The sequence below is a fragment of the Paenibacillus sp. FSL M7-0896 genome, from assembly GCF_037975415.1.
Lineage (GTDB): Bacteria > Bacillota > Bacilli > Paenibacillales > Paenibacillaceae > Paenibacillus_AQ > Paenibacillus_AQ silagei.
In genome coordinates this window covers 461,371-519,041 of sequence record NZ_CP150250.1, presented here as the reverse complement: position 1 = coordinate 519,041, position 57,671 = coordinate 461,371, and the positions used below count along the sequence as shown (strand labels likewise).

42 protein-coding genes and 1 pseudogene (2 of these 43 only partly in view) are annotated in these 57,671 nt (G+C 47.5%); 16 read left to right on the top strand and 27 right to left on the bottom strand.

Going from position 1 to position 57,671, the window contains the following annotated elements:
- Positions 1–958, top strand: the 3' portion of a protein-coding gene (locus MKY12_RS02190; protein WP_339312741.1) for a hypothetical protein. The gene continues 800 nt to the left of window position 1, outside the view; the window shows 958 of its 1,758 coding nt (coding positions 801–1,758); its start codon lies beyond the left edge, outside the window; it ends in the stop codon at positions 956–958.
- A gap of 64 nt (positions 959–1,022) precedes the next feature.
- Here MKY12_RS02190 and MKY12_RS02185 read toward each other — a convergent pair whose 3' ends face one another.
- Positions 1,023–2,126 carry a slipin family protein gene (locus MKY12_RS02185; RefSeq protein ID WP_339314748.1) on the bottom strand — a complete coding sequence of 368 codons (1,104 nt, stop codon included), beginning with the start codon at positions 2,124–2,126 and terminating at the stop codon, positions 1,023–1,025.
- A 1,291-nt stretch (positions 2,127–3,417) separates the two neighbouring features.
- Here MKY12_RS02185 and MKY12_RS02180 point away from each other — a divergent pair.
- The 3 genes and pseudogenes from MKY12_RS02180 (at position 3,418) to MKY12_RS02170 (ending at position 7,180) form a co-directional block, all read left to right on the top strand.
- Complete coding sequence (locus MKY12_RS02180) at positions 3,418–3,501, top strand: putative holin-like toxin (protein ID WP_219214875.1); 84 nt, start codon at positions 3,418–3,420, stop codon at positions 3,499–3,501.
- Between the two features lie 382 nt (positions 3,502–3,883).
- Positions 3,884–4,282 carry a (deoxy)nucleoside triphosphate pyrophosphohydrolase gene (locus MKY12_RS02175; protein ID WP_036730802.1) on the top strand — a complete coding sequence of 133 codons (399 nt, stop codon included), beginning with the start codon at positions 3,884–3,886 and terminating at the stop codon, positions 4,280–4,282.
- Between the two features lies 1 nt (position 4,283).
- Positions 4,284–7,180, top strand: a pseudogene (locus tag MKY12_RS02170) (DEAD/DEAH box helicase).
- A gap of 61 nt (positions 7,181–7,241) precedes the next feature.
- Here the strand turns inward: MKY12_RS02170 and MKY12_RS02165 are convergent.
- From MKY12_RS02165 to MKY12_RS02145, 5 genes are all read right to left on the bottom strand, one after another.
- Positions 7,242–8,264 carry a restriction endonuclease gene (locus tag MKY12_RS02165; protein WP_339312740.1) on the bottom strand — a complete coding sequence of 341 codons (1,023 nt, stop codon included), beginning with the start codon at positions 8,262–8,264 and terminating at the stop codon, positions 7,242–7,244.
- Between the two features lie 130 nt (positions 8,265–8,394).
- Positions 8,395–8,667, bottom strand: a complete 273-nt coding sequence (locus MKY12_RS02160; protein ID WP_339312738.1) for a hypothetical protein — start codon at positions 8,665–8,667, stop codon at positions 8,395–8,397.
- A 137-nt stretch (positions 8,668–8,804) separates the two neighbouring features.
- On the bottom strand, positions 8,805–12,155 hold the full coding sequence (locus MKY12_RS02155; protein ID WP_339312736.1) for a DEAD/DEAH box helicase family protein: 3,351 nt from the start codon (positions 12,153–12,155) through the stop codon (positions 8,805–8,807).
- 66 nt (positions 12,156–12,221) lie between these two features.
- Entirely contained in the window at positions 12,222–13,403 is a 1,182-nt protein-coding gene (locus tag MKY12_RS02150) for a restriction endonuclease subunit S (RefSeq protein WP_339312734.1), read from the bottom strand.
- On the bottom strand, positions 13,396–14,865 hold the full coding sequence (locus MKY12_RS02145) for a class I SAM-dependent DNA methyltransferase (RefSeq protein WP_339312732.1): 1,470 nt from the start codon (positions 14,863–14,865) through the stop codon (positions 13,396–13,398). The genes MKY12_RS02150 and MKY12_RS02145 overlap by 8 nt, the downstream gene beginning before the upstream one ends.
- A gap of 205 nt (positions 14,866–15,070) precedes the next feature.
- On the opposite strand from MKY12_RS02145, the gene MKY12_RS02140 reads away from it, so the two are divergent.
- Positions 15,071–18,043 carry an AAA domain-containing protein gene (locus MKY12_RS02140; protein ID WP_339312730.1) on the top strand — a complete coding sequence of 991 codons (2,973 nt, stop codon included), beginning with the start codon at positions 15,071–15,073 and terminating at the stop codon, positions 18,041–18,043.
- 165 nt (positions 18,044–18,208) lie between these two features.
- On the opposite strand, the gene MKY12_RS02135 is transcribed toward MKY12_RS02140, so the two are convergent.
- The 5 genes from MKY12_RS02135 to MKY12_RS02115 form a co-directional block, all read right to left on the bottom strand.
- The gene (locus MKY12_RS02135) at positions 18,209–18,670 is read right to left on the bottom strand and encodes a hypothetical protein (protein ID WP_339312729.1); all 462 of its coding nucleotides are present in this window, start codon (positions 18,668–18,670) and stop codon (positions 18,209–18,211) included.
- 44 nt (positions 18,671–18,714) lie between these two features.
- The gene (locus MKY12_RS02130; RefSeq protein ID WP_339312728.1) at positions 18,715–19,224 is read right to left on the bottom strand and encodes a sigma-70 family RNA polymerase sigma factor; all 510 of its coding nucleotides are present in this window, start codon (positions 19,222–19,224) and stop codon (positions 18,715–18,717) included.
- Positions 19,225–19,434: 210 nt separating this feature from the next.
- Positions 19,435–20,211: a hypothetical protein gene (locus MKY12_RS02125; protein ID WP_339312726.1), complete on the bottom strand. Its 777-nt coding sequence runs from the start codon at positions 20,209–20,211 to the stop codon at positions 19,435–19,437.
- A 30-nt stretch (positions 20,212–20,241) separates the two neighbouring features.
- Positions 20,242–21,051, bottom strand: coding sequence for a trypsin-like serine protease (locus tag MKY12_RS02120; protein ID WP_339312725.1), 810 nt, complete (start codon positions 21,049–21,051; stop codon positions 20,242–20,244).
- A 712-nt stretch (positions 21,052–21,763) separates the two neighbouring features.
- Entirely contained in the window at positions 21,764–22,381 is a 618-nt protein-coding gene (locus tag MKY12_RS02115; RefSeq protein WP_339312723.1) for a type 1 glutamine amidotransferase family protein, read from the bottom strand.
- 205 nt (positions 22,382–22,586) lie between these two features.
- Here MKY12_RS02115 and MKY12_RS02110 point away from each other — a divergent pair, with 205 nt between their 5' ends.
- Positions 22,587–23,327 carry a methyltransferase domain-containing protein gene (locus tag MKY12_RS02110; protein ID WP_339312722.1) on the top strand — a complete coding sequence of 247 codons (741 nt, stop codon included), beginning with the start codon at positions 22,587–22,589 and terminating at the stop codon, positions 23,325–23,327.
- 3 nt (positions 23,328–23,330) lie between these two features.
- Here MKY12_RS02110 and MKY12_RS02105 read toward each other — a convergent pair whose 3' ends face one another.
- The gene (locus MKY12_RS02105) at positions 23,331–23,819 is read right to left on the bottom strand and encodes a hypothetical protein (protein WP_339312720.1); all 489 of its coding nucleotides are present in this window, start codon (positions 23,817–23,819) and stop codon (positions 23,331–23,333) included.
- 287 nt (positions 23,820–24,106) lie between these two features.
- Between MKY12_RS02105 and MKY12_RS02100 the strand changes: the two genes are divergently transcribed.
- Entirely contained in the window at positions 24,107–25,312 is a 1,206-nt protein-coding gene (locus MKY12_RS02100; RefSeq protein WP_339312718.1) for an MFS transporter, read from the top strand.
- A gap of 139 nt (positions 25,313–25,451) precedes the next feature.
- Positions 25,452–26,405: a phosphotransferase gene (locus tag MKY12_RS02095; RefSeq protein WP_339312716.1), complete on the top strand. Its 954-nt coding sequence runs from the start codon at positions 25,452–25,454 to the stop codon at positions 26,403–26,405.
- A gap of 91 nt (positions 26,406–26,496) precedes the next feature.
- Here MKY12_RS02095 and MKY12_RS02090 read toward each other — a convergent pair whose 3' ends face one another.
- A complete protein-coding gene (locus tag MKY12_RS02090) occupies positions 26,497–27,516 on the bottom strand; it encodes a carbohydrate-binding protein (protein WP_339312714.1) in 1,020 nt (339 codons plus the stop codon).
- A 384-nt stretch (positions 27,517–27,900) separates the two neighbouring features.
- Between MKY12_RS02090 and MKY12_RS02085 the strand changes: the two genes are divergently transcribed.
- Together MKY12_RS02085 and MKY12_RS02080 are read left to right on the top strand one after the other, a co-directional pair.
- Positions 27,901–30,057: an ATP-binding protein gene (locus tag MKY12_RS02085; RefSeq protein ID WP_339312712.1), complete on the top strand. Its 2,157-nt coding sequence runs from the start codon at positions 27,901–27,903 to the stop codon at positions 30,055–30,057.
- Positions 30,058–30,064: 7 nt separating this feature from the next.
- A complete protein-coding gene (locus tag MKY12_RS02080) occupies positions 30,065–30,754 on the top strand; it encodes a response regulator transcription factor (RefSeq protein ID WP_036730832.1) in 690 nt (229 codons plus the stop codon).
- Between the two features lie 136 nt (positions 30,755–30,890).
- Here MKY12_RS02080 and MKY12_RS02075 read toward each other — a convergent pair whose 3' ends face one another.
- From MKY12_RS02075 to MKY12_RS02045, 7 genes are all read right to left on the bottom strand, one after another.
- A complete protein-coding gene (locus tag MKY12_RS02075) occupies positions 30,891–31,460 on the bottom strand; it encodes a hypothetical protein (protein ID WP_339312710.1) in 570 nt (189 codons plus the stop codon).
- Positions 31,461–31,673: 213 nt separating this feature from the next.
- Positions 31,674–32,900, bottom strand: coding sequence for an RtcB family protein (locus tag MKY12_RS02070; RefSeq protein WP_339312709.1), 1,227 nt, complete (start codon positions 32,898–32,900; stop codon positions 31,674–31,676).
- Positions 32,901–33,180: 280 nt separating this feature from the next.
- Positions 33,181–33,888 (bottom strand): M24 family metallopeptidase, encoded by a 708-nt coding sequence (locus tag MKY12_RS02065; RefSeq protein WP_339314746.1) that lies wholly within the window; start codon positions 33,886–33,888, stop codon positions 33,181–33,183.
- A gap of 163 nt (positions 33,889–34,051) precedes the next feature.
- Positions 34,052–34,720, bottom strand: coding sequence for a hypothetical protein (locus MKY12_RS02060; protein WP_339312708.1), 669 nt, complete (start codon positions 34,718–34,720; stop codon positions 34,052–34,054).
- Between the two features lie 82 nt (positions 34,721–34,802).
- Entirely contained in the window at positions 34,803–35,522 is a 720-nt protein-coding gene (locus tag MKY12_RS02055) for an SDR family NAD(P)-dependent oxidoreductase (protein WP_339312707.1), read from the bottom strand.
- Positions 35,519–36,523: a tRNA-dihydrouridine synthase gene (locus tag MKY12_RS02050; RefSeq protein WP_339312706.1), complete on the bottom strand. Its 1,005-nt coding sequence runs from the start codon at positions 36,521–36,523 to the stop codon at positions 35,519–35,521. The genes MKY12_RS02055 and MKY12_RS02050 overlap by 4 nt, the downstream gene beginning before the upstream one ends.
- A gap of 252 nt (positions 36,524–36,775) precedes the next feature.
- Positions 36,776–38,722, bottom strand: coding sequence for an AarF/ABC1/UbiB kinase family protein (locus MKY12_RS02045; RefSeq protein ID WP_339312705.1), 1,947 nt, complete (start codon positions 38,720–38,722; stop codon positions 36,776–36,778).
- 375 nt (positions 38,723–39,097) lie between these two features.
- Between MKY12_RS02045 and MKY12_RS02040 the strand changes: the two genes are divergently transcribed.
- The 5 genes from MKY12_RS02040 to MKY12_RS02020 all read left to right on the top strand — a co-directional run bounded on the left by MKY12_RS02040 (position 39,098) and on the right by MKY12_RS02020 (position 46,414).
- Positions 39,098–40,318: an MFS transporter gene (locus tag MKY12_RS02040; RefSeq protein ID WP_339312703.1), complete on the top strand. Its 1,221-nt coding sequence runs from the start codon at positions 39,098–39,100 to the stop codon at positions 40,316–40,318.
- 206 nt (positions 40,319–40,524) lie between these two features.
- Positions 40,525–42,402, top strand: a complete 1,878-nt coding sequence (locus MKY12_RS02035) for a leucine-rich repeat domain-containing protein (RefSeq protein WP_339312702.1) — start codon at positions 40,525–40,527, stop codon at positions 42,400–42,402.
- Positions 42,403–42,568: 166 nt separating this feature from the next.
- Positions 42,569–43,345, top strand: a complete 777-nt coding sequence (locus MKY12_RS02030; protein ID WP_339253497.1) for a methyltransferase domain-containing protein — start codon at positions 42,569–42,571, stop codon at positions 43,343–43,345.
- A gap of 171 nt (positions 43,346–43,516) precedes the next feature.
- The gene (locus MKY12_RS02025; RefSeq protein WP_339253496.1) at positions 43,517–45,355 is read left to right on the top strand and encodes an HSP90 family protein; all 1,839 of its coding nucleotides are present in this window, start codon (positions 43,517–43,519) and stop codon (positions 45,353–45,355) included.
- Positions 45,356–46,414 carry a hypothetical protein gene (locus tag MKY12_RS02020; protein ID WP_339253494.1) on the top strand — a complete coding sequence of 353 codons (1,059 nt, stop codon included), beginning with the start codon at positions 45,356–45,358 and terminating at the stop codon, positions 46,412–46,414. It begins immediately after the preceding gene.
- 571 nt (positions 46,415–46,985) lie between these two features.
- Here MKY12_RS02020 and MKY12_RS02015 read toward each other — a convergent pair.
- A complete protein-coding gene (locus MKY12_RS02015) occupies positions 46,986–47,873 on the bottom strand; it encodes an AraC family transcriptional regulator (RefSeq protein WP_339312701.1) in 888 nt (295 codons plus the stop codon).
- Between the two features lie 121 nt (positions 47,874–47,994).
- On the opposite strand from MKY12_RS02015, the gene MKY12_RS02010 reads away from it, so the two are divergent.
- The gene (locus tag MKY12_RS02010; protein ID WP_209875447.1) at positions 47,995–48,750 is read left to right on the top strand and encodes an SDR family oxidoreductase; all 756 of its coding nucleotides are present in this window, start codon (positions 47,995–47,997) and stop codon (positions 48,748–48,750) included.
- A 96-nt stretch (positions 48,751–48,846) separates the two neighbouring features.
- Here MKY12_RS02010 and MKY12_RS02005 read toward each other — a convergent pair whose 3' ends face one another.
- From MKY12_RS02005 to MKY12_RS01980, 6 genes are all read right to left on the bottom strand, one after another.
- Entirely contained in the window at positions 48,847–52,884 is a 4,038-nt protein-coding gene (locus MKY12_RS02005; protein ID WP_339253492.1) for an S-layer homology domain-containing protein, read from the bottom strand.
- Between the two features lie 369 nt (positions 52,885–53,253).
- The gene (locus MKY12_RS02000) at positions 53,254–54,297 is read right to left on the bottom strand and encodes a hypothetical protein (protein WP_339253491.1); all 1,044 of its coding nucleotides are present in this window, start codon (positions 54,295–54,297) and stop codon (positions 53,254–53,256) included.
- Between the two features lie 44 nt (positions 54,298–54,341).
- Positions 54,342–55,295 carry a class I SAM-dependent methyltransferase gene (locus MKY12_RS01995; protein WP_339253490.1) on the bottom strand — a complete coding sequence of 318 codons (954 nt, stop codon included), beginning with the start codon at positions 55,293–55,295 and terminating at the stop codon, positions 54,342–54,344.
- A gap of 5 nt (positions 55,296–55,300) precedes the next feature.
- Positions 55,301–56,149, bottom strand: a complete 849-nt coding sequence (locus MKY12_RS01990; protein WP_339253488.1) for an FkbM family methyltransferase — start codon at positions 56,147–56,149, stop codon at positions 55,301–55,303.
- Between the two features lie 38 nt (positions 56,150–56,187).
- On the bottom strand, positions 56,188–57,000 hold the full coding sequence (locus MKY12_RS01985) for an ABC-2 family transporter protein (protein ID WP_339253487.1): 813 nt from the start codon (positions 56,998–57,000) through the stop codon (positions 56,188–56,190).
- Positions 57,001–57,004: 4 nt separating this feature from the next.
- Positions 57,005–57,671, bottom strand: the 3' portion of a protein-coding gene (locus tag MKY12_RS01980) for an ABC-2 family transporter protein (protein ID WP_339312699.1). It continues 143 nt past the right edge of the window; the window shows 667 of its 810 coding nt (coding positions 144–810); its start codon lies off the right edge, out of view; it ends in the stop codon at positions 57,005–57,007.

Genomic DNA, 57,671 nt, shown 5'->3' with positions numbered 1-57,671 from the left:
CGTGCTAAGCGGCTCCTTCGGCGCTGTTAGCGAGACAGAGGACGGCTCTTATTCAGATGTCCGCCGCACCAGCGAGTTCAAGAATGTGCTGAAATTCGTCAACCGGCTGTATTCGGAAGATCTGCTATCACTGGAGAATTTCACAAGCGACCACAACCAGATTGCGGAGAAAATGACGCAAGGCTCGATCTTCATGAAGATCGGCAGCTATGCCGACTACAAAGACCCGGTCAACAACCTCTACCAAGCGGATAAGGAAGCGAAATATGTAACCGTTGACGCTATTCAGTCCAAGGAAGGCACGCTGCCGCAATACGGCAGATCGCTCAACAAGGGCTGGACCCTGACCTTTATCAACAAAAAGTCCAAGCAGCAGGACCGCGCAATTCAGTTCCTGGAGTATCTATACAGCGAGCATGGCCAAACCGTCAACAGCTTCGGCAAGGAAGGCGAGACCTTCACGGTAACAGCAGACGGTAAATACAAGCTGAACTCCGAAATTGAGGAAGCGATCAACAAGGACTGGAACGCCGCCTCCAAGAAATGGGGCTTCGACTCCATCTGGTGGATGGTTAATGAGGTATGGCTGAAGGATGTCAAAGAAGCCGAGAAGACCGAGCAGACGGAATATATGGACAAGCTGTTCTCCGGCACAGCCAAATATATGTTCAGCAATGATGTTATGGACTCCGGCAACCTGTTCGATGCGTATGAGCCCGGCTCCAAGGAAGCCAATGCCGAAGCGAAAATCAATGTCTACTGGGCACAGATCGTTCCCAAAATCATTTTCGCCAAAAGCGATGCCGAATTCGAATCCGTCTACACAGAAGCCCTCGCCACACTGGACAAGCTGGGCCTGAAGGATATCGAAGCCGCGAAGAACGCCCGCGTCCAGGAACTCAAAGAAGCTACCGGCACTAAGCTGGTATCGCCTAAGTATACTGGAACTTATCAATAAGTTAACAAATAAAGACGCTGCGGGGAGACATTCCCGGGCGTCTTTTACTTATATCTTAAGTCGTCTACTTATTGGCCCCGATGAGTGAGCTTAACCGCTCCAGCAGATCGCCGCCGCCCGTAACCGAGATGGAGCCGATCCGGTCGCATATCTTCTCGAGGAATTCCAGCTCCTTGAGCCGGAACAGCGTCTGATTCTCGTCCATCAGCTTCGCCGTATTCAGCAGGCTGCGTGTTGAAGCCGTCTCTTCCCGGCGGGTAAGCAGGTTCGCCTGCGCTTTCTTCTCGGCGAGCAGGACGGTGTTCAGGATGTCTTTCATTTCCCCCGGCAGAATGACATCCTTCACCCCCGCCCCGACAAAACGTACCCCGAATTCTTCTCCCTTCTCCTGGATACGGGACAGAATGAAGGTGGCCACATCCTCTTTTCGTTTCAGGAGATCGTCCAACCTCAGCGTCCCGACATATTCCCGGAGCAGGAGCTGAAGCTGGATGTGGATCTGCTCGTCAAACCCCTTCATCTCCAGAACACGGTGCGGACTTACGATGGTGTACTGGCATACGAAGTTCAGACGCAGCGAGACCTTATCTTCTGTCATCATTTCTTGACCCACCAGATCCATCTGCTGCTGTCTTAGATCGACCGTCTTGGTCAGCACCGAGACCGGTCCCTTCCAGAAATAATACTTACCCGGCGTAAGCTCCCGCTGGAGTGTATGATCATAGAACAGGAAGCCCTGCTCGTAGCTCGCAATCTCGTAGCACTGCACATACGGAGTAAGCTTCGGGATAATCGAGCGATCAATCCCGGCAGGCAGCTCCGGCTGCCTAATATCCGTATGGACGAAGGTGTGCTTCCTCAGGAGGTTCCAATAAGCATACACACCCGGCTTCAGCAGCTGCTTGAATTGACCATCCTCATAGTGCAGAACGATCTCATGATCCTGTACGCGTACGACATCGAGCTCCTTCAGGAGTTCATCCTCCTGTAAGAACAGCTCCAGATCTTTGCCCTCGACATTAAACGGTCTGCCAATGTTCAGTACTACCACCGTATGCTGCGACCATGAGAAGTAACGGTAGGTTCCCGGCAGCAGCCGCTTCACATAACTTCCCTTATGAAAGAGCAGACCGCGCTGGTCCGCTTGAATCGTGATTGGCTTCAACATCATATGTATTACCCCCTTCTTGATTGGCCAATGGATGACAGAATCCCGCTGCAGATCAGGCGGAATCACGTTTGAGACAGGCGGTCTGCCGGGAGGTCCGGGAGGACTCTTGAGACCTGAGGCTAACCCAACCTTCAGCCAGCCTTCGTTCCCTTCTGTCCTTGCCAATTCCTCCCCAGCTGCCGCACCATCGGTATCCACGGATTGCAAAGCCCTTCCGCAGTGCGCTAGACTAGCCGCCAGAGATTCTGTCCATTGGTTGGCTTACTCCGATTGTGCTTCAATAGTCGCTCGATGGAAATCGAGTACTGTAACCAACGTCGCTGTGAAGGCGATCGGGGAATCGAACCCCTTATCTGCTCTTACCGCAACGGACCGTACAGGATACCGTAACATACATGCCGGCACTGCGGGATCACCAGAGGTCCCCGCCTCGTTACGCCCGTTCGGATAAGAACCGGATGTAGGATGTACGCGCTTGGCGTTACCTTACAGGCTCTATCATCGCTGATATCCAGCGGGGCGAACATGGCGGAAGTATTACGATGGGAGAAAAAATTTCCAGAGAGGGGGTTTTAGAGGCATGAAAAAAAGCCCAAAGGCAGGTGGGGGAGCCTGCTTTTAAGCTTGGTTAGGGGGATGGGTGAGTATATTCAAAATTACTACAAAAAAATAGACCGCCCTCACCAAAGGAATCGGTCTATTTCTTGACTGGTTTACCTTTTGAAGCCACCGCCCTTAAAAGCGGCTATTGCTCCGAGAGTCGTGTTCGCTGCACGGCTCTCTTTTTTCACTATACTTTCTCCTGCCCATTGCACGACTCTCTTAGAATTACTCAGTAGACTGGAAAACCTTAAGCTTACGAAGTAGCTTTCTGCGAGAGCTTTTAGGTAATGCCTGTGGAGGTATACCAAGCATTGACCCTAATGATTTCTTACGTGACACTGGTTGTGTTGATTCTCTCTTTCCACAAAAAGAATCAGGCCACCCCGGCCAAAGGAAAGCGTCCTATTTCAATGGATAACCTTTAGAAGCCGCCGCCCTTATAAACGGCTATTGCTCCGAAAGTCGTGTGTCCAGCACGGCTCTCTTTTTTATTATACTTACTCCTGCCTAATGTACCACTCTCTTAAAATTTCTCATTAGCCCGAGCCCACTCTTCCGGCGAGATCCATTGGAAGAGTCTGCTCTGTTCGTATATTCAAATATTTCCATTCGTGGTATAATCGCTGAAGCAATAGAAAGGCTTATATGGGCGGTCGGCTAATCTCCCGGAAGGGAGGTGACGCCAATGGAGGTTTATCAAGCATTGTCCCTGATGTTCATGTTTGGCATGTTCATTATCGCTCTGCTAAATTACCTCAAAAAGAAATAGACCGCCCTCACCAAGGGACGCGGTCTATTTTTTGACGGTTTACCTTTTGAAGCCACCGCCCTTAAAAGCGGCTATTGCTCCGAGAGTCGTGTTTGCCGCACGGCTCTCTTTGTATTCTACGTTTTTTCTGCCTTTACTATACCACAAATCAGTTCATAAAGTAAAAAAATCTCAGTTCTGTTACAGAAAAAATGCCCAAGCAATCGAAAAGAAGCAACTTACTCCAGTCCTGCAAAATTGTACTGCCTCCATAGGGCATTTGCCGGTCGGACTCTTCCTTATATGCAGTATGTAAACATTCATGAAAGTATACTAAAATAGTATTATCAATGCAGAATCCATATCTTTCTCATTAAGCTGCATAACCGGAGGGAACTAACTAATGAAAAAACATATCCATGTTGTTGGTGCTGTGATCATTGAAAATGAAAAAATACTTTGTGCACAGCGGGGAGCCAGCAAAGCATTGGCCTACATGTGGGAATTCCCAGGCGGGAAAATTGAGGACGGAGAATCACCACAGTCTGCACTAAAACGAGAGATCGATGAAGAAATGAACTGCACAATTGAAATAGGTGAAGCGATCGAGACCACTGTGTACGAATATGACTTTGGTTTTGTTCATCTCACTACTTTTTATTGCAATCTATTAAAAGGCACACCAACCTTAACTGAACATGTTGCCATACAATGGTTACCTGCTAATGAATTAATGTCTTTAGAATGGGCGCCTGCCGATATTCCTGCTGTTCAAAAAATTCAAGAAACACTGGGGAAATGAAATGGACAATCCCCTTCTACATTTAAACAATTCTTTAAGCTGGGCGTTTATTGACCATCAACAGGATTCGCCAGATAAATATAAGCCAAAACTGTTAGTCAATAATAAGGACACTAATGATTATGTACTTACGCCTTTGTTAGAGGAGCTGGACCGTTGTTCCTCTTTCATTATTTCTGTTGCCTTTATTACTGAGAGTGGCTTAGCAACCCTTAAGTCACATTTAGCTGATCTGAAATTAAGAGGGATTAGTGGTAAAATCCTAACCTCAAATTATCTAAACTTTAACAAGCCAAAGATATATAGAGAGTTGCTAAAAATAACGAATGTTGAGGTGCGTTTAACAGATCTAAGTGGTTTTCATGCTAAAGGTTACGTTTTTCAACATGAAGATCATTCAACAATCATTATGGGAAGCTCTAATCTGACTGCGGCAGCATTAAAAGCCAACTACGAATGGAACGTGAAATTAACCTCATTTAAACATGGGGGCCTTCTTGGGCAGTTCCATAGTGAGTTTGAAAAGGTATGGCTTAATGCTGTTCCACTTACCGATAGATGGATCGAATTATATCAAATCCTTTATGAAGAGGTTCAGAGGGTAACCCGAAATGATCGACTAGCAATGCCCTTAACTCCTGACAAATTTCCTCAAATTGAATCTGGTTTAGTCTCACCTAATAAAATGCAGGAGAGAGCACTACAAAATATAAAGGAGTTGCGCACAACAGGGGCAGTTAAGTTAAAGGACTTGTTATTTCAGCGACAGGAACAGGAAAAACCTATCTGTCTGCTTTTGACGTGAAGAACTTTGCTCCCAGGAGAATGCTCTTTGTAGTACACAGAGAACAAATATTGCACAAAGCTTTATCTGATTATCAACGAATACTAGGCGGTACGGACAGTGATTTCGGTATTTTATCTGGAAATAGTAAAGAAACAGAAGCCAAGTACCTCTTTGCTACAATTCAAACCATCTCTCAGAACTCCTCATTAAGTAATTTTAATCCTGAGGCGTTTGATTATATTTTGATTGACGAGGTTCATAAAGCAGGAGCACGTTCCTACCTTAAAGTTATCGAACATTTCACACCTAAGTTTCTATTGGGCATGACAGCAACTCCAGAACGCACTGATGAATTTAATATATATGAACTATTCGACTACAACATTGCTTACGAAATCCGCCTTCAAGAAGCTTTGGAAGAAGATATGTTGTGTCCATTTCACTATTTTGGAGTTACAGACTTTGAATACAACGGCCAAATCATTGATGATACGACTCTACTCTCCCAGCTAATCACTGATGAAAGAGTTTCTTATTTAATTGAAAAGGTTGAGTATTACGGTTACTCAGGGGAAGCCATAAAGGGCTTAATCTTTTGTAGTCGCAGAGAAGAAGCTATCGAACTATCTAACATTCTAAATATGAAAGGTTATCGTACAGTAGCTTTGACTGGAAGCGATAGTCAAGAAACACGGGAGCGCTGTGTAACTGATCTTGAATCAGGTAACCTAGACTATATTCTAACTGTAGATATTTTCAATGAAGGAATCGATATCCCTTGTATTAACCAAGTTGTGATGCTTCGTCAAACTCAGTCCAGTATAGTGTTTGTTCAGCAGCTAGGACGTGGCTTACGTAAGCATCCTAATAAAGAGTTCGTCACGATTATCGACTTTATTGGTAACTATAAAAATAATTATCTGATTCCTGTAGCCCTGTCAGGAGACAAGACTCAAAACAAGGATAATATTCGTCGTCACATGAAGGACACCAGTTATATTAAGGGCATCTCAACCATTAACTTCGAAGAAATTGCCCTTCAACAAATTTATCGCTCGATTAGTAATAGTAATCTAACAGCACTTAAGATTCTTAAAGAATCTTACTCTCAACTTAAAAATCGCCTTAATCGAATACCCAAACTGATGGATTTCATTGAAGCAAACTCAATTGATCCGCTTATATTCACTGATGAGCATTCAAGTTATTATCACTTTCTACAAAAGATTAAAGAAAATATTCCCATCTTATCAGAGCACGAGAAAAGTTATATAGTAATGCTATCGGAAGAGATTCTAAATGGAAAACGCAGACATGAGATTATATTAATAAACTTACTACTCTCTGGAGATAGTGTTACTTCGACCGAGTATATGAATGCACTTATGGAGGATGGCTGCCTAACCGATTCCGCAACGTTGGATTCTGTCTTACGTGTTCTAAATTTATCTTTTTTCACTGAAGCCACAAGAAAAAAGTATGGAGAAATAGCTGTAGTGCAATTCGATCCGTCTCAAAATTATGTGTTCCATCCAACGTTGGCTTATTCGCTAAAGAATAACACGTACTTTAGAGAAATGGTGATTGATATTATTCAGACTGCTTTTCATAAAAATGAACAGTACAGTCCTGGCGAATCTTTAACTTTATACAGGAAGTATTCCAGAAAAGATGCTTGTAAACTTTTGAATTGGAATAATGACGAGGGCTCAACGATATATGGCTATAAAACAAAGCATCAAACTTGCCCTATCTTTGTAACCTATCACAAAAATGAAAAAATAGAAGCAAGTACGAAATATAAAGAAAACTTTATCAATACAGAGGTTTTAATGTGGTCAACAAAAAATAAACGAAAACTTGAATCTAAGGAGGTTAAAACAATTCTTGAGGCAGATCGTCTAGAAATCGACCTTCATGTTTTCGTGAAAAAGGATGATGCAGATGGAACAGAATTCTACTACTTAGGTAAAGCACATCCCGATCAAAAAACTGCTGTACAGGCATCTATGCTGGACAAAAATAATAAGTCTATATCCGTTGTGCATATAAATCTGCTATTAGAGAATGCTGTTGAGAGTAAGTTGTATGGGTATTTGACTAAATCTTAGAATGTATCAATAACTAAGGATGTGGATACACCACATCCTTAGTTATCTAAAAACCCCAAACTTATAACGGCCAATATATCTTCCTTAACGGTATTAAAGTCCGTGTCTCTGAATCAAATTGATCATAATATTGCGTTACTAACTCCGCTAGTAGATCCAAGTCTATTAACGATAAAGGGATATTTGATCGTTCCGCTTCATATTTGGCTTCTTTGGTAAATCCACCAGTAGATACATAAATCCCCCGATCCCCTACTCTTAATCCTCCAGTAAAACTACGTATGTGACTAGATCCCATACTGCCTGAACGGTGCTTTACTTCCACTATAATCCTTGGTTCTTCAAGCCCTAGACCATCTGGAGATGCAAAAATATCTCTTCCTCGATCCGGCCCTTTAGGTGAGATTCGCGTCTTGTACCCCATTCCTCGGAGTACACCTGCCACAAGTTCTTGCATCTGCTCCCAGTCTAACTTAGCAATCTTATCCTTAATAAACTCGTTGGACTTCTCAATAACGTCATCCTTGATGATCTCTAATTCTTCAGCCTCCTCCTCTGTATCAGCTTTCACAGGCTCTATTGTTTGATCTGATGAATTAACAACTGCCTGACCAGCCGCCATTTGCTTGAGCAATTCCTTCTGAACTTCATTGGGTATAGCAATAATAGTCATAATAGAACCAAGCGTATTCCGAGCACTGGCTGACAAAACATCTCTAGATACTGTCCCCTCCCAATTTACTCTGCGAATTTGTGGCTTATCCGTAATATAATCAGGTTTATATTCATAATTTGAAACAACTCTTCCTATGTAATAAAGACGCTCTTCCGGATGATAAGTGATTACAAGATCATCTATTTTAAAATCACTCACAAACCGAAAAATCTGGCCAGCAGTTATATTGATCTTACCTTCTTTGTATTCAGGATACGCTAACTTCAAAAGCCTCTTCACTTCTGCCAAAGTCTTCACTGTACTGACATTCCCCAATTGAGCCCAACCTATCGCGATCGCTTGCTTTTCTTTGAATTCGTCGATAAGGTATGCTTTCTCCCCCGCTCTTACAAGCCACATATTCCCCATAGTTAACACCCCTTCATCTGGACTTACAATATTTATGGTAATTCGACAATCTAGGAGATATCCCTTCCAAAAATAAGCATAAAAAAGGACTGTCGAATGAACAGCCCTGAAATAATGTTTGTATTATTTCCTAAGTAGCAGTAAAAGCTTGTGCAAGTTGCATCCCATCCTTAAGTCCCTGTAGATATAAACGTTCATAAAGAACAGATTGCTTTATGGAAAGCTTATCTTCCCAGTTTTCAAATTCTGGCTTATGCACAATATCGATGGAAGCAAATAATTCTTCAAAAGCTTTGCGCTCTTCATCAAAAACTCGTCTAGGCTCGGATTGATGTTCAATTAGTGCACTTACTTCAACTAATCGATCCTGAATTGTTTCTATAAACCATATCGGAAAACTCACCATATCTCCCCCTCATAACTAATCACTCGGAGAAACTTTTGATATTCCCTCTCATACAGTCATATTGTAAGCGATAAAACTAATATTTTAATGCGGATATCGAATTAAATAAAAATAATACTGGAAAGCAATTGATCTTACCCAATAACCTTTACCGCATTATCCTTAATCCTTGTGACTGTCTCCACCAGCTTTTTTTGTTTCGCACCATCGAACAACTTCACAAAACTTTGCGGCTTATCAAATGGCGGCTTAACAAGTTCAGATACATTATCGATATAGCCGTTCTGAGCAATATAATCTATAACTTTTTTGACAAATACAATTTGCCCCTGGTTTAAAGACTGGTCATTAATAAACTCCGAGAATGCAGCTGTGGCAGCCTCATACTCTAACTTGGCTATTCTACGGACCAATAAGCCAAACGGCGTATCTTTGAATTCCCGTTGATAATCCTCAGCCGTACCTAGTTCACCTATAAAAATCTTTTCCAGCACTTCGTAGTCCAGCGCAGTTAAAGGAATATTATTACGAAGCTTATGAATTACAATTGCATCGCGGTTTTTCTCAATGTAACGATTCACCTTAAGCTTATAATCTTCAAAGGTATAGGCTTCATACATTCCTTTCCCTTCATTAATTTCAAGAACTTCGTCCATTAAATTTGTGTAGATGGGGTTTTTACCACCTTCTTCATCTACAATGAATTTAATCAAACCACGCAGTTCCTTGCGTACTGTTTCAAAATCCAGTAGACCTGCACTCTCCCAGAACTCCTCCGTACCAATAGTCTGAATAAGTGGTAGTTTTTCTTTTATCCACTGGATAGTAGCACGCTGAAGCAAGCTAGAAGCTACTTCCATCAGCTGCTTCTTTCCCTTCTTGAATTGCGGCGATTCCTCAAGCTGGGCAATCATCAGACCATACATGAAATTATCAAACCGTTTGGCGTGTTCATCTGTATCAGACATATATACAATAGGTGCAAGGTGCATTATAAGATTTGATTTATCCTGATCCAACAGACAGACAAAAGCTTCACGATGCTTATACTTTTCTATATGCTGTAATTGCAATTTTACAGATACGAGCTCAGTATTCAGTGCAAGAATTTGCCCCAATACTATTAATATCAACTCTGTACGGACAGCCTGATAGGATTCATCAGTAAAACAAGCTTGCTGTAAATAATGGATCAAACGTACTCGCTTCGCAAAGATCGCTTCAGACAAACTCTGGCCTTCATTTCCCTGAAGACCTTCCTTATGCTGACGGAAAAATTCAAAGTTGCCCAGATAATCAAAGATGACGAAGCGTTGCTTGTCCTCACCTTCTCCGAACAAATCCCTGCGCAACCTTGTCCCACGGCCAATCATCTGCCAGAACTTCGTTTTGGAACGAATCCTCTTGAAAAATACAAGGTTTACAATCTCCGGTACATCTATCCCTGTATCCAGCATATCCACTGAAACGGCAATATGGGGCTCTTTATCAGGTATTTTGAAATCGTCAATCAAGCTCTGCGTATAGGTATCTTCCGAGACAATCCTCTTAGCGAAAGTTCCCTTATATTGAGGATATAGCTTATTAAAGCGTTCCACGATATACTGGGCATGATTTTTCTTCTGAGCAAAAATAATTGTTTTCCCAAGCCGGTCCCCGCCTGCCACCTTAATTCCCTGAGTCATTAGATCTTCCAACACACGGTCCACTGTGGCCTGATTAAAAATAAATTCGTTAATTGCAGGAGATGGAATGAACTCAGGCATTTCACCGTCCTCATCCGTAAAGTCTTCCTCATACCGCGCCTTATCTTCTGGCGAGAGATTATCATAAGTAATTCCATGCTCCAAAAATCTTGTTGTAACCTCAATGTTATAGTAGGGGACCAAAACATGATCAACCTCTACAGCCGTTTCATAGGTGTAGGCATAAGTTGGTACACCATTTTGCATCTCAAAGAAATCATACGTATTCCGGTCCACTTCAGTCTTGGGGGTAGCAGTCAAGCCCACAATAATACCATCAAAATATTCAAAAATCGCACGGAATTTCTTGAAAATACTCCGATGGGCTTCATCCACAATAATCAAATCAAAGTGAGCGGGCGTAAATAGGCGTTTCCCATCATCAGTCTTTGCCCTATCGATGGCATTCAGCATTGTTGGATAAGTCGAGAACACAATACGGGCTGTTTTGTCATCCTTATTGCTCAACAGATTACACAGCGACATGTCAGGCAAATAATTTTTAAAATCATCTTTTGCCTGTTTAACCAACGCCTTCCGATCTGCCAAAAAGAGGATATTGGTTACATATCCCCCACGGGATAAGACATCTGTTAAACTGGAGGCCGTTCGGGTCTTACCGGTTCCAGTTGCCATGACTAACAGAGATCGTCTGTGTCCCTCCATGATATTCTCACATACAGCACGGATTGCTTCCTTTTGGTAGTAACGATCAGTAATCTTGTCGTCAATAATAACTTCATTGAGCACTTTACGTTCATTTCTCCGGTTCATTAACTTCTGTAGATCCGCCTTGGAGAAAATCCCACTTACTTTACGCTGTGGTGAGGTAACATCATCCCACAGATTCGTTTCAAAACCATTCGTCGTAAACATCATCGGCCGTCTTCCAGTCATCTGTTCCAGACAATCGGCATACAGCTTGGCCTGATGAGTACCAATTTTCGGGTCCTTCGAAGTTCGCTTGGCTTCTATCACTGCTAACGGCAGACCGTCTTTACCGTATAGCACATAGTCGGCATACCCCCTGTCTTCATTATTAGGCATACCAAACACTTCTACTTCTTCCCTTACATCATCTCCGAGTGTCCAGCCAAGCAACTTCAGGTCAACATCAATAAATTTCTTGCGTGTATGGAACTCCGAAAGATCTCCAGGTGTAAAGTGGCGTTCTTCCTGATGCTGGCCTTTGTCAGCGGTAAGTTTATCACTCATTGCTGCGATTTGGGCACGCAAAGCCTCAATTTCGGATTCTTTTTGTTCGATTAAGCTATCCCTTTCCTTAATCCTTGCTTCATCCAGAACAACCTTTTCGGCTGGGATATTGCTTTCAATGAAATGTCGTTCCTCATAATTAGCCCCATAGCAGTAATCAAGCCACTGCACAAATTCAAATAAAGCAGCCAGCGACAAGACTGCATCGCTACGACTGATATTCTTGTCCGTATGTACCGCGAGGTTCCCTAGCTTAATAATGTAACCCAGCTTACCCCAAGTCTGATTCTCCATCGCAAATTTGAAGGTTGGCTCATGAATCAATGCCTGCAAGTTGTCCTTATAGGGCATAGTAATAGTATTATCGGCAGCATATACCCACTTCACTGCAAGCTCAAAAGCTTTCCTGCTGCCCACCGCCGCCATCGCCGGAGAGGTAGCAAGCACCTTCTCCGCTTCGATAGCCGCTGTAGCAAACAGCTTATATTCCGTTTGTCCCTGTAAGAATTCAAAGTTTGCAGGCATTGGATTCACCTCATGAGTAAAATGATGAAAGCGATTTGCTTACTATAAGAGTAGAGTTAGAGCTCATTATTCAAAATACTGACTCATCAGACTGTCGAAGAGTTGCTGCGTTTCGTCGATGGCCTGTTTGACGATGGCTTTTTGTTCTTCGATTTTGTTGACTATGTTAGCGAATTGATTCTGAAGTTTGAGAGGTGGAAGTGGAATGGTCATTGCCTTGTATGCTCCGACATTAAAATGTTGTTGAGCCGCACCACTAGTCCCTTTAAAAATTTGATTTTTTCCATGAGGAAAGTTTGTAAAAGCACATAAATATAACGGATTGATTTTTATAACGTCAGGTCTGGCAATTATAATATCAACAGCGTTACAGCCGACATACTCTTCGGTAACAACGCAAGATGTGCCAGGATAACCCGATCGAACTACAAGTACATCCCCTGCTATCAAGATAGACTTGCTGTGTATTTTATGGCCTTCAGGCGTGAAATATATCCAGCTTTTATCACGAACATACATTTCACCAACGTTCAGTGAACGAAATGTCTTTACCCCATTAGATTCCTGTGTATAATATTGTGCAGGCTTTATAACTACGCCAACAGTTACCTTCGCAACATTTCCTATAGTAGTACATTCCCATTTATCAAACTCATTTTCATTACCAAACATCTCGCAAAAAGCTGATTTGATCAAATTATCCATCTCTGTAAATTGCTGTTTACGTATGACAAGCAGTTCTGCGACAACATTCAGCGTTTCAGCAATTTGTTTTTGTGTTTCAATTGGTGGGAGAGGTATCTCAGTCTCTTTTATAAATCTATCTAATTTTAAATTGGAAATACCTGTTGTCTTATTTTGAAATTTTCTTGTACCGCCCATTCTGTAATTAAAAAACAAATAATAAAACATATACTTCGGATAGTTAATTTCTTTATCCTTTAGTCGTATTACTGATGTAAAGTTATTGAAAAGATATTTATTATTTTCGCCCTCAAAAAACACTACTCTACCAACAGGTTGTTGTGGACTACCGCCAGACTTTTCTATAATAATATCTCCGTGTGATAAAAACTTATTTTCCGCTTTTTTAGTATCTATTATTCTTGTAACGACATTTGAGTAATTAATGGTACCGTTATTAGTAAAATTAGTCGTACGCAATACTGGAATACCACTGCCTACTTCATCATCCACTCCCCATTCTCCAGGTAAAGGTTTTTCAATAATTTCTATTAACTTATTCATTAAGCAACCCCCTCAATTCCTCCATCTTGGAGGCAATATCAAGGTTTAACTGCTCCAGTCGAGACATAATCACTTCAGACTTGTCATACTCTACCTTCTCATACACAACCTCTTTATACCGATTGATAGACAGGTCATAGTCATTGGCTTCAATCTTTGATTTATTTACCATAAAGCTCGATTCTGTCGGCAAACGATCTACTTCACCCTCCAGATTGTGATAACGGGCAATGATATCAGGAATATCGTTAGCTGCAATAGGCGAACGCTTGTCATCCAGCGAATACCCGTCGGCTTTCATATCATAAAACCATACTTTATCAGTGCCGCCTGCCCCTGTCTTGGTAAACAGCAGAATCGCTGTGCTGACTCCCGCGTAAGGTTTGAACACTCCGCTTGGCATGGAGATCACCGCCTGAAGCTGATGATTCTCTACTAATTCTTTACGAAGCGACTTATGCGCCTTAGTCGAACCAAATAGTACGCCATCCGGCACGATACAGGCACAGCGTCCGCCTTTACGGAGAATACGCAAGAAGAGGGCCACGAATAGAAGCTCTGTCTTCTTAGTATCTGTAACAGTTCTTAGATTATCATTGATGCTTTCAGCATCCACTGTGCCAGTGAATGGGGGATTGGCAAGAACAATATCATAAGCGGATGCTACGTTATTTTGTCTGGATACACTATCTACATAATCTATATGCGGCTGACTGATGGAGTGTAACATCAGGTTCATAGCAGACAGGCGCAACATCGTTCTGTCGGTATCATAGCCCGAGAACATCTCACCGGAGAAATGCTCCCACTGTTCGCCTGTCATCTCCGACTCGTATTTTTCACGGATATATTCAGCTGAAGAGACAAGGAAACCCGCAGTACCACAAGCAGGGTCAACGATCTTATCGTTTGGTGTAGGCGCTATCAGCCGGACCATTAAATCACGAATATGTTTTGGCGTTCTAAATTGGCCGTTTTGTCCAGCCGAAGCGAGCTTGCCCAACATGTACTCATACAGATCGCCCTGCATATCCAGATCCTTAATATCATGCTCATACAGCTCATCTAGGCCTGTAATCATCTTCTGCAGCACTTGAGGTGTGGGAACCAAGAACATGGCATCCTGCATGTAGCGTGTGAAGGCGGTCATGTTCTCTCCATTCATCGTTTTAATAAAAGGAAAGACCTGCGTGCCAACAATATCATAGATGATACGGGCGTCTTTGGTTTTGAACTTACTCCAGCGCATATTCTGTCCGTCTTCGTTTTGAGGGAATATTTTCGGCACCTCTGCTCCGCTAATCGCCTCAAAACTCTCGTTCTCCAATTCCTTTTCATCCAGTGAACGGATAAACATCAGGTAAGTCAACTGTTCAATAACGGTTAAAGGATTACTAATCCCACCAGCCCAGATATCAGACCATATTTTGTCAATCTTATTACGCACTTCTCCAGTTAGCATTCATCTTTCTCCATTTCTACAATAAATTCCTTATAACGATAATACTCCTCTTATTATACACTGAGTAAGAAAAGAAACTGATACCAAAATAAATCTTACTTATTAAATTTATAGTTTTTTAGATACATACTTTTTTCATAACATTTCCAATACTTTTATAGGATAATAGATACAGCAATACTATATTTTCCATAAGGAGAACTACATGATTACCAAGGCGCTGCTTCAGTATTATTCAGAATGTTTAAAATATGAAGGCTATTTTTCGACTCAACTCAAAAATACAGATTTACACCACGCAAAGATTGATCCGTTTAACATAGAGGATATCGTTAAACGTTATGAGCATTTAAGCCAAAATCTAAAAGATAACCAATTAATTATGTTTGGCTATCCGTTGATAAAAATAAATAAGAAGGATACTTATATTCCATTAATTCTCTGGAGTAGTTCAACATTTCAATCAGATCATAATCTCTATAAGGCTGATCAATCAGGGTTTCATAAGGAAATATATAAAGCTTTGGCCGATAAGAACTCTCTTAATATTCTTAATCACTTGAAAGAGCAATTCTCCTCAAATCCTGCTGAATTCTTGAATGACCATACAATGGTTACACAACTACTTGAAATTGCCGATCTCGAAGAAACAAGAAACTTGCCTGTATACACTATCTTCCCGGCGAAGAACTCCGATTTTAGTAACTATCATGTCTCACAGGAGATTCAGGCAATTTTAGAAGATAAATTTGAGCCAAGTCCCATTCTCAAAAGTTATCTTAATCATAGCTTCGCAATTCCAAAGGTCTCAGAAGACCCGTCACTCATTCATATTGTACCTGGCAATCTTCCTCAAAATAACGTAATGCATGATATAAATCATACCATTAATATTGTTAAGGGACCTCCAGGAACTGGCAAGACACAGACTATTCTTAACTTGATCGCCAACCAGGTCAATCACCAAAAAACTTGTGTTATTGCTAGTACAAACAATCAAGCAGTAGATAATATTGTAGAGAAACTGGATGCAAACGGAATAAACAAATACTTTTTCGGATACGCCCGCTTAGGAAGTAACGCCAAGAACAAGGAAGCTGCAATACCTATTCAGTATGCTTTAGAGCGTATGATAGAGATAGTGAAAACAACCCCGAATAACATACTTACTATGGAGTCTTATTTAGCATATCAAAGTAAGAGTCAAGCCTTAATGGATGAAATAACTCATACTGAACAGATCGAGAATCAAATTATTGATCTGACTAGCACAATTAATCAGCTTAAGGACCTAATTAACGTCCTCAATGATAGATTGCGGCTGAACCACTTGATTCCTATGAAAAATGATCTAGAGTCTATTTCAATTGCTAATGAGAAAATAGAATTTCGTCTACGTGAACTGGTCGATGAACCGTTACAACTCTACGGTAATGGCATTTTCAGAAAATTTCGTTCATACATAGCTGGAAGACTACGTACCTATATGAAATTCCGTATAAAAAAGCAGTTGAGTTACATCGGGGCAAGACAGCTCTGGGAATACATTGACAGCAACGCTCCCATTCAGTCTCTGGCCTTCTGTGAGGAGATTATTAAAGTTATCAACCTTGAATTACGCTGTACTCAACTTGTTGAAGAGTTGTCTGCAATAAAGAGTCGCCAACAGGAGTCCTCAGCAGACCTTGAAATTTTATATGAAAAGAAAAATGAGATTGACCTTTATCTTTTACAACACCAATGGCTTCACACTGCAGAGCCTGTTCTTAAAGATATGAAAGAGCTCCAAAAAATAAAAGCTTTAATTCAGGAACTGCGTGAGAAAGGAAATATTAAAAATAATTCATCTGCCTTTCCTTCTTTTCTAAAACTGTTTCCTGTCCTTCTCGTTAGCAGTTTGTCTGCACGCAATTTCATTCCAGTGGGAATGTCTATTGATCTTGCGATCATAGATGAATCTTCCCAGTGTTCCATTCCAAGCATTTTTTGTGTGCTTCAATCAGCACGTAAAGCCTGTTTATTCGGAGATTCCAATCAGCTGAGTCATATCGTTTCAATTGAGGACACTTTTAGCAGGAAATTGTTTGAAGCACACGCACCAGGAATAGAACTTGAGCCTTATTGTTATCTAAATAATTCTGCATTTGAGAGAGCTGAACAAGCTTGCGAATTTAGCGAGGGGGGAACACACCTTCTTAACTACCATTACCGTTGCATTCCTTCTATTGCGTCTTTCAGTAACCAGCAATTTTACCGTAACCGTTTAAGGATGATGCGCAATGAACCAGACAGGCAACCTTATTCAACTGGAATTTATTCAACCAATGTATATGGTTCAGTATCAGGGACAATTAATTATCAAGAACTAACAGAAATCAATACTATTGTGAATAGACTGGAGCAGAATGGTATTAACCAGATTGGTATCGTAACCCCTTTCGCTGCTCAGAAAAAACAGTTAATAGAATTATTCCGCAGTAAACCTAATATTAAAGTTGGCACTGTTCATTCTTTTCAAGGTGGAGAGTGTAAAGCGATTATTTTCAGCACAGTAATTTCACAAGGCTCAACACCATTTCAAGTAAATTTTGTACAGAACAGCTACCGGTTGATTAATGTAGCCCTTACCCGTGCACTTGATTATTTCATGATAGTTGGAAATCTTGCACAGATAGATAACGGACAAGGTTATTTGACTAAACTAAGCCGTTATATTTACACAATTGAAGCAAGTAGCTTTCATTGCCCTTCAATAGAATTATCCATTGCATTCAACCAAATAATACAGCAAGAAAACCGTATTAAACTTATGCATGAAGGCGAGCGGATGATTTATAAAAAACTCCTAATATTCCTTGGTGGTATGCCCTTACTTGTCTTTCCCAAAGTCCCCATAAAAGATGTTTTATCAATTAATCTAAAATTAGATTATTCATTAAGAAACTTTTACTTTACGAGTCACTTGGACTTTGTTATTTATGAAAAAGAATCTTTGCAGCCGCTCTGCTCAATCGAATACGACGGCAGGCATCACCGTAATGATCCAAAAACAATCATGAATGACAAAATGAAGGATACTTTGTGCACATACACTGAGTTCAAACTGATTCGTATCAAATCCAATGATGAAACTGCGGGGTGGGACGAATTAAAAAGCTATCTGCATTCTTTTAGCTGATATAGTCCAATTCATTCTATAAATAATTTTAACAATCTTTCCTTTTACTTCGTGAAGGATGATACAGACAATTGGGGGTTTAGGACTATAGATTAATTGCGCCCCTGAATTTAAAACAGTGAAAGAAAAAGGTGCTCCTTCGAGAACACCTTTTTTTGTCATGGTCTATTTAAAATAATTCTCCAGCCTACTTATTATTTCAGCATTGCTGGCTGAATAATCACTTAGTCTATTCTTGGTCTTACTACTGTCATACAAGGAAATATTCATTTTGTTATATATATCAATACCGAATCTAACATCCTTATTTACATATATCTGAATGTTATACGTATAGGGATCGAACTTAATTTTTCCGTCATTCGCATTCTTCAAGTCTAACTTATCGAACTCAGCTATGATCTTAGTTATTTCTTCCCGATCTTCAATTTTAATTTCATCTTGAGTAACTTCAACACCTGAAGATCTTTGGGTGATATAAATGGTGGATACTTCATTAACATTAATTTTATCAGTTACTACTTTCTTAAAAGAAGTCGTCTTCTGAGCATTATATACAAAGACAGCTGCAACCAAAATAATGATTAAAGCCCCGATTCCTATAAGGTACTTGGTTTGTTTTTTCATTATAAAATCTCCTTCTTTATCGCTTGATTACATTCATGTTTCCATCAGCCACCCTCTTCCCTCAAAAACCGCAGCACCCGCCCCCTAGCTCTCGATATATACTGCCGAACATGCTGCGTGGGAATATTTAAGAGCTCCCCGATTTGTTGATCCCGCAGCTCCAGCTTGTATTTGAAGTAGAGCAGATTCCGGTCGCGTTCAGATAGCTGCAGCATTGCTTCCGTAAGTGCTCCTATGGCTTCAGCTTGGATGTAGTTTTCTTCTGTCGCGGCTGCTAGATCAGGGATTTGCTCCGCTACATCGTTCTTCAAGCCGGTATAGACCTTCCTGGAACGGCGGGTGCGCCTTCGGATATGGTCATAACAATAATGCTTAATGGTGTTGACGACATAAGAGGTAACTTTGCAGCCGCTTAAGGAGCGCAATAGAGATGTTTTGGGGATCAGCTTAATAAAAGCTTCCTGAATTAGATCATCAATGACTTCTTGATCCTTAATAATATTAAATGCTTTCTTTCTCATTAAAGGATAGTGGTTCTCATATAAATTCTTCATGAATGTTCTATCATCATCGGGTTCACAAGCCTTTAGAATGCGAAGTGAAATTTGTAACCCCTCCCCATAAAAACCATATTAATTCCATTTTTAATTAATTATACCCTTTTTCCTGGTGATTCGGGCTCGTGAATAATAGGCTGGCGCAGAAAAAAAGAACGCCACGGCGTTCTCTTAATCATTCAGTATCACGTAGCTTCTAATGTCTCTCTATCTTCGTTTTCGGGCAAACCATGAACTTGGACTTAACAGGACAATGGTGATCACCACCACCGCCCCAAGCAGCATGATGTTCCAGCGGTCAAAGGTCCGGTAGAACAAATCCGGCGAGAGGTACGCTCCATTCTGATACAGTACGTCGTCAATATACCGTGCAAAGGTATGCTTCCCCTGGTCCAGGGTCCAATGTTGCTGACGTACAGCAGCACGAAATGGCTTGTTTGCTCTAATCGCTGAATCCAATACAGCCTCTAAGCTGTCCATTTGCACATAGTAATACTTCTCGCTCAATGCAGGATTTGCATCCTCTGCCGTCTTAAACGGCCGAACATAACGCCAACCCTTCTCATAGGTAGGATAGCTGGTATACCCATACCCTAACTCATAGAATGAAGATCCCTGGGATTTTGACGGAATGGCCTCAATGATTGTTCCCTTGGGAATTTCTAAGGCAACCGCCGTTGCCCCGCCTGAAATCTCAGTATAATACTGCAGAGACACAGGCGCTTCTATACGATGCGTTAATGAATATTCAGGCTCTCCAGATATGCCGGGAAAATAGGAGCTATACACGCTCAGATCCATTTGCTCCAGCGGAATGCCTTTTTCATAGGGGCTGGCCGTTGCCGCAGCTGAGAAGTCTTTGCGTAACTGGTGATTGTGAACCCACGCAGACCCTGTCCGGTAGACAACAACGCAAATGAGGATAATGACCGTCAACACGGCGCACCACCACAGGAATGGTCTAGAGACTGAGGGAACAGACATGTCATTATCCTCCTTATGGGTACAGTTGAACTAATTCACCTTGACGGTGAAGCCGGCATGCTCCGCATAATAAATCGGGGTGGAATACATAATCTTAGCAGGCCCGCTCGTCGGATTGCTTCTGGCCGTTACAATGCCATGCAGCTTGTTCGCACTTCCATCCTTCATATACACCGGTCCGCCGCTGTCTCCCCCGGCAACAGCATCGGTACCGGATGAGTTCTGCATCAGAGACTGATACAGGCCATTCACATAATAGGTATTAAACAGGCCATCGGAGTAGATCACATTTATGCTCGCTTGTGTTACAGTACCCCAAGAATATCCGGTCGTTGCTCCGTATTTATAGATTGTGGTTCCCACAGGGACCGACGAATAGGTGCCGGTAATGGATACACTGCCATACACTTTGTTCGTCGCCGTATCGCTTCCGGTTAACTTCACCATCGCAAAATCGCCCAGTGAATCTACGCCAGTCGCACCGTTTGTTCTATTCGCACGCTGATAACTTACCTGTCCTGTCCGTGTTCCCGAATACTGAATATAAGGATATCTTGTAGATAAGAAGCCTACCTTCTCATTGCTGTGTCCAGCCGTCAGAATGGCACTACTGCCGCCATAGGTACCGCCAATGCCGACACTTAACCCGGCACCGTTATCTTCATTGGTAATTCGATCCCCGCCCCATAATTGGGCCGTACTCGTATTAGGCGTTCCTGGCTCGATCCGGACAGGCAAGCTCTCCGTTGTCTTCTGGAGGGTCTGGGGCTGCTCGTTCATAAGCTTATTGTAATCCTCTTCGATCACTGAAACGTAGAACTGGTTAGCCTTTCGGTCCACACCGTAGCTACCAATGCTATAATTCTGCTCCTCCAGCTGTGTAACGACTTGATCTAGACTATTCAAATAATTGAGTGAATATGAAGCGCTTTCAAATATAACATGCTCACTATCTTGTGCACGTTTCATATAATCCTCTTTCAATTCTTCAGAAGGATCTACTAACATAATAACCAGTTTGTCGCCGCTGACATATTCTCCTGCATAATTATCAGGATAAATGGGGGTGCCTAGCTCATCTTTATTGAAACTGTTCCAGAGATTCTGATAGGCTTGAAGGGCTGGTTCTTGCAATTCCATCGCTTGTATAATGGCCTTCGGTACAGTATGTGTTAAGTCTGCATTTCGGTCAGGATTAGAAGCAGCTACACTCAGCGGAATCATTAGAAATACGAGCATGAGGCATAAAAAATAACGAATGTTCTTTTTCAACAAACTCATCCTCTCTTAATAAGTATCCAGCAGGTCTCACTCTAAAGCTCCTGTACGTCATCTTTGTCTACAAGTAAAGTCCATAATTCCTCCCTTCGATATAGAAATAGCGTTAATAGTCGAAATGACTCATGCTGTCTATCAATATAAGACGCATAACTCGACTAAATGTAACACTTTTTTTGAATAATTTAACTTTTTATACATTAGTATCTTTGGAATCCCTCAGACCAACAGAAATACCCTCTCCGATAAGAGAGGGTAACCTTATTAACTGCTCTTATCCCATCAACGCATAGAAATACTGCGCTTCCTGTGTCTTATACAGACCATACCAGGCATCTAATTTCTCTGGTGCAAATACATCCAGGGCTTTCAATACATGCATGGTGAATTCCAGCGGGGCGATGCCGGTTGCTGTGATCAGCTTGCTGTCCGTTACAGCAGGCTGGTTCTGGTAGAACTCTTCGCCGGTGTACGTGGGACAGATCATTTTGAGGTACTCCAGGTCATTGCTTGTATGCGGGCGTGCATTCAGCAGTCCGGCCTGGGCCAGTCCCATGGTGGCTCCGCAGATGGCTGCCACTAATATATCCTCCTGTATACATCTCTCAGCGAGCCCAAGGATCGGCTTGTGGATAGCTTCGGTCCATGTCTCACCGCCGGGTAGGATCAAGGCATCTCCGCTTACCAAGCTGCACTCATCTACCGTGATGTCAGGCATGATTTTCAGTCCGCCCATGGTAGTAATCAGTGTCTTCTCATTGGCTACGGTAACTATTGTAGATGGAGCTTGTCCCTCCTTGTAACACCTGCCCGAGTTCAGTTCAGCCGTTAGATACCCTATCTCCCAGTCTGCCATGGTGTCTAACACATATAGATATACTGTATGTTTCATGTGTAGCTCCTCTCTCTATGACTATCTCTATAATAAAACAACTTCACTGACAACCGCTGTCAGTGAAGCTATGTAAGCTGAACATATTTCCTTTCCCTCCTATCAATAAAAAACGAATATAATCAACAGTTCCATTCCCGCCTATGAACAGCTATGCTATCTTACCTTTATGCATTTATATTGTATTGCCAAGGAGGAACTAGCATTGACTGCGCATAAGAATCTGGAAGAGTACCGTGACCCGGTCAACTATGATCTGGAGTTCGGCGGGGAGACACGAAAATATCAGTTCTATTTGGAATGGGCTCAAGCGGCTGCCGGCGAGGTCTTGGAGCTGGCTTGCGGAACCGGATTGACGACTCTGCCGCTGGCTCAGGCGGGAATCGCAATGACTGGCGTTGATATTGCTTCCTCTATGCTGGCTTATGCGCGGGTGAAGGCCGGGAACTTGCCTGTAGAGTTTATCGAAGCTGATGCGCGAACCTTTCGCTCTGATAAGAAGTTCGCCATGATCTATTTAACGGGGAATGCGTTTCAGGCTTTTTTGAGTGATGAGGATCAGGCCGCCTTGCTCCGTAACGTCTACCATCATCTGGAGCCCGGAGGACGTCTGATCTTCGAGATGCGTAATCCCGCAGGAACTGACCTGTCCGATGAAGGGGAGACGGCTTGGGGGCAATTCATCGATTCAGACGGCAACGTAGTCAAGGTATCGGGCACACAGACCTACGATGCGGAACGTTCCATCATGCACTGGGTAACTTTTCGCGATTTGGGCTATAAGCGGACACAGTCCCGGATCGACTGCCGGTTTACAACCTACGCAGCGCTGACGGAGTTATTGACCCGTTACGGATTTCGTATCGAGCATCAGTATGCGGACTGGGATCGTACACCGTTCACCCCCTCCTCCCCTCTTCTTATCAGCGTATGTAAGAAATCGTAAGCTTCAATCTGTTCTTTTTGCCATAATTAAGCTGACGATCTGCTTCATTTCCTCTTGGTTCAGGACAGAATACCAGCGGGTGGTTGTGTTATCCTTGCTAACTTTCAGCAGAAGCAGCTCCTTCTTATCTTCGGAGACATCCAGCATCACTCTTATGCTGCCCTGGACGTCTAAAAATATGGAGTCGAAGGGATCGGCTCCTTTTTGGTCACTTTTTGTCTTTTCCTTCACTTGCAGGTTGGAGAGTCGGGTTATGAGATCGCTAAGATGGTCGTCGCCGGTAATTCTAAATTCGCTCTCTGCGTCATTTCCAGGAATGAAGGTCAATGTAGTGATCTTCTTATTAGGTAAGGCGGGTGCGACCTGCCCTATTGTTGTTGTTACAGGAATGAGCCAAATCCGAATGGTGGTACCATAATTTTGGATCAACAGGACCATAGGAAGAGCGGCAACTAGAATTCTCAGTATTAAAAAACCCTTTCCTTTACGCATAAAAGGTTAACCCTCCTTGTTCCTCATTCCTCTTGATATCATCCTAACATTCATCCCCAAGTATATCATATGCTGGTTATCCCCTCCCCTTCGCGCACCAAAGACGCCGCAGGCGAATCTGGGCGTCTCGTGTTCCTTCTATTTAGTTCTGCCCTCTTTTCTAGGGAACTTCCATGTTCCTATAGCACCCGCATCTTCCTATAAGACTTAAAAGTGCGTACTTCTACATTTCTTATTTACTGTTTACACTAACATCAGCCATTGATTAACGAGGGGGAATGATTAATTTGGGACAAAACTGGAAAATCTTCATACTTGCTGTGGTCTGCTTTATTGTCGGGACATCCGAATACATGATCACGGGCATTTTAGATAAAGTCGCCGCAGATACCGGAGTGACATTATCTCAGGCTGGACAGTTAATGACCGTCTACGCACTAGCCTACGCCATAGGTACCCCGGTCCTAATGGGGGTCACGGCCCGGTTTGACCGTCGAAGGTTGTTGTTGTACTCGCTTGGCTTAATTATCGTGAGTAATGCGCTAATCATGATTTTTCCGGGTTATGGATTTATGCTGCTTGCACGGATCATCATGGCGCTCGGAACTGGCGTATTTGTCGTGACATCGCTTGCCTTAGCCGCTAAGTTAGCTCCTTCGAACAAGAAGGGGAGTGCGATTGCAACGGTGTTAATGGGTGTCACCGCTTCACTTATTTTGGGCGTGCCCATTGGCCGGGTGATTGCCGCCGCGTACGATTGGAGGCTGATTTTCGGCGGTATTAGCCTTCTTGCTATGGTCAGTCTACCCGTCCTGGCAAGCGCAATACCACGGATGGAAGGTGATGAGCCGATCTCCTTTGCCAAACAACTGGCTATGGTGAAGAGACCGCGAATCGCACTCTCTCTCGCCATTAACTTTTTTATGACGATGGGTTATGGCATTGCCTTCACGTATTTGTCGCCTTATCTGCTGGAAGTTGCCGGAATGAGCGATCGATGGGTAAGCGGAGCCCTGTTCGCATACGGCATCGCCAGTCTGATCGGGTCAAAGGTAGGGGGAAGCGGCACCGATCGATGGGGAGTAGCCCGAACTTTAACTGGGGCAACGTTGTTAAATATGGTGATGCTGATATTGTTATCGGTAGTCTCTGGCACTTCCATATTCCTTGTTTTCTCAGTGCTGGTGCTGTGGTCGCTCTTCTCCTGGGCAGCTTCTCCAAGCCAGCAATATGATCTTCTTACCTTGTCTCCCAAGACATCTGGTGTCATGCTTGCCCTCAACACATCTGTGCTGCAGCTGGCGATAGCGGCGGGGGCTGGACTCGGAGGCATTGTCATTAACTATTTATCGCTGCAAGCCATTACGTGGGTCGCTGCTGCCTCCGTTGCTGTAGCGGCTATGATTTCTGCTGCGTTGTTCGGCAGGATAAGCTATCGGTCGCGCCAAGAGAGTCAAAGTGCAGAAATACTAACATCTACAGCTCCGGAATAAGCTCCGGCTCCCCCTATCAATAAAAAACGAATATAGTCAACGGTTCCATTCCCGCCTATGAACCGCTATGATATCGTACCTATTATACTTTGATAAATAAGGGAGCGAGCTGCGATTGGATGCACACTTAAATACCGCAATGAAAGCACTGGAGCACTACCCTATAAGCTGCAAGTCGGTTGATTTCATTGCACAGAGCGGCAATACGATCTACAAAGTCACTGATCTGGACAACAATAGTTACAGCCTCCGGCTGCATATCTCCAAAGGTGACGCCCTTGAGCAAATCTGGAGTAAGCGGGAGGTGCTTCAATCCGAGATGGTCTGGCTGGAAGCGTTAACCTTGGATACCGATGTGACCCTGCCTTCACCTTGTAAGAATATTCGCGGAGAATTCATTACGGACGTGAACCATACCCACTGCACTTTATTACGATGGGTGGAGGGTGAACAGAAGCCTTTCATTCCTACTATAGAAGATGCCGGGGCCATAGGTGAATTGATCGGCAAGTTACATAAGCAAGCCTCGAACTGGAGCATGCCCGCTGCCTTTGAACGCCCGGCCTTTGATGGCTCCCGGATCAAGCAGGCCCTTAATATGATTAAGGAACGTGCTAATGCCGGACTGCTTGATGCAGGAGAAACGGAGCTTCTGCTGCATGCAGGCGAGCGGGTCATTCACATGATGGACTCTATGGAGCGGACAACCAGCAATTGGGGCATGATTCATGCCGATCTGATTCCAAGTAATTTGGTGTTTGATGGAGAAGAAGTACGGCCCATTGATTTTGGTGCTTGCGGGTTCGGTTATTACTTAGTGGATTTGGGCTGGACGTTCTCTTACATCCATCCTTCATTCAGAGAACAGCTGCTTCAGTCTTATTCCAAGCACCATCCGTTGCCGGATAACTATATTAAAAGGTTAGAGGGCTTCTTCATTGCAGCACAGCTGGAGACGATGAATTTCTGGCTGGGCCTGCCGGACTGGCAGGAATGGCTGCCCGGGCATATCGGTAAATTAGCCAGTAGAGAGATTACGGCCTACTTAAACAATGAATCGTTTCTCTTCAGCGGCGTGCCGTATTGGGAATGACCTTCACCTGGGCTTGGCACAAGCGCAAAAATAAAGACGCTGCGGGATTCCCGAGCGTCTTTTTGTTTCTTTTATGGAAGGAAGTACTTCCTCAGTTCTGCCCCCCATACCCCTTATACGTAGCATATACGGCATTCGCATACTGATCCGCCAGGATCGGGCGGCCGTAGGAATCGGTGGCTCCTGGATACCAGTTGTCGCCCCCGTTGTAATGTAAGAGTCCGTTGTAGATGTTGCCGAATCTTGCGATCTTCTCATCAAGAATCAGTCCGCCTAAGGCTACCTGATCCTGTTCGCTGCTGTGATTATACGTGCGGCCGAATTTGGCGCTGAATTGGGAGGCATACGCGGCCCGTGTATTCGGCTCGACCTGCATCAAGCCGTCACCGGCGGACGGGCTGCCCGGCAGGCCTGCTCCGAAGCTGCTTTCCTTCTTGATCACCGCGCTCAGCAGTAGTGCGAAATCTCCGCCTTTGCCGAATTTATTGTCCACATTCATGGCATAGGTCCAGATCTGGCTGGGCACCTCGGAGGGGCGGGTGACGCCGGACGCTGGCGGTGAACCGGTGTAGATTTTGACCGAAGACATCTTGTCATTCACACTCTCGCCGACCCAGGAGGAGCTTGATGTATAGGTCCACTTCGTGCCGCCGAAATTATCGTCCGCATACACTTCAACCGTCCAGCCATTCGGTACCTTGAGCGAGGACATCCAGTCATTCGGAATGCCCGCATTGTTCAACTGGGACAGCACATAATTGCCCGCTCCCAGGGTGACGGCCTTGCCGCCATAGTCCCTGTCTGCATAGAAGATGGCTCCGTTCGTGGCCGGTGGCGTTGTGGGCGTTGGTGTGGGTGTTGTGGTGCTGCCGCTTTTCCATAATGCAGGAACATTCGGCGGCTCCCAGCCGGTCAGGGACGTATGCGCCTGCAGACAGGTATATGTACCTCCTCCATACGTTACGGTGTCATTCACCGCATAGGCCGTGTTCGGCGACCACGCTCCTCTCGCGGCTGCCTCTGCATTCGGTAAGGCGGTGAAGAACACAGAGAGCAGTAATACGAACGCGGACATTAGGGATACAGCTCTGACTGATACTTTCTTATACAATAGCCAAGCCTCCTTAGATCGTTTCCCATAGAATAACCCCACAAAGTGATGCTATGGCTTCGATGCTTACTCAGGTACTTTGCGTGGGCCCCAAAACATAACAATAAAAAGGACCCTCCATGGGCCATTCATCAGGGTAGTATATTTTATTACCGAATTTCTAATTCATTCCAACATTGTTGTAGTTTTTGAATCACCTCGAGAAACTTACAATTTTCGACATTCCTATCTCCTTATCTAGCATTCTACACAGGAATTTAGCCTCTTAATGTAAGAAAAGAAAACTTTACATATTGCAATTTCACACAATTTTCGGCAATGATGCTATCATTAAGGCAATGAGCTTAAGAATGACGAATCTTGTAGATTGGGGTCGGCTTCATCATGAGGGGTATACTAAGGTCCGGTTCTCGTAATATCTGGTTACATATCGCTGTGGTCGTGGTTATCGGGCTGATCGCAAGCTATGCCATCCTGTCTGCAACGCCGGGTGCCCCCAAGCCTCGAAGCAAGGAAGGCCTTCTGGATCTAACGCATACCTCTATCCGTATGAATCCGCTGAAGTTACAGGGAGAATGGGCCTTCTATTGGCACGAGCTGCTCTCACCCGGAGACATACGAAGCCGGATGGCAGGCGGGGAACCGGATGGCCGGGAACGGTATATCAACATCCCCGGCTCCTGGCTCGGCTACCCGCTGGACGGTCAAGTGTTGAAGGGCGAAGGCTATGCCACCTTCCGGCTGGTGATCCGGCTTAGTGAGCAGGATAGTCAGGAGCGGCTGGCTCTGCGGCTGCCTACTATTTTTCATGCCTATAAATTGTGGGTGAATGGAGAACTGCTATCTGAGGTCGGTGTGGTGGATCAGGACAAGGAGGGCATGACGCCGAGCTTGGCTACGAGACTGGTGTTCTTCCAGCCTGAAGGCGACACGGTGGAGCTGGTGATGCAGGTCGCGAACTTCCATCATAAGCGGGGCGGCATCACCAAGGACATCGAGCTGGGCGGCAGTAATGCGTTAACGGTGCGGACCCATCTGAGGATTGCTGCGGATATGTTCATCACCGCCAGTCTGCTGGTGATCGGCGTGTATCATCTGCTGCTGTTCATGCTGCGGCGTAAAGACCGGGCACCGCTATACTTCGGTCTGTTCACTGTGATGTTCTCTATCCGCTCCCTGTTGAACGGCGAGCTTATGTTTACCCAGTGGCTGCCTCATTTTCCGTGGGAGTTGCAGTTCAAGCTGGAGTATCTGATCCTCTGCCTTGGCGGGTGGATGATCACGATGTATTTTGAGTGCATTTTCCCGGATTACGTGTCGCGTTGGTTCCGCTATGGCTCCCGGATCGTCACCGGCGCACTCTGTCTAGTGGTTGTGGTGACCCCTGCTCTCGTCTATTCCCGGATGCTGGTGCTGATCGGCGTGGTAGTGGTTATCCATATGGTGTATCTGATGGCGGGGCTGGCTCATGCGGCGGTGCGGCGGATGGAGGGAGCGCTGATCTTCCTGCTGGTGTCGGTGGTGGCTCTGGCTACGGTGATCAACGATTTCCTGTATTACAACGAATGGTCGCCCATCGAAAATACCTCGCCGTTCGGGCTGCTCATCTTCACGGTCGCCCAGATGCTGCTGCTCTCTTCAAGATTCACAAGGGCAGCAACGAATGAAGAACGGATTGCGCGGGAGCTGCAGGAAGCCAATCTCAAGCTCACCGGGATGAATGCCAATCTGGAGCAGATCGTACTGGAGCGCACCCATGCCTTATCCGCAGCCCACGAGGATCTCCGCCTATCGTATGAACGGTTGCTGCACTCCGAGGAAGGCAGGAAGAAGCTGCTGGCCTACATTACGCATGATCTGCGCATGCCGCTGTCCAGTATGCTGGGTTATGTCGAGGCAGTGATGGACATGGTCAAGCCGGAGAGCAATGAACAGTATCTGCAGTATATCCGCGATAACACGATAAGGATCAACCGTATGATCGGGGAGCTGAGCTTCTTGTCCCATCTGGAGACAGGGCAAGTGGAGTACCGGATGGCGCCTGTTCAGGTGACTCCGTTCCTGCGCGGCTTCTATGAACAATATGAGCTGGTGGTGCGGGATGCGGGACTGGATTTCGATCTGGACATCGGGGATACAGCAGACCTGGGCGCCGGCCTGCCTGTTGCCCGGATTGATTCGCAACGCTTAGAGCAAGCACTATTCAATCTGGTGTCAAATGCGATGAAGTTCACTCCTGACGGCGGGTTGGTGCGTCTTGCCTTAGCTGTGGACGAGGTGAACGGTACGCGGTGTGTGGTCATCAGCGTACAAGACTCCGGCATGGGTATTCCTCCAGAGCAGCTGGAGCAGATCTTCGACCGCAATTACCGGGTGGACCGGCCGGGGCTGGACATGGGCGTAGAAGGTAGCGGGCTGGGGCTGGCGATATGCAGGGAAATTGTACAAGCGCATGGCGGGAGTGTCCGGGCGGAGAGCGACGGGAAGACGGGGTCGATTTTCCAGGTCATATTGCCATTGATTCAGGAAGCAGGAGAGTGACAATAGAATGGACACATACCGAATTATGATCGTCGACGACGATCCCCATATCTGTGAGATTGTTCAGCTATACTGCCAGCGGGAAGGCTTCGAGTCCTCGTATTGCCACAGCGGGGCCGATGCTATGGTGCAGCTTGGGTCATTTAACCCAGACCTGATTGTGCTGGATGTGCTGCTGGCGAATGAGAACGGCATTGACTGGTGCAAGAACGCACGCAATTACACGAATGCCCCGATTGTGTTCCTAAGCAGTCAGGAGGAGGATGAGGTGAAGATCAGCGCCTTATCGTATGGCGGGGATGATTATGTGACCAAGCCGTTCAGTCCGGGCGTACTCATGGCCAAGATCAAGGCTCACCTCCGCAGGGTATCCGCGGGCAGAAGGGAACAGCTGCTGGAGCTGCCGGGACTGACGCTGGATTTCTATGCACAGTCGGTCCATATGGGCAGCAGAACGATTTTTCTGTCGAAAAAAGAATTCAGCCTGCTCTCCTACATGGCACAGAACGTGAATCAAGTAGTCACTGTCGATACGCTGTTTCACCTTATCTGGGGGATGAAGAGTCTGGAGGATACGCGAACGGTGGCGGTCCACATCAGTAATCTGCGCAAAAAAATCGAGCAAGACCCTATCCATCCCGAGCGGATTATTACGGTCCGGGGGGCCGGATATATGCTGGTTGCCGGGAAACGCTGAGTACAAGCGGAAACGGATTTGCCGTCCTTTTAAAGGACGGTACTGTTTCAGCGAGAAATAGAAGGCTAATTTATAACGTACAACATATAAATTCTTATATTTTAACAAATCGCTCTAACCGCAGCGGCTGTAACAGTCATAATGCTCCGCGCCGCAGATCATAGAAATACTCCACCGCCGGATGCTTCCGCTGCATCTTCACGGACATCCCCTCGATCCGCTTCCGCCCGACTCTCCGGTCCATCAGAGCCAGAATATTCAAGATGATATCGCTGCTCTCCAGGCTCTCCTCGATAGGAGTAACCAGGAACTTATTCGCTACTACAATGAAATTCGATTTCGTCAGGGCAGCCTGGGCCAACATCAATGCTTTGGCGTGTTCGGTGGTTAAGCGGCTTCGGGCCATGATGATTAGGCGTTCCTCAGGGATGGGCCCCTTGGCCGTCAGTCTGACTGCTTCAATGTCTTCATGGGTGACGGAGATATGGAGCTCCGGGTCATTCTTGACCTCCAGCTCAGACGAATACCAGCGGATGGGGCTTGACTTGTCGGTCATGCTGAGAATGTTCTTCTTGTCCACCGTAATATAACAGGTGCCTGATTTATCCGGCGAATAGCGGTAAGCGGGCGCCCGGTACTCTACCCGTCCCTCTAAGGATGGACTGAGGAAGCCCTCCAGTTGTTGCTTCAGTTTGCTCCAGGACATGTAATCCCTCCCTATTGAAAATGGGAAAAGGCCTGTCGGCCTCTTCTTGAAGTTCTATGTTACCATACTTCCCGTCCTTGTTGCCCGCCTGTGGAGACTTCGTGATGGATATTATCTGGGGTGATACAAGATAGGATTTCATCCAGTGTAACCGACTTAGGGTTGATGATAAGCTGTCCATCTTCCTTATCATGACGCACATGAATCACCCCCTCAATCCTTATACGGATCGAACTCATCCGCGCCCGCCATACAAACGCCCACTGGCTTTAGCACATGCATAACCTCAACAGTCCCGGCGTGCGCGTCCAACACCTCTTGCAGCTTGCGGTAGACAAAAGGACTCTCGTCCGTCCCCGCGCCGCGTAGCACTACGCCGAACTGCCGGACCGCCTCCAGCATTTGCGCTGTCGTAATTTGACCGCCGCTGCGGGTACGGGTTTTATAGTTCATACGGCCCGCAGCCTGGGTCCGGCTCATGATTCGGCCCGCTCCATGAACGGTGCTGTAATAAGCATCCCGGTTCTCCTCGCTGTCCTTGCCCTGGACGATCACGGAGATGTCTCCCATGCTGCCCCCGATGAAGCCCATCTGTCCGGGTGCGGACGGAGTGGCCCCTTTGCGGACGACGATGACTTCCTTGCGGTCATGCGTCTCTTTCCAGGCATAGTTATGATGGTTGTGCACCGCGAGATCCGCTTCCGTGCCCAGAATCGCCAAGACCTGCTGGATGACATAGTCTCTTCCCGCATAAGCATAGCGCCCGGCCAGCTTCATCGCTCTGTAATACATATCGCCCAGCTCACTGTTCAGGTCGAGCAGAACGGGCGGCTGATCCATCTTTTCCCCGGGGGCATTCGCCAGAAAGTCTCTGCCTGCTGCCAGGTTAAGGAACCCGCTCGCTGTCTTATGCCCGAAGCCTCTGCTGCCGAAATGATTGGCAATCCATACCCGGCCCGTTGCCTCTTCTTCAAGTATATCTACGAAGTGGTTGCCGCTGCCGACCGTACCGAGCTGATTCTGCGCCAGGGCCTTCAGCTTATCATGTACTCCGCTGCCCACCGCCTTGAACACCGCCCAATCCGGGTCGTCGAACAGCTCGTGTTCCACACGCTCGTTATTAACCCGGCCTATGCCGAAGGAGATTCTGCGGGCAATCTCATCCATAATCCCTGAGAGCCGCGGCCGCAGCTCCTCTATCTTCAAGCCGGTCCGCACCGCCTTATTCCCGCATCCGATATCATACCCCACACCCGACGGGGAAATCTGTCCATCGTATACGACCACGCCGCCGATCGGCTGGCTGTAGCCTTTATGATGATCCGCCATCAGCAGGGTCTGCACCACATTTCCATTCTCCGCACACATCCGTGCCTGCATCAGGGCTCCTTCATCCGGCTTCCCCCACACGCGCACACCGTCAATATTCTGATAAGCCATATCTTTTCAACCTCCTATGTTCGGGATCACCCGACGCTTCTGTGTCTATATTCGCTTATATCGGGTCCCAGGTACATGGCGGAAGTATTACGATTGGGTAGATATAACAAAATAGAGGACAGGCTTGTTGGCTCCAGGATTATTGCCTGCCATTCATCCGGTCCTCAGTTCATTTACGCATTCGTATCACCCTTGCTCTCCCATACGCCAACATTATAGATGAATACGTCCAGGGTAACGCTGTTCAATGATTCTGGAATCCGTCCGGCAGCGTACGTTCTTATAAAATAAGTAATTCTCCATCACGGAAATAATAAATATTCTCCCGTTTAAAACCGTACAATCCATTTCTGTGCTTAATATGCGGCTCAAATGTAAATAGTGATCCTTCACTAAGCTTCATCTTATTCCCGGACTCAAAGTATTTTCTGTGATCTTTATCGAATTCGATGGTATGCCCCAAATTTCCGGAAAAATCAAGATTAATGTAACCAAGTTGTTGGATAACCTCATTCATATATAAGTAGACTTCTTCAAAAGTCATGCCCGGTCTTACAAAATCCATAAATTTGTTATGGAGCTCCTTTTCGGCGTTAATTCCATGTGAAAATTCTAGTGCAGATTCATTATTGGTATGTGCAAGTGCGTCTTCGGCAATTACTTTTCCATCAATCACTATTAGTGTTCGTGCATAGTCTCCCCAATAGGCGTTAATCTCTGGACTAAGATCTATGGTCACGATATCATTTCTGCGGACCAATGTATCCGAAGGCTTATACTCCTTACCCGACTCGGACCTAATTGTTCTCTTCCCAACGTGAACAAATGCCCCTACACCGTGATACCAAAAACTATGAATCCCCTTATCTCTCATAATCTCTTCGGCTCTATAGACGATTTCCTTTTCTGTGATGCCTTCTTTAATTATCCCCTGTAATTGACTTATAGTAGCTTTTGCGATCGATTGAATGTAAGTATACTGTGACATATGCTCCACTCTAAAACCTCTCTCCCCTTGACCGCACGGATCGCGGCTGCTGGCATTCTATTAAGTCTGATTCTCCGCAACCCTAAGGCAAGCCGTACGCCTGATGAAAGAGTGACGGCCCCAAAAAGCACCCAAAAAGAGTGCTTTCTTCGGGTTGGACTTATTAGGATGAATCTGAGGCTCCAGGCAACACGATCACTGTCGGATAACCGATATCCTTGCCGTCATGGGCTTGATAATTGAGACCCTTGATCCCGTCTTCTCTTAACTCTGCGGTCTGCCCGCTTCCATAAGTGAATTTATCTTGCTCTACTTTGGTAATAATCCATTCTCCGCTGCGTTTCTCCAAGGTATATTTCTTAGCAGTTGCGGTGAACGGCTGATCCTTCAATTCTTTATGTTCGAACGTGTATATGTTGGCTTGATTGGAGTTACTCCCTGCATACACATCCGATATGCGAACCGTTGCACTAAGCTTATCCATTTCCGCTCCACGAAGGATTTGAAGCATACGCTCTTTGAGTATGTCGTACTCCTCTTGCGGCATATTCGCCAGATCATCCCGGGTGTATGTTGCAGCATCATATCCGAATACAATCTCGCCGCTGATCGATGCCCAATATTCTTCACTTACCAGTTCATTTACAGCTTTATGATATTGTCTATATGATTTATGAAGGTTAAGGAGATTATACTCACTCTGTTCAACGATCCTCACCTGCTCCACCATCTGCCGCTTCTCGGAATCGCTTATTGAAGAACCAGAACTGCATGCTGCTAATAGGGATATACATAAGACCAGCAACCCGCACATTAAGCTTTTATAGCTCATGCTCCTCCCCCTTACCTGCCGTTTGTCTGAGCCACTGCGTAATGCCCCCGAAGCTCTTCTAACCGCGCAACATCCTTCATCCCTACGCATTCGAGTCCAGCATCGCTGGAATATTGATTTCCTTCACACAGGAAGCCTTGGACAGGTTCATGACGCATTGCACCAGGGATACGATATCCTGAAGCGGAATCTGCGCACCGTTATAGGCGGACAAGACGGGCTCCACCCCGGCCTCCAGCGGAATCTGGGTAGCAATCTCCCCGGGATTAATGATAGTCACACCGATGCCGTATTTCTTCACATGCTCCCTCACCGCATTGGCAATCCCGCGCAGACCGAACTTGGACGCGGTGAACGTTACCTGAGTGTAATCATTATGGTCAAGACCTGCCGTAGAACCAATCAAGAAGATTTTGGCGTTCTCTGACTTTATAAGATTGGGCAAAAGCTTCTGGATGCACGTAATCGCCGAAGTCACATTGATGTTAATAATGCTGGCAATCTCAGCCGGATCATCCTGCTCAAAATCATAGTCATCGCTGAACCCCTTGCTCTCCCATACGCCAACATTATAGATGAATACGTCCATGGTAACGCCGTTCAATGATTCTGCAATCCGGCCCGCAGCATCCGGCTTCGCCAAGTCAGCCTCAATCCAGGTCCGCTGAACCCCATCCTCCAGCTTCATGCTGTCCGGATACGTTCTGGAGACCACCCAGACCTGATCGCCCGCCACCGGCAGCGCCTTGACGAAGGCCTCTCCCAAGCCTTTACTTGCTCCGAAAATAATAAAGTTTCTCATACGCCCTCCCTCGAGTCCCCAAGCTCCTCCGCCCCGTCTTGCTCCTTGCCTGCGAATTCATCCAGCAGTGCACGCACCTCACGGGTGGACTTGGTGTTCATTAGATTATTTCTGAGTTCACTGGCGCCGCGGAAGCCGCGGACGTAGATTTTGAAGAAGCGGGGCAGCGGCTTGAAGGAACGGGATTCCAGCGCCGAATAGTGATCGTGCAGATCCAGGTGCAGCCTAAGCAGATCCAGAAGCTCCTTGCTGCTATGCTCCCTTGGCTCCTGTTCGAACGCATACGGATTATGAAAAATCCCGCGCCCGATCATAATCCCGTCTACCCCATACTCTGCGGCCAGCTTCAGGCCCGTCTCCCGGTCCGCTATGTCCCCGTTAATCGTCAGCAGGGTGTCCGGCGCGATCTCATCCCGCAGCTTTTTAATCTCAGGAATCAGCTCCCAGTGGGCCGGGACCTTGCTCATCTCCTCCCGCGTACGCAGATGGATGGACAGATTCACAATGTCCTGCTGCAAAATATGAGTCAACCAGCCCCGCCATTCGTCCACGCTGCTGAATCCGAGCCGGGTCTTGACGCTGACGGGCAGTCCTCCGGCCTTCGCCGCCTGTATGATCTCCGCTGCGGTCTCCGGACGGCAGATCAGGCCGCTGCCCTTCCCGTTCTCGGCTACATTCGCTACAGGACAACCCATGTTCAGATCGATTCCCTTGAAGCCCTCTTCAGCCATGCTGATGCTCATCTTCCGGAAATACTCCGGCTTGTCCCCCCAGATGTGCGCAACCATCGGCTGTTCATCCTCGGTGAAGGTTAATCGCCCCCGCACCGCCTGCTTCCCCTCCGGGTGAGCATAGCTCTCTGTATTGACGAACTCCGTAAAAAACACATCCGGCCGGCCGGCCGCACTCACCACATGACGAAACACCACATCCGTCACATCCTCCATCGGAGCCAGTATAAAAAAAGGGCGTGGCAATTCACGCCAGAAATTATTTATCATATGAAGTACCTCTCTATGCGTGCCAGGATAATCCTTATCCAGCCGTAATAAAGCTAAATTATATCATAACTCCGGGGGATTGGTAGCTGCCCAGCCAAGGGGCTTCTCCCCTCCCCAGACAATAAACCCCAGAGAATTCTCTGAGGCCTTGTGTGTCTCTATCGTTATTGAACCCTGCCTAACCCTGCGCTTCCACCCGCGTATTCTCTTCTTGTTCGGGAGTAGATTCGCCATATTCCTACACGCCCTCCGTTAACTCTTGGGTTTCAACTGCTTAATCACGGACATCATCAGGATAATCATCCCCGTGCCGAAGCCTGACATCGATAGGGGAGCCAGGACGAACCGCATGATCTCCCCCTGCACCCAGAAGCTGGCCAGCATGATCACCATACAGATTACTGTGAACATCCCGACCGTCAGCGTCCCCACGAAATCCGTCAGACTATGATTGTCCTCACGCGCAAGGGTGATCCGGTTGTCCTTCAGCAGCGGCAGCTCCAGCAGCTTCGGAATATAGTCCTCCAGCCGCCCCTTCACCTTGTTGAACTGTTCCTTAACGATCTGCCCCTGATCTATCTGCTCTGCGAAGGACTGGCTTGCTGCGGATAGAGAGTACGACTCATCTACAGAGGACAAGGTCCCGTCCAGGGTAATAATCGCCCGGAAGGCCCCAGCCACCGTCGGCTTCAAGGACATCCCCAGCTCGGTAATCATCGACATCAGCCGTCTCATCATGACACTGGTCGGATCAGCCGAGAAAGAGGCTTCGGACAAAAGTCTGCCGAGGCGCCGCTCGATCATTCTCACATCCAGCAGCTCCCCTTCTTCACAGACTCCGGCCAGGCCCTGGGCCATCTGCTTCGTATCCTTCCGGCTGTAGCCCATCAGGAAATTCAACATCCCGGCCCGCTCCTCCTCCGTCAGATAACCCACGGAACCGAAGTCAATCAGCGCGACCTTCCCGTCTTGGGTCAGCATCAGATTGCCGGGATGCGGGTCGGCGTGGAAGATGCCGATCATCAGAATCTGCTGCAGGAATGCGTGCATGATCATTTCGGACACATCGCTGCTCACCTTTCGGGTGAACCGGTGCCCTTCAATATATTCCATGGTCAGAATCTGCTTGGTCGAGTACTCGGCGTAGATCTTCGGCACTTGTATCGGAATATCGTGTTCCTGGAATGCTTGGCGCAGCAGGTTGGTATTCAGCGCTTCGATGTCGAAGTCCGTCTCTTCAATCAGATTCGTTTTGAAGCCTTGGGCGAGCTGGATTAAGCCGAGTCTTTGGATTTTGGAGGAGCGTTCGGAGAGCCGGGTCACGAATTGGATTAATAGATCCAGATCTACGCTCATCTTCTGCTTCACATCCGGCCGCAGGATTTTGACAACTACCTTCTCTCCCGTGGACTTCAGCCGTGCCAGATGCACCTGACCGATCGATGCGGCTGCAATGGGCTCCATTCCGAAGTCTTCATACGTCTCCTCCAGATCGCCGATTCTGCTGTCGATGATCTCCTTCAGCTCCTTCCGGCTGAGCGGCTTAACCTGATCATACAGGCTGGAGAACGCTTCGATGTATTGCGCAGGCAGCAGATCCTTCTTGGTCGATAAGACCTGCCCGAACTTCACGAAGACTCCGCCCATGTTATCCAGAATGGCAGCAATCACCTGCGGCAGCTTCGCATGATCCTGCTGGAGCAGATGGTTCAGCCCTTTGCGTGAAGCGATCCAGAGCAGACGAATCATACGCCTGAAGCCCCGCACCTTACCCATCACATACCCGAGCGGGTTCCCGGACTGAAGCAGCTTGAAATTGAATACGCTAAGCAGCATGTAGGTATAGCAGGAGATAAATAGAATCAGCAGCGGGTAATAGATGAACATCACCCTGACCATCTCCGCTTCGGAGGGAACCACAGGCTGCTTGAAGTAGGTTGAGGTTATGATGAGAGTAACAACGGACGTGCTGAAAAGAATCGCCACCATCAACTGGAACTGTTCATGCTTGAAGGTCCTGATGCTGCTTATAATGAAATACAGAATGAACGCCACGACAATAATGCTGCTCATATAGAATTGCTCCAGCACTTGCACCAGCATACTGACTGCCACCGCGCAGATCAGCGGCATCACGATCTTATGCTTCGCATTGAATATATAGGCAAGCGCTACGAACACACCGAAACATATAAGCATTACTATGAAAAAGAACATCCTCCAGCCCCCTGTATCCGCTTCATTATTCCCAATATAGCATACTAGGCTGAAGATGCGGAATGCTCCGATATTATTGACATCTGGAGAACTTCAATGTTAAGCTCCACCTATAAAAATTTCAGGAGGATGGCAGCCGATGATTCCACGTATATGGTAAGCACGTTCAACAAAAGCTGATTTTCCACCAAGTGTGGGCTTTTTTGAGCTGCTGCTATTTACGTTAAGGACATCGGCTGCGATCCGCTACGGCTTATTTCACTATGCCCGGTTTCGCACTGTCCCATCATGTAATTGTTGCAGACCCAAGTCCACTTCCGGATTTGGGTCTGTCTTTATTAGGGAGGTAAGAAACTTATGAATATTCAATGGAAAAAGACGTTCGCCTTCATCTTCAGCGGGCAAATCTTCTCGATATTAACATCGGCGATGGTTCAGTTCTCCATCGTCTGGCATCTGACCGAGACGACAGGATCGGCTACCGTGCTGATGCTGGCCGGTCTGGCCGGGTTCCTGCCGCAGGCGGTCTTGGGCCCGTTCATTGGCGTCTGGCTCGACCGCTGGAACCGTAAGCTCACCATGATCGCCGCGGACAGCGCCATTGCACTAACCAGTCTGATTCTGGGTGCCTACTATCTATGGGGGGAGCCGAGTTTATGGATCGTGTATGCCATTCTGCTGATTCGTTCGGCAGCCTCGTCCTTCCATGCCCCTTCATTCCAGGCTGCGATTCCTCTGATTGCGCCGGAAGACCAGCTCACCCGGGTAGCAGGCTGGAACCAGCTCATCTTCTCCGCTTCCAGCGTACTCGGGCCTGCGCTTGGAATAGCGGTATACTCGGCTACTTCACTAGGAACCGTATTGCTTTTAGATGTGGCAGGTGCCTTAATCGCTAATGTCATGCTTCTGTTCGTCCAGATCCGTCAACCGAAGCCGGAGAGCGTGGAGATACCCTCATTCCGTAAAGAGTTTATGCTCGGCTGGCGGGCCTTCCTGTCGCAAAAGCCCATTGTCACGGTAACGGTTGCCATGGCGGTCTTCAGCGTGGTATTCATGCCGCTGGCGATGCTGTTTCCCTTGATGACGCTGTCCCATTTCGGCCGGGGCGGCTACAGTGCCAGTCTGATTGAGGCTGTATTCGGGATCGGGATGATCCTTGGCGGTGCACTGCTGTCGGTGCTTGCTTCCAGGTGGAAGGACACCACCTACATGAGTGTGAGCCTGGTTGTAATCGGGCTCACCTGTGTCCTGAGCGGGATGGTCGGGCGCGAGGCGTTCCTTGCTTTTACCGTCCTCTCGTTCCTGATGGGTGCCGCTGCCCCCTTGTTCAACGGCCCGTACATGGCGATGATCCAGAAGTCTTATGAGCCTGAGCTTCTAGGGCGTGTGCTCTCCTTCGTGACGAGTATTGGACTCTTGTCGTCCCCGATCGGGCTTGCCCTGGCGGGACCTGTGGCCGACCGGTTCGGCGTTCCGTTCTGGTTCTTCTGGTCGGGGATCGTTGTGGTTCTGATTGGATTATTCATATTTATCAGGTTTGCGGGGAAAGGTACAGACGAGCAACCTGCTAGTAAGTAAATGAAGCTAAATAGACCGTCCTCCCGTTAGGGAAGGCGGTCTATTTGCCGTGAAACATATAAATTCTATATTTTAAAAATTTTCTTTTTGCCATCCGTTGGCTGGCTCTCTCCCCTCTGGCAGGTATAATGGAATAAAAGCGGTATTCCTGAGGTCAGAGGACCGCCCAATATGAGCTATCATTACATCATAAGGAGGAGGCATTCGTGGCTTTTATTCCCTTGAATTGTCCCAATTGCAGCGGAAGAATTGAATATAAGGAAGGCACCATCCTCAAGTGCCCTTATTGCCAGACTGAGCTTCTGCTCAAGCAAAATAATGTCTACTATGTGGATCAGACCATTAATCATTATCACGGGGCACCCCCTCCCAAGGCCGCGCCGAAGCCACCCGTCTCCGTCTCTATCCCCATTAGGCTGGTGCTAATTCTGCTGCTGGTGCTGGGCGGGGCCATCGGTACTTATTTCTATTACAGCCTCAGCTCTCCGCAGCAGGCAACCAAGGCTAATCTGTCTGTACGGAATATGCCCGAGAGCGAGGTCCTGCTCACCTTCCTCCGGGAGACCCTGGGTAAAGGCTCTGCCATGCCGACAGAGGAGGAATTGGCATCACTGCGTTATTTAACTGTGGAGCGTTCGAAGAATGACCAGTGGCAGTTCACTTACAGCTTTTCCGATCCCTTCAGCGATGCACAGGCCGAGAAGCTTACTTATGTGACCCAGGACAAGCGGCTGAATGCCCAGCGGATTGATCAACGGGATTTCGAAGCCTTCAAGGGACTGACGGCACTGAACCTGACGAATACCTACGAGATCAACCAGGCGGACCAGACAACGCTTGCCCATATGCCCGGATTAAAAAGCTATGGCGGCGCCTTCAACGAATCCTTCAGCGCCTTCTCCGGCTACTTCGGCGATAAATCTAAAATTACGGAGCTGTCCACTCAGCTGCGCAGTAATCAGGAAGTGGCCCTGCTGCTGGAATTTCCCAATCTAAGCTCACTATCCATTACCTATGTGGATGAGTCTATAACGGATTTGCATCTGCTTAATAAGCTGCCGCTGAAGTCCCTGTCCCTTACCTTCGTCAATGACCTGGGGTGGTTATCGTCCATGACCGGGCTGTCTTCTCTGGCTATCTATCACAGTGAAACCACAGATCTGCAGCCGTTATACGCCTTAACCGGGCTCCAGGAGCTTAAGCTTTCCTATTTATCCAATGTGAAGTCGATCGACTTCCTGCAGAACATGCCTGCACTGCAGACGCTTGATCTCGAAAATGTAAATTTCTCCAGCCTGGAGCGTCTGGCCGGCAAAACCTCTATTACCTCGCTCCGCCTGGCTTCCTTAAGCCAGCTTGGCTCGGTAAAGGCCGTGAATAGCTTGTCCTCGCTGCGGGAATTCACCTTGGACGGTTATTACGAGCAACCAGACAGCCTTACTTTGCCGGGCGTCAAACGGGTGGAAATCCCAGCTTCCTTCCTCTCCGGGCTGAAGGCCCCTGCGGTAACGGATCTGACACTCCGGGGCGGAAGCGGGGAGCTTAATATGGCTGAGCTGAAGAAATTCCCTGAGCTTGGGGAGCTGTCCCTCTGGGGGGTTGATGAAATGGCTGGTCTCGCCGCCCTCGACAAATTGCCCCGCCTACAGAAGCTAAGCATCTTCGACTCGTCGCTGTATATGGAGAGCGATGCCTTATTCCGTCTGAAGCAGGTGAACACGCTGGTGTGTTCGGAATGCCGCCTGAATTTCAAGCAGACAGCAGCAACGAATAGTGTGCTTGAGCATCTGACCTTGGACCGGCCATACTTCTCCATGAATAACAACTCCGTTAGTGAGGTTGACCAGGTGATGCCTTACTTCGCGGGCCTAACTGCCCTGCGTTCCTTCACCCTGCAGGACAACAACCTGGCTTCTCTAGCGTTCATGAGCAAGTGGCAGGCCATCAAGGAGCTTCATCTGGAGAACAATGCGATTTCCAATATAGAGCTTCTGAGCAAGCTGCCCAAGCTGCAACAGGTATTCTTTGCTGGCAATTCCGTGGCGAACAAGTCCGTGCTTGATGCGGGCGTGCTGGTGTATTAATTCCCCTATTATGATATGAGAGAATAGACTGCCCTCCTTACAGAGGCTAGCGGTCTATTTTGTCGGCAGCACACTTATAGGCAATGCTTATCAACTGTATAGCAACTATATATTTCATTTATAAGCTATGCAGTACTATACTGAATTTCATAAGGAGGGGAAGTACATGAATGAGCCGGCTTCCAATAACCAATGGCAGGCAGACACGTATGATCACAAACTGGATTTCGTCTCCAAGCTGGGCGGCGATGTCCTCTCTCTGCTCCAGCCTCAGCCCGGTGAACGCGTGCTGGATATCGGCTGCGGGACGGCCGACCTGACGGCTAAGATTGCATCCGCCGGAGCGGAGACTGTTGGCATTGATCTGTCGCCCGAGATGATTGCACGCGGCCGTGCCAAGTACCCGCATCTGAATCTGAGCACCCAGAATGCTTACACATACCGAACCTCCGGGACCTTCGATGCGGTGTTCTCCAACGCTGCACTGCACTGGATGAAGGACGCACACGCAGTTGCCGTGACGGTAGCAAGCGCACTGCGGACCGGCGGACGGTTCGTCGCCGAATTCGGCGGCTACCGCAACGTTGCCGCGCTGGTGAATGCGACCGAGGCCGCACTGTCCGCGCATGGCTATGATCCGCAGGGACGCAATCCATGGTACTTCCCCACCATCGGAGAATATACGGCCGTGCTGGAGGCGCATGGCTTCCTCGTCACGCTGGCCCAGCATTTCGAACGGCCGACTCCCTTGCAGGGCGAGAGCGGAATCCGGGATTGGCTCGACATGATGGCCGATGACTTCTTCTACGATGTCAGTGCAGAAGACAAGACTGCGATCTATCGCGAAGTGGAAGATCAGCTGCGTCCGGAGCATTACCGGCAGGGCCAATGGATCGCCGACTACCGGCGGCTGCGGGTCTGTGCGGTGAAGATGGCGGACTAAGAATAGATTGGCGGGAAGCCCAGGTGAATCAAGACCTTGGGTTTCTTTGTATTTTCAAGGCAGGGAAATTAGGAGGATTGGGAATATCTGTTTCTTATAATGCAGCTTCTGGGTAATACATAGGGTTGCATCTGTCTACATATCAATTGATTACAGAATAGGAGAACAAACATGGAGAACCAAAACCAGGATACGTACCGTTTTCAGGTGAACTTAAGCGGTATGATCAACATTTTGTCTAACCATTTGTATAGCAGCCCGAAGGTATTCTTAAGAGAACTGCTCCAGAATGGCATAGACGCGATTACTGCACGGCAGGCCTATTCCCCCGCTGGATACGAAGGCAAGATTCATGTCGAGGTCAGCGGGACCTCTACCGGGGCGACCTTACTGGTAGAAGATAACGGAATCGGGTTAAACGAGGCAGAGATTCATGAGTTCCTGGCCATGATCGGACAATCCTCCAAACGGGGCGAAGACTTTCTCTCCACCAATACCTCTTTCATCGGGCGGTTCGGCATCGGGCTCTTGTCCTGCTTCATGGTGAGTGACGATATCGTTATGGTTACCCAATCCGCCAAGGGCGGCCCTGCACTGGAATGGCGCGGGAAGCCGGACGGCACCTATACGATCCGCAAGCTCGAAGGGGAGCACGCTCCGGGCACCAAGGTTTTTTTGCGTTGTAAAGAAGGGTCCGAAGCTTACTTCGAGGAGAGCAATCTGCAGGAAGGGCTGTTCCATTACGGCGCTCTGCTGCCTTATCCGATCCAGCTGGTGTCGGACCGTAACACCCGCCTGATTAATCCGCTGACCCCGCCGTGGGTCAAAGATCCGCAGTTGGCCCGTAAGCATCGTGACGAGGTGCTGTCCTTCGGTAAGCAGGTGCTGGGAGAGACGTTCCGCGATTTCATTCCCCTGCACACCGCCTCAGGCCGGACGGGAGGCATCGCCTTCATTCTGCCGCACGCGGTGAACCTGAACGCCAAACGCAATCACCGGGTATACCTGAAGCACATGCTGGTCTCCGAAGCTGCCAGCAATATCCTGCCGGACTGGGCGTTCTTCGTGAAATGCCTGATCTGGACCAATGAGCTGCAGCCCACCGCTTCGCGGGAGCATTTCTACGAGAATGCCCAGCTGGAGCAGGTGCGGGAAGAGCTCGGGAGCTCCATTCGTCAGGAATTGATGCGGATGGCCGAGTACGACCCGGATCGCCTGCAATCGATCATTTCACTACATGCCTTATCCATGAAGGCTCTCGCAGTGGAAGATTCATCGTTCTATTCTATCATTCACGAGTGGTTGCCGTTTGAGAGCACGTATGGCAGAAAGACGCTTGGCGAGCTGAAGCAGCAGCCTCCCCTGTACTTCACGGCGACGCTTGACGAATACCGCCAGATTACCCACGTGGCTTCGGCCCAATCCATGCTGGTGGTGAACGGCGGGTATATCTATGATGCCGAGCTGCTGGCCCGGCTGCCGCTCATTGACCCGGATGTGCAGACGGAACGGCTGCTGCCAGAGGAGGTGTCGTTATCCTTCACCGATATCACCCCTCAAGAGCGGCTGGACTACTATGAGTCCGTAAGACTCGCAGACAGTGTACTTCAGAAGTTCCGCTGCCAGGTGCAGCTGCGCCGCTTCAAGCCAGAGGAGATTCCTGTCCTCTACACGCTGTCTGAGGAGTCCGCCCAGTGGCGTGTAATGGAAGCAACCAAAGAAGTGAGCACCGATGCCCTAGCCTCCGTGCTGGGCAGCTTGGGTGCTTCGCTTAAGGAGACGGCATACGCCACACTCTACTTCAACCTGAATAATCCTGTCATCGGGCGGGCATTTCACCAGGCGAACCAGAAGATGCTGCCCTCCATTGTCGAGATGCTGTACTGCAATGCGCTGATGATGGGACATTATCCGATGAACCGCCAGGAGATCGCGCTGCTGAACCAGGGCATTATTCAATTCATTGATTGGGGATTGACGGCTAATCAAGCCACAGGAGGAGACGAATAGATGAATCTTACCGAGATGGATTTTGACGATCTGATGGAGGAAGCCTATGACCTGCCGGGCGGCAAGGCTAAGCTGGAGCTGCTGGAGCAGGCGGTACGGGTGGCCGATGCCGCAGGAGATATCGACCAGGGCTATGAGGCCCGCAGCGAAATCGTAGAGCTGGGCAGCTTCCACGGGTATCCGATGAAGGCGCTAGTCGCCTTTTCCTGGCAGCTGGGGCAGTATGACAAGAACCCGGGCCGGTTCGATGATTATAGCCTAATGTGGTCGTACAAGTGGGTGCTGGACCGCATTACCGCTTTTGCAGATATTAGCCGCACTCAGATTGAGAACCTGCTGGAAGATATGAAGACCCGCTTCGCAGCGGAAGGCTACAGCAGCCGGACCTATCACTATTACCGGGCGAATATCCTCGAAGATTTCGGGGAGCTGGAAGCTTCAGAGGCCGAATGGGCGATTGTCCAGACCATGGACCGGGACGAGATGAGCGATTGTGAGGCTTGTGAGCAGCATGGCCTGGTCGAGTTCCTGGCGAAGCAGGGAGACGACGAAGCAACCGTTAAGGCAGCCGAGCCTATTCTCAAGGGCCGGATGACCTGCGGTGAGGTCCCGCATGTGACCATTACGAAGGTGCTGTTCCCTCTCCTGCGGCTGGGCCGCCAAGCGGAAGCGGATAAGCTTCAGAAGAAGGGCTACAAGCTGGTCAAAGGCAACCGCGACTTCTTGTATCATCAGGGAGAGCATATTGGTTACCTGACCCTGACCGATCCAGTCAAGGCGCTGGAGGTCTTCGAAGAGTATATCGCCTCCTCGCTCGATCATGAGAACCCGGCCGATCAGATGATCTTCAACGCCTATTCCGCCAAAATGTTCCGCCGTCTGGCGGAAGAATCCATCCGCTTCCAGGTTAAGCTTCCGGCCGGCCACCCGTGTGAGCGTCAGTCCGAAGACGTCGCTGCGCTTGCGAAGTACTTCCAGCAGTTGGCTCTCGCCACAGCGGAGAAGCTGGATAAGCGGAACGGTAACGGTTATTATACTGAGCTGCTGGAGAAGTTATAGGTTGTGTTCCGACGGCGGTTTGTAAGAACAAACGCAAATAAGAGCAGCTCCCGTATTGGGGGCTGCTCTTTACACATACTAAATACGCATTTACGTCAAAATTTTTCCAAACATAGGTAATACTACGGCATTTGATATGCTATACTGATTGAGCAATAGAATAGGCTTAAAGGGTCGGTCGGCTACCTCTCTCAGAAGGGAGGGATGCCTTGTGACAGTGTTTGAAGCAATGATGCTGATGCTAACCTTTGGTTTGCTTATCGTAGCTTTACTGTCCGATAAACGCAAATAGACCGCCCTCCCACCAAAGGTGTGCGGTCTATTTGTCGTATCCTTTTGTTGAGGCCTACCGCCCTTAAAAGCGGCTATTGCTCTAGAGAGTCGTGTTAGCGCACGGCTCTCTTAGCATTGTACGCCCGTTCTGCTTATACTATACCACAGGTGTTAACGCATGTTAACAGTGGTTAACAGATTTGTGAGCACCAGTTCGAAGACGTAGTTGCGCTGGCGAAGTACTTCCAGCAGTTGGCTCACGCCACAGTGCATTTCCCGCGGCCCTTGGCATGACCTCCTAATCCCTCATACTTTCAATTCGTCTTAGGCTCTCCGTGTCACGGGCTGGAGATGCACCGAAGAAGCGTGAATACTCCCGGTTGAACTGTGAGGGACTTTGATAGCCAACATGATATGCAGCACTTGCTACTGGATAGCCCTCGAAGGCAATGAGGTTTCTGGCCTCCAGGAGCCTTAATTGCTTTTGAAATTGAATAGGACTTAACCCCGTGGCCCTTTTAAACTGACGGTGAAAAGTATTTATAGCCATACCCGATTTCGATGCCAGCTCACCAATGTCTATGGGCCTCATAAAATTACTCCGAAACCATTTTACAACCTGAGATATTCTGGATAAATCACTTTCCCGCTGACCAAATTGCCTCAGATACCCTCCCTGTGGTCCCATCAGTACGCGATACAGGATTTCGCGCTCATAAGCTGGTGCAAGAGCCGGAATATCTCTTGGCGCTTTCGATAATCGCAATAAACGCAGCCAGGCCTCCATCAATTCAATATCCATGTCGCAAGCTGCGAATTGCCCGGAAGCAGCCGGTAATAGATTCTCCTGGAGATCTCTTAGCAGACTCTGAAGAACATTCTGATTCAACTTGAGACCAAGGGACATGTAAGGCTGGCCATAGCGGTCCGGATGTACAACAGCCGTTGCAGGAACATGCACTGGTAGTACGTAATAAGATGGTCCTGCCAGTTCCGTGCTGCGCCCCCCGATCGATAGAATCTTTCTTCCTTGAACCGTGAACCCAATCATCGGCTCGTAAAGCGCTGCAAGTTGATGATGAGGGATTGCCCCCTTAATCATACTTAGCCCCGGTACTCCGGTTTCAATCTGCCTGGTGCCCGCATCCTTCATCAGATCCATTATTTCTTCAAGGACATTTTTCATGCACATAGTTTATCACACGAATGGTGCTTTTAGGCAATCAATAGGCATTTTCAGGTCTATTTTGGTGACGCAGCTGCGGCTACAATTAGAACCAAGCCGAACACAAACCAAGGAGGATCTTATGACAATTGCGATAATAACGGGTGGAAGTAATGGCATTGGAAAAGCGGCAGCACTGGAGCTTGGCAAGCGCGGAATTAGCGTCATTCTCACATACAATTCCTATAAGGACCGGGCAGAAGATGTCGTAAAGGAAATCGAGAAAAATGCAGGTGTCCGGGCAGTCGCACTAAAGCTGGATCTGACTCAGATATCAACCTTTGCAGGCTTTATTCAAGAAGTGAAACAGAGTCTCCAAGACATTTGGAACCGGACAACTTTTGATTACTTGGTGAATAATGGCGGCATCGGCGGACCCATGCTGTTCACTGAGATGAGTGAAGAATATTTCGACAAGATTCTGAATACGAACTTCAAAGGACCGGTTTTTCTAACACAACAGCTTGCCGGATTCATGGAGGACGCCGGAGCTATTGTCAATACCACGAGTTCATCCAAAAATCAATCCTTTCCGGGCTACTCCGTCTATGGCTCGTTAAAAGCAGCATTCTCAACCTGGACCCGCTACATTGCCAAAGAGCTTGCACCTCGCCAAATCCGGGTCAACGCCGTGTCGCCTGGTCCTACGCACAGCAATTTCGGCGATGGAGTATTTGATAAACATCCCGAATTCATTAAGCCGCTGGCTGAGCAATCTGTATTTGGCAGAATTGGCCACCCCGAAGATATTGCAAAGGTTATTGTGAGCTTGCTGTCGGATGAGTTCGGGTGGGTTACAGCCCAGGACATTGAAGTGTCTGGCGGACATTTGCTTTAATTAAGAAAAGCTTACTGTCCCCTAAACGCCAATAGACCGTCCTCCTGGCAAAAGGAGTGCGGTCTATTGGGCATATCCTGTTTTTATGCAAATCTCTTACTTATTATACAGTCTGTAAAGGAATACCGCAGCTTCAGCTTTGGTGGTGTTGCCAGCCGGATTGACCTTGTTGCCGCTGCCTTCGATGAGCCCTTCCTTCACCATGGCGGCTACGCTGTTCACCGCATAGGAGGCCACTTTGGACTTGTCGGAGAATCTCTCCAGATCCGCAGCCGTCCCCTGGCTATTCAGCTTCTTCTCGAGCTTCAGGGCTCTCTCGGTCAACACCATCATGTCTTGTCTGGTGATCTTAAGCGCGCTGCCGAAGCTGCCGTTGTCCAGGCCATTCGTAATCCCAAGCGCTTTGGCCATTCCAATCTCATTATAGTAGTAAGCATTCTCCTGTACATCGCTGAAGTTTCCATTTACCTTCGCAGTCAAGCCAAGTGCCCTGACGAGGGAGTACAGGAAATCTGCTCTGGTGATCTCGGTTGACGGATGGAATTCACCGCCCTCAGTCTTGAGAATATCCTTGGATGCAAGGACTTCGACCGCGTTCTTCGCCCATGCTGCCTTTCCGAGATCTGTGAATGTCTTGGATACATAAGCTACTGCGAAATCGCCGAGATGAGTAGTTGTAAAGGTTACCATACCGGTCTTGGAATCATAACGTCCGCTCGGTACGGTTAGAACATTTCCATTTCCGTCAATATACCGGATAACAATCCGTTCAGGATTCTTCAATTCATCCGCAGACGGCTGGTAAGGTACGGATACGGTAACAGGTGCACCAGGATTGCTCCAGGCCGTTTCTTTTCCGTCCGTCTTAAGGCTAAGCTGAATGATCGGTCTATCGCCTAGAGCCGCCTTTACTTCCGCCGGAAGCCCCGACTTGTCACCTTTTCCAATCTCCAGCGATACTTCCTTGCCGCTGCTTTCAGGTGTGCCTGTCAACATATTACCGGAAATTACGACCTGACCGAATTCGGTCGAAATGGTCAGTTTGTTATCCTTGGTTCCGCCGGTCAGTGCTGCAGCAGGCAAGCCTACCGAGTATGATTTCACTCCTTGCACGGCAGGGATGTCCAGCGTCACATTTTTCTCGATGAGTTCCTTTGCTTTTGCCAGATCTGCTACCTTAACCATTGCGGTTCCATTGTTCACTGTTGCCTGCATGGTTACTTTCTGTCCTTCTACAACAGGTGCTGCTGGTGCAGGTGTCGCAGATGCAACAGGTGCAGACGTTGAATAGGTTCCACCAGGTGCAGGCGTTGCTGGTGCTGGTGTTGCTGGTTCAGGTGTTGCAGATGGTGTTCCTGGTTCCGGAGTGGACGGAGTCTCCGTCTTGCTGTTGGTTACTTTCAGGGTATACGTCTTGACCCTGCCGTCTGCCCCTGTGACCTCAATCTTTATATCTGTTTGGGTGCCAGGTGTCAGCGCTATAGCTTCGGAAGCTGTACCGCTGGCAACCACCTTATCGTTCACTTTAAGGGTTGACCTGCTGTCTGCCGCTGCTGCTGTCACAGTAATGCTGCCGGCATCCTTCAGGGACACCTCGTATTCTGTGGTTGCTGCGTTGAATACAGGCTCGAGTGTTCCCGCACTTAGTGTCAGGCTGCTGAGGTCTGCATTCACACTATTAGGTGTATAGACTCCAAGGTCGCCAAGGTCGATTTTATTATTCTGAATAGTCTGATATTCGCCTGCAAAGTAATCATCCAGATACGAATGTCCCAGAATGAACCGGTCCGGCTTCATAGCACCATAGTAACCGGCATTTGCATTACTCTGACCGTCAAACAGGACATAGCTTCCCTGCCATCCGGAACCGGTTACGCCCCAGCTGATGATGTGATCGATATACGGGGCGAACTTGTTAAACATTTTGTACAGCAGCGCGTACTGATATCCAAGGGCGTCCGACTGTCTCACATTGAGCGCTGCTGGAGCAGTTGCGCCTCCTCCTGGAGCATCGGTCGGCACCTTAAGGTCAAGCTCAGAATAGGTAATACCCGACAGCAGCCCCCGGTCAACGAGAGAGGCATAAAGGGCCATCGCATATTGGTTGTCGCTGGCAAGGGTCTTACCCACCGCGTCATGTCCCTGGATTCCGATGTCTTCGATCAGGGGTCTTCCGTCATACAGCGGATCGGAGCGCCATGCGGTATTTAATTCAAGAACCATGTTATATACGGTTCTAGCTTTACTGCGGGTGGCAACCCCGTAATCGTTGTAGGTCAACTTCGGAGGATTGTCAACGATGTAACTGTCAATGCTGCCTTTAGTATCGTGTCCATCCAGCTTCATGTACTCTGGAAGGTTAGCGTAGTTGGCTTTGTAAGCTGCCGCCATCTTGGCGTTGGGAGCCGCGATGTGCGCATTCTTGAACAGCAGATAGATGTAATGGCTGGTGATATCGCCGCCAATCTCATCATCTGACATGGCAACAAGCCAGTTGGTATGCTTCAGGCTCGTTCTCCAGCTGTTCGGATCCTCAAGGATAAGCTCGCTGTGGCGGCTCTCGTGTACCTCTTCGTTAAGTACATCCCAGGAATTGAAGGGAATGATACCACGGGCTTCGCTGGAGCCGTACTTCGTATCTGTGGTCAGAAAATGCCGCATCACATACATCGTATGGTTGAACTGCACTCTTCTCGCCATCTCTTTGTCTACCTTAACCGTGGTTGTGACACCATTGCCAAGTCCGTAGAAATCGGCCCCCCCGGTATACCCGGAGGACAGGTTCGCAGGAATAATCTGTGTCATCCATCCCGGAGCCTGGTTGTACCATGCCAGAACATGGCCGTGAGACTTGTACTGCCCGGGAGTTCCAGAATCTCTGATCGCCTGATAAGAGTTGGTAGGGAAGCTATACTCCGCTAAGCCAGGGGCAGTGGTTGCGCCGTTCATGGCCTCGCCGTTCACATTCTTCAGCCATTCCGGACCACGGGGATGCGTGCCATCGGCCTTCAGATTGTTGCCGTCAACGAAGATCTCATAGTGATTGGCTCTCGTTCCGTTTACAGGTCCGGTGCCGATCGCGCCGACCATGAACAGGCCATTCTCCTTATTGTACAGACTCTTTAGAGGCGCTACGGCACTCTGGTGTTCCTTATTGACTACGCTCGGAAGCGCAACACCCTTCGGATCAGGTGCGGTAATCTCAATGTTAGAGACTAGCAGCATACCGGTTTCTTCAGGACGGGCATTCTCCCCATGAAGCTCAAGAATGAAGTTCGAGGAATTGCCCGTTGAGGCGGTAATACTGTGATGCGCCTTCAGCCAGGATTCGCCGTTGTAGCTGCCCACCCAGTCAGGATTCAAGTTGTTGTACTGGTATTCCCTGAGGTAGCTGTCGAGGTTATCGCTGGCATTTCTGACTCTCCATCTCATGAATTTGCCTTGCGCGCTCTTCGGATAGTAGACATCGAATTCAATCGTTGAACCCGCTGTGACATTGACGGCCGGGGACAACGGGGATTCCAGACTGATGCCGCCGAAGGTGCTTTTGCCGTTATGGGCGTAATTAATCTGGAGCACTTCCGCTTTCCCTTGGGCATCTGCAAAAGGATATGCGATCGTCTTGAATGTCCCGCCGGCAAAGTCGGCCGGGACACGGTTATCCAGCGGAGTTCTTGCCTTCCAGGCATTCGTAGGCGCGGTAACTTTTACAGGAACCTTACCCGGACCCGGATCAAGCCGGAAATAGGGATCGGAGCCGTCTGATTTGATATTTGCAGTGAAATTCATTATGGCTTCTTTCAGCGTTGCAATGGCTTCGTCGGCCGGCGTGTTCGCATTACGCGCAAGCTCAAGCGCATCATTAAGAGCTTGGAGTTCGTCTACATGCACCCAGGGCAAAGCCCGGTTCACATCAGAACCGTAGACGGAACCATAGACAGACTGGCTGACCTGGAGCGGGAACTCCGTATTTCCAGTTTTAAGAGCTTCGGCTTGCGCAATGAGGTCGCTCAGTTCAACGGACGGTTCCTCTCCAGCCGCAGCAGCCGGGACGGGAGTATACGTGAAGATGGAGAACAACATGATGATAACGAGAAGGCGGGAGATGCTGACTACATATTTTCTACTGTTCATCTAAGTTTGACTCCTTTTCTTATGGAGATTCTTACCCTTGGTTACGCCAAGTCTGGCTTGACAGTCAATCCTGCACCTCCCTCTGAACCTAATAGCAGACAATGTTTGTAAACGCATTCACGAAAGCGGATGATTAGGCTGTAACAGCTTTCATATTAGCAACTGGAAGGGAAAGTCTAAATACGGGAAATGCACGAATGATTTTAATATATTACGAAAATAGACACACTTCTCGGCTCAACCTTCCAGAAAAAAGGAGAATATGGGGTGGGAATGGAATATAGTGCAAAAACAAAAAGACCGCCCCCTCTCGCAAAGGTATGCGGTCTATCTGATACTCTACCCGGTTACCTGACTCACATTGTTGATTCAGCTTTTCAATCTTGCAGCCTCTAACATTAAATAAAATTGATGATGAAAATGCACTTCATTCGTATATATTTTTGTAAATAAACCCATGCACTTATCTATGGTTTCCCCAGTGAACGTTTGGGACATGATGGCTTTATTCGAATAGAACCTTACCGTCTTCCAGTCATTAATAATTTGGTCCAGTAACGGGTCAAGCGTATCCTTGGCATTGATATGATCAAGGTTATACTTATAGAGCGTATCTAACCTGTATTTCTCAGAACATTTTCTATAAATAGTACTGCTTAGTGTTTCTATAATCGTTTCATTGGTTAGAATGAGCTTGTAATTTTCTGCCAACAACAATATATTATTCAAACCTTCCGTGATTTCATTTTGATACCTGAACATATTTTCTACAAATGTATTGATGCTGGTGTGTGCTGACTTCTTATGGTTCAAGAGCTCATGATCACCGGGGGATACTAGTGCATATTCCCAAAAGTAATTTGGCATCTTAACGTGTTCCGATGTCAGGCATGATATTTTAAATTCTGAAAATGGCAGAGAATATTGTCTGTATTCTGTAATATCATCAACCGTATATATTTCCCCGTTCGTAAGATTGAAGCCATAGACAAAAACAGGGTGCAGTCCATGTTTTTTGTTATAGTAAAAGTCTCTCCCGCGTTGATAAAATAAATCAATAAAAATTGAAATGGGATAACCACGAGAAATAGAGTTGATGATCTCCTCTTGTAATGTATCTAGCGAAGGGGATATTTTGCGGATGGAGATTCCCATCTCCTCAAGAATCTGATCTCCCTCCTTAAGCTCCAACACCTCTAACTTGAAATATCCTCTTGTTTGTATTTTTTGTTCATTGAATCTGTAAATGCTAATCACATTATTCAGAATCGGCAGCTCATCTTTATCGAAATATCTGGCAAGCGTTAAAAACAAATTGTAGTCGCAGCTAAAATAAGGAAAATTATGATGAGGAAACATTTTGGTCATGCCGTCGAAGGGGTGAAAGGTGCCCACGGAAATGATTTCTTCCATACCATATTTCTCCTAACCTGAAATTATTGGATATTACGGCTATATTACCTCTTAACAAGGTTCATCATACGGTATTGCCGCGTTCCAGCCTTCATCTCTTCATATTTCTTCGAGCCGGGCAAGGCGATGAAATCATTAATATCTCCAATATTCGTACCCGCGCCTACGTTGCCTGCAATCCCTTGTGCACCAGTACGCTGCTTCGCATTCTCATCACACGATAAAAGAACATTCGCAGTCACATCCTGATTGCGGATTACAGACAGGCCTGCTTCCTCTAACAGCCTCACATTCTGCGCTACCTGATCTCCCGGCATCAGCTCCGTATACAGAAATACGCCGCCAGCTCTCATGATCCGGTACACCTCTTCATAGAAGCGTGACCGGTTCGGATAGGCATGCGCGGATTCTATATTTAATACCACATCGAAGCTCTCGTCTGCAAACGGTATATTCTCGGCATCGCCGACGAGATACAAAGCTCCACTCCCTCGGGATTTGGCATTGCAATAGGCAATATTCGCCGGGCAGATATCGAGGCCGACAATAGACAGCGGCTTGAAATATTTAGACAGCGCTGCTATGTTTCCTCCCCTGCCGCATCCGATGTCGATCACCTCCCGCTCCCGGATCGCCGTCTTGCCCACCGTCTCAAGCAGCAGCTTGATTGAATTTCTGTTCCATGCATCGGCGGGCTCGATCACTGTATGTTGCTCACTCCCGTGCGGGACGTAACCATAATTTAAGAAGGTAGCGAATCGGCCTATTCCGGATAGCGTAAGGGAGTTCGAAATCTCGCTATAATCCCTGATTTCTGCCTCTTTACGATCCCAGTCGGAAGGGTGGCCAGCCTGCTCACGCCGGTCGAGCATCGATACATAACGATCATTGATCGTATATACCGCATCGCAGTTGCAGCATTGCAGTGACGCCTCCGACTGGACCAGCTCGCCCTTGCAGCTGGAGCATACCAACCTTGCATGCAGATGCTGTCGCATGACTGTCACCCGGCCGGTATATGCATTAGATTCAACGCGTACACATTATAGTAATTTGGGATATTCAAATCTTCGTAGTAATCAATCGAGACATTGAAGCCGTTGGTTCGGAAGATGTTCTCGAGCCTGCTGATCTGCTCTCCGTCCAGTCCGTGTACCTCCATTACAATTTGCCTGATTTTGCTCCAATCCTCCGGATGGATACCTTCCAGCACCTCGAACTCACTTTTTTCCACGTCGATTTTGAGCAGATCAATGGGGTTCAGATCGTAATAGCGGATCATTTCAGAGATCGTAGTTAGCTTGCATCGATAGATCTGTTCATTCAGAAGCCTCGGCGACATCAGCTGATCGACAAACCGGTTTAGCATGCGCGGGTCGGCGAAGTCATCCCGGTAATGGTTGATTAACCCGTACCGGAGATCCTGATCGTGGTTCTCCCGGTATTTGATCTGGACAGAATCCGTGGACATCGTAGGAAAATAGGCAAACTCCGCTTCCTTGATCTCATTGGAAAGCCCAACGTTAACCGTTGTTACGCGAGAGAGCGAGCTCGTATTCATCTTCAAAAGCTTAAACGTCGGAGGCAGTGGCTCAAAGGCATATACCCTGCAGTTACTCTTGCTGCTGACATATAGGGTGAACATGCCGATATTAGCCCCGACATCCATGACCGTGCCATGATCCGGGAGCGTAATCCCATGCTTGAAATACATCTCCTTCTGGAAAATCTCGTTGTAGAGGAACTCGGTTTCTCCTTCGTTGTTTTGATAGATTTCGATCCCGTTGTGCAGCCGCTTCTTGGCAGTGGCTTCTGTCTGCGGTGAAAAGCTCTTGTGCTCCATCCTGCTCATCCGATTCACCTTCTCAACAATTTTTTTGGGGCATATCTCTAACTGCTGGCGCTCTCATAGTGTTTGACGGCCAGCTTCCAGAACAGCCTGACCACTAGAAGCGATATCACAGGAGCTGCAAAAATCCATATCCCAAGGAACAAGTCCAACCGGTCGATCAAATAAACCGACGGCATGTTGGTGATAAACAAGATAGGCACGACATACAGTCCTATTCTCCGCAGCCATTTGGGGTATATGTACATCGGCATATTGTTCAAATCCCAGCATTTGTCCAGTATGTCGAAGATCGAACCGGACTTTACCGTCCAGAAGGCAAGAATCTGCGGAAGCAGAAGCACCGAGTAGGTCACGATCGTGCTGCTCAAGATCACGCCAATATATCCGGCCAAGTGGATAAAGCTTGGCTCGATGCCAAGACGCCGCCAGGCCAATACGATCATCGTGATCCCAGCGACCAGGTTCGGGATTGGAAACGCGAAGTTCACGTGCCGTAATGAAATCATGAACTGCAGCGATAGCGGCTTCGTCATATACAAGTCCAGCGTCCCGTTGCGGATATGGCCGGCGAATCTATAAAAGTTATCCATAAACAGTCCTGTATAGATTGCGATCATAATCGTATAAGTCCCGGTGAAGATCATCATCTGGTCAGGAGAAATTCCATTGATTTCGATTCCGAGCTGGTAAACGAAGACGATATAGATCAGCTTGGAAAACAGAAATACGGTCTCCATGATCAAACCGGAGTAGAAATTCGCTTTGTATTCCATGTAACCGACCAAGCTGTTCTTTGCGAAAATAAAATACATACGTACATGCTTCCGAATCTCAGACAAGCTGATACTCACAGATCTAACCTCCAACGGCTACATATTTCTTCATCCCGGAATCCCAAGACAACTTGGAAATGATCATAAGCACAATGACCCAAACCGCCTGTAAGAGGAGCCCGGGCACGATTTCATGAATCGTCAAGCTCCCATTGATGATCTTAACCGGGAAGTATACGACATATTGAAACGGTAAATAGCTGGAAATTCTAGCAAACGTATCTCCGAAAATATTAAGCGGAAAGATGGCGCCGCTGAGCAGATAGACGCCTTGGTTGAACGCGATATAAACACCCCAAACCTCAGTAATGATGAACGCGAGCGCACTAATCGAATAAAAAAGCAGGAAGTTGATGAGCAGCCCGAACAGAATGCTGACCAGGAACAAAACGATTTGCCCCACTCTAAGCTGAAACTCCCAAATCTGAGTGAACACGATCATCAGGATGACGAATAAGACAAGGACGACCGCGGTCTGAACCGTTTTCCCGCCGAAAAAATTGCATATCCGATAGCTGAAATAATGAATAGGCTGAGCGATAAATTTGCTCAGTCCACCCATCTTGATATCGTTCGCGACCTCCCCTTCGAAGCCGGCAGAAACCAGCTTGGAGACGACGCCGGACAACACGGAATAAATGATGATCTGCGAATACGAATAGCCGTTAATAATCTCCTGCGGCGAACTG

Bases quoted from the DNA above. Each gene is read 5' to 3' on its own strand.
- MKY12_RS01990 (WP_339253488.1), bottom strand. From the start codon at position 56,149: ATGAGCAGGATGGAGCACAAGAGCTTTTCACCGCAGACAGAAGCCACT.
- MKY12_RS02135 (WP_339312729.1), bottom strand. From the start codon at position 18,670: ATGAAAAAACAAACCAAGTACCTTATAGGAATCGGGGCTTTAATCATT.
- MKY12_RS02045 (WP_339312705.1), bottom strand. From the start codon at position 38,722: ATGCTTATATGTTTCGGTGTGTTCGTAGCGCTTGCCTATATATTCAAT.
- MKY12_RS02130 (WP_339312728.1), bottom strand. From the start codon at position 19,224: ATGAAGAATTTATATGAGAACCACTATCCTTTAATGAGAAAGAAAGCA.
- MKY12_RS02005 (WP_339253492.1), bottom strand. From the start codon at position 52,884: ATGAACAGTAGAAAATATGTAGTCAGCATCTCCCGCCTTCTCGTTATC.
- MKY12_RS02075 (WP_339312710.1), bottom strand. From the start codon at position 31,460: ATGTCCTGGAGCAAACTGAAGCAACAACTGGAGGGCTTCCTCAGTCCA.
- MKY12_RS02115 (WP_339312723.1), bottom strand. From the start codon at position 22,381: ATGAAACATACAGTATATCTATATGTGTTAGACACCATGGCAGACTGG.
- MKY12_RS02185 (WP_339314748.1), bottom strand. From the start codon at position 2,126: ATGTTGAAGCCAATCACGATTCAAGCGGACCAGCGCGGTCTGCTCTTT.
- MKY12_RS02080 (WP_036730832.1), top strand. From the start codon at position 30,065: ATGGACACATACCGAATTATGATCGTCGACGACGATCCCCATATCTGT.
- MKY12_RS02180 (WP_219214875.1), top strand. From the start codon at position 3,418: ATGGAGGTTTATCAAGCATTGTCCCTGATGTTCATGTTTGGCATGTTC.
- MKY12_RS02070 (WP_339312709.1), bottom strand. From the start codon at position 32,900: ATGGCTTATCAGAATATTGACGGTGTGCGCGTGTGGGGGAAGCCGGAT.
- MKY12_RS02165 (WP_339312740.1), bottom strand. From the start codon at position 8,264: ATGGGGAATATGTGGCTTGTAAGAGCGGGGGAGAAAGCATACCTTATC.
- MKY12_RS02145 (WP_339312732.1), bottom strand. From the start codon at position 14,865: ATGCTAACTGGAGAAGTGCGTAATAAGATTGACAAAATATGGTCTGAT.
- MKY12_RS02060 (WP_339312708.1), bottom strand. From the start codon at position 34,720: ATGAGCTATAAAAGCTTAATGTGCGGGTTGCTGGTCTTATGTATATCC.
- MKY12_RS02125 (WP_339312726.1), bottom strand. From the start codon at position 20,211: ATGTCTGTTCCCTCAGTCTCTAGACCATTCCTGTGGTGGTGCGCCGTG.
- MKY12_RS02095 (WP_339312716.1), top strand. From the start codon at position 25,452: ATGAAAGCACTGGAGCACTACCCTATAAGCTGCAAGTCGGTTGATTTC.
- MKY12_RS02065 (WP_339314746.1), bottom strand. From the start codon at position 33,888: ATGTCACAGTATACTTACATTCAATCGATCGCAAAAGCTACTATAAGT.
- MKY12_RS02140 (WP_339312730.1), top strand. From the start codon at position 15,071: ATGATTACCAAGGCGCTGCTTCAGTATTATTCAGAATGTTTAAAATAT.
- MKY12_RS02055 (WP_339312707.1), bottom strand. From the start codon at position 35,522: ATGAGAAACTTTATTATTTTCGGAGCAAGTAAAGGCTTGGGAGAGGCC.
- MKY12_RS02025 (WP_339253496.1), top strand. From the start codon at position 43,517: ATGGAGAACCAAAACCAGGATACGTACCGTTTTCAGGTGAACTTAAGC.
- MKY12_RS02010 (WP_209875447.1), top strand. From the start codon at position 47,995: ATGACAATTGCGATAATAACGGGTGGAAGTAATGGCATTGGAAAAGCG.
- MKY12_RS02030 (WP_339253497.1), top strand. From the start codon at position 42,569: ATGAATGAGCCGGCTTCCAATAACCAATGGCAGGCAGACACGTATGAT.
- MKY12_RS01995 (WP_339253490.1), bottom strand. From the start codon at position 55,295: ATGCGACAGCATCTGCATGCAAGGTTGGTATGCTCCAGCTGCAAGGGC.
- MKY12_RS02105 (WP_339312720.1), bottom strand. From the start codon at position 23,819: ATGCGTAAAGGAAAGGGTTTTTTAATACTGAGAATTCTAGTTGCCGCT.
- MKY12_RS02155 (WP_339312736.1), bottom strand. From the start codon at position 12,155: ATGCCTGCAAACTTTGAATTCTTACAGGGACAAACGGAATATAAGCTG.
- MKY12_RS02020 (WP_339253494.1), top strand. From the start codon at position 45,356: ATGAATCTTACCGAGATGGATTTTGACGATCTGATGGAGGAAGCCTAT.
- MKY12_RS02175 (WP_036730802.1), top strand. From the start codon at position 3,884: ATGAAAAAACATATCCATGTTGTTGGTGCTGTGATCATTGAAAATGAA.
- MKY12_RS02040 (WP_339312703.1), top strand. From the start codon at position 39,098: ATGAATATTCAATGGAAAAAGACGTTCGCCTTCATCTTCAGCGGGCAA.
- MKY12_RS02150 (WP_339312734.1), bottom strand. From the start codon at position 13,403: ATGAATAAGTTAATAGAAATTATTGAAAAACCTTTACCTGGAGAATGG.
- MKY12_RS02085 (WP_339312712.1), top strand. From the start codon at position 27,901: ATGAGGGGTATACTAAGGTCCGGTTCTCGTAATATCTGGTTACATATC.
- MKY12_RS02050 (WP_339312706.1), bottom strand. From the start codon at position 36,523: ATGATAAATAATTTCTGGCGTGAATTGCCACGCCCTTTTTTTATACTG.
- MKY12_RS02000 (WP_339253491.1), bottom strand. From the start codon at position 54,297: ATGGAAGAAATCATTTCCGTGGGCACCTTTCACCCCTTCGACGGCATG.
- MKY12_RS02015 (WP_339312701.1), bottom strand. From the start codon at position 47,873: ATGAAAAATGTCCTTGAAGAAATAATGGATCTGATGAAGGATGCGGGC.